The sequence below is a fragment of the Demequina maris genome, assembly GCF_000971155.1.
In the GTDB taxonomy this organism is placed as follows: Bacteria; Actinomycetota; Actinomycetes; order Actinomycetales; family Demequinaceae; genus Demequina; species Demequina maris.
Map to the genome: position 1 here is coordinate 1 of NZ_BBLX01000010.1, position 56,896 is coordinate 56,896.

Sequence of the window (56,896 nt, forward strand, 5' to 3'; positions counted from 1 at the left end):
AGCTACGTCATCTGACGCACGCTCGGGATTGGCCTAGCAGCCTTCGCTAGCGGTCCGCTCGACTCGCGCGACACCGGGCTCCAAAGCGCCCGGTGTTTGTACGTACAGCGGCGGCAGCACACCGCTCTCGGTTGCCGTGATCTCGTAGCCCAGCGTGGCAGTCTCGCCCGGCTTCAACTCGATGCGGGCGGTGGCCATCGAGCGTCCAGATTCGTTTTCAGGCCGCACCTTGGTCTTCTTCCCGTCGAGAGTGACCTTCGCAACCCCAGTGCCCCGGGCGGGATAGAAAACCACGTTCGCGTGGAACTCGCCTTCGGGGACGTAGACGCCGCCGATGATCGCCTCGGGTAGCTCGCGGAGGGGCCGGTCTAGCGTGTGCGTGAATGCCACCTCGACCTCCTGGCCCGCGATCGAGCCGTCCGGGCACATGAGGTCGGTGATCGTCGCCTCACTGTCGACGTAGTAGCCGATCTTGTCGCCCGAGCCGTCGTTGACGAATACACCGACCGCGTTCTCGCGTTCGAGGAAGCCACCCGAGATTTGCGTCGTCACCAGCATCGCCTGCTCGGACTCGTCCGCGGACCACACCATGAAGCGATGCGCGTCGATGGCGCGCTCGACGCCGTCGAGCACCGCTGCCTCGCCTGAAACGATGGAGCCGAAGAGCACCGTGGCGGCGCGAGCGAAGTAGGCGTCCTGAGCGTCGCCCTCGGGGAACTCGATGTAGGTCTCGTTGAGCATGACCTGCGCGAGGTTGTCGCCGCTGATCTCGAAGGGGCCTACCTGCACCGGGTCGGCGCCCTCGAGCATCCAGCCCAGCGCGACCGGGTCGACGGAGACCACGCCATCAACATCATCGCCGCCACCCGCGGCCCAAAACCGCGTCATGAGCTCCGCCGAGCGCGGGAACTCGGGCGTGAAGTTCACGTCCTGAGGGAAGATCTCCATCTGGTCGCCGAAGATGCGCTCCTCGTCCGCGGTCAACCCGCCAATACCATTCGGCGCTTTCAGGTCCTTGGCTGTGCGGTACTCGCCCATCTCGATGCGGCCGCTGTCTACCGTGAGCTCGATGATCGCGCTCGGAATACCACCCGTGGCGCGGGGCTCCGCGTTGTTCTGCACCATCACCAGGTAGGTGCGCTCACCCTCGCCGCCGAGCATCGTGGGCAGCAGCTCCGCCGCCACGTGCGCCGCGCCCACGAGGCCCGCGAGCTCGTCCAGTTGCGACTGGAGGTCCAGGAACGGCTTCGCGACCTGATCGAGCGTGTTCGCGAGGCTCACGTCCGCGAGCGCCGACGCCTGAGTCTCAAGAACCGACGAAGCCTGCGCGAGCGGCGCGCGGTAGGGCTCGAGCACGTACGGGTCGATCCGGCCATCCTCGAAGCCGGGCACCGCGAGGGCGTCGAGGCTGTCCATCGACGCGAGCGGGGCGAGCGCCTCGGACGCCATCGCGTCCACGGCCCCGCCAGCGGCCATGAGCGGCCGCGCCTGGTCGGCTACCCAGGGCGTGTGCGCCGCGAGCTGCCAGTGCCACCCCGAGGTCGCGTCCGCGAACTCCCGTGCGGACGCCTCGAGCCCGTCGACCTCGGCCGCAAGCGCCGGGGCGTCGCGGTCCGCGACGGCGTCCTTGGCGGCCTTCGCGTGGCTGGTGAGCGCATCGGCCGACCGCAGCATCGTGGAGGCGTCCTTGGCGAAGAGGAAGCCGACGACACCCACCGCCACGATTACCACGCCCACCCCGCCAACGACCCACGGCCAGACGCGGCGTCGCGGGCGCGCTCCGTGGCGCGCGCGACCGCCTTCGAGAGGCGCGGGGGTGGTCTCGCTCATGGATGTCCTTGCTTCGAGGGTGCGGCGCTCAGGTTACCCGCCTGCGGGTACGGCAACGGCCCCGAGGTTCCGCCTCGCGGCGGTTCCCCGGGGCCGTCCGAAGAGTCTTACGCGTTCTGCGCGGCGCGGCGGCGCGCGCCGATGAACACGCCCGCGGCGCCCGCGACGAGCAGCACGGCGGAGCCGGCGGCGAGGCCGGCGTTCTCGAAGCCGGTGCCCGAGAGCTCGGAGTCCGTGCCGGCGCCGGCGACGCTGGACGCGACCACCTGGACGGTAGCGGTGTCGACGGCCTCGCCGTCGACGATCGCCGTGAGCCCGATAGTGCCTGCGGTGCCGGGCGCAGTGACGGAGTAGTCCGTGACGCTGTCCGTGATGGTCTTCGTGGCGGAGGTCACGGTGCCCGCGATCGCCGCATCCTCACCCGACGTGGTCGCCTGCAGCGCGGCGTCCGAGCCGTCGGGGCCCTCGATAGTGCACTCGAAGGTCTCGTTGACCTCGACGGTGGTGGCGTCACACGTGAGCGTGCTCTCGTCCGAGGTGTAGTCGGTGGCGAAGGCCGCGGACGGGGCGAGAACCGCGGCGCCTGCCAGCGCGGTCACGGCAAGGGTACGTACGAACATGGTGGAGCCTCCCAGCACACGACGCCCTCAGCAGCGCCGTCAAATCAACCCATGCATCATAACAACTGTTGAGCAGGTGTTTCGGGTTCGGATGTGAACTCCGCGTTAAATCACGCGTGACTCTGGTCACACCGGTAACGCGATGCTCAGCATCCCTCGGCGGTGAGGAGCTCCAGCTGAGGCTGGTTCGGCCGCGGCCCGGGGGTCATGATCAGGCCCGGGATCCCCAGCCCGTCCTCGGTCGCCTTGAGCTCGTAGACCAGGTTCACCTGCTCCCCCGGCTTGAGCTCCACGCGCTTCTGCGACATCGCCCGGCCGTCGTGGACGTCCTGCACCACCTCGGTGTCCTCGCCGTCGCGCGTGGCGCCCACCAGCTGCATCCCGGCGGGCGGGTAGACCACCACGTTGACGTGGAACTCGCCGCGCGGCACGTACTGCGGGATGCCCGTGAGGTAGCGCGGCAGCTGCTTCACGTCGCCGTCGAAGCCGTGCCGCAGCTCCACCTCGACGGTCGCGGAGGCGATGTTCCCGTCCTCGCACATGTAGTCCGTCACGAACACGTCGGACCCGATGTAGTAGCCGATCTTGGAGCCCGATGCGTCGTTGAGGAACACGCCCAGCCGGTTGGTGTCCTCGAGGAACGCCCCGCCCACACCGGTGGATGCGAGCAGCGCCTCCTCGTCCTCGTCGTCGGACCAGATGAGGAACCGATGCGCGTCGATCGCCCGCTCGAGCCCCGACAGCGTCGCCGCCTGCCCCGAGACGATGTTGCCGAACAGCTGCTTCGCGGTCCGCGCGAAGAACTCGTCCTGCTGGTACGGGTCGTCGTAGAGGAAGTACGCCTGGTTGAGCATGACCTCGGCGAGGTCCTCTCCCGTGATCTCGAGCCCGTCCGCCATGAGCGCCGGCGAGCCCTCGAGCATCCATCCGAGCGCCACCGGGTCGATCGACAGGATCCCCTCGGGCCGCTCCCCGTACTTCAGCTCCCAGAAGTCCGCGACGATCTCCGCGGTGCGCGGGAACTCCGGCGTGAGGTTCGCGTCCTGCGGGTACGTGCTCATCACGTCCCCGAAGATGCGCTCCTCGTCCTCGGTGATCACGGCGCGCCCCGCATCGTCCACCAGGTCGCGCGCGGCGGCGAAGCGTCCGAGCTCCATGCGGCCGTCGTCGACGGTGAGCTCGAAGAACGCGCCCGGCAGCCCGCCGGTGGCGCGCGGCTCCGCGTTGTTCTGCACCATCACGAGGTAGTGGCGCTCGCCCTCGCCGCCGAGCATCGTCGGCAGCAGCTCCGCTGTCGCGTGCGCGCCGTCGACGAGCCCGCCGAGCGTGCGCAGCTGGCTTTCCAGCCCGGAGACCAGGTCCGCGATGGGCGCCCAGCTCTCCGAGGTGTCGACGCCGGCGAGCGTGTCCGCCTCGCCGTGCAGCGTCTCCGAGGCGGTCGCGAGCGGTTCGCGGTACTCCTCGAGCACGTAGGGATCCACGCGGCCTCCCTCGAAGCTGGGGACCTCGAACGCGGCCAGGTCGTCCTGACCTGCCAGCGGCGCCAGCGCATCGTCCGCCACCGCGCCCACCGCCTCCCCGGCGGTCACGAGCGGGATGGCCTGGTTCTTGAGCCACGGCAGGTGGGAGGCGATCCACCAGTGCGGGCCGCTCGTCGCCGCGGTGAAGGTGCGCGCCGCGTCCTCGACCTCGGCGACCTCGGTTCGCAGCGCCTCCGGGTCCGCGTCCTCGAGCGCCTGCTGCGCCGCCTCGGCGTGCTGGTCGACGGCGGTCGCCGCGGTCGCCAGCCGGTAGGCGTCCCACGTGAGGAACGCGAGGAAGGCGCCGGCGAGCATCATCAGGACGCCGAGCGTGATCCACGGCCACCGGCGCCGCCGTCGCGGCGGCGTGGGCGCGTCCTCGTCCCCCATGCGTGCTCACCCCCAGCAGCGCCGGCCGGGCATCCCGGCCGAGATCTACGCGATCACGGACATTCTAGGCACGGCGGACGATGCGCGTCACTGGTGGGTTTGGCACCGTCCCCGCGGCCTACCTGCAGGGATGCCCCGTGACCGGCGCGGCTTCCGCGGGTAGGCTCGGCTTGCGTCCGGTGAGCGTCCGGGCGACGCAGCGCGCCATGCGGAAGCTGCGGATCACCACGAGCGGGGGCGTCGGTGAAACGTCAGTTCGTCACCCTTCTGGGCGCACGCGGCGCCGCCGGCATCGCGCAGGCCGCGGTGCTCGTGCTGGTCGCCCGGTGGATGCAGGTTGCCGACTACGGCGCGCTCATGGCCTGGGCCGGCATCCTGCTGGTCGCGTGCGCGATCGCGGACGTGGGCATCGGCAACTACGTGCTCGTCGAGCAGCCCAAGGGACACGACACGCACGTGCGGCGCGCGCTGAAGGTCAACACGGCCACCTCGGTCGGCGGCGGCGTCCTCATGGCCGCCGTGGGGTGGTTCGTGGCACCCACGGGGCTCGAGGCGGCCTTCGCGGTGCTCGCGATCGCGGCGTTCCTCGAGAAGAACACCGACACGCTCACCTACCTGGCCATCGCGAACAAGAACCAGGTGGTGCCCGCCGCGTCGATCCTCATCCGCCGGCTGGGCAACCTCGCGGTGACCCCCCTGCTGTACTTCCTCGGCGTCGACGCGGCGCTCGCCTACGCCACCGGCTACGCGCTCACGTGCGCGATCGCGCAGGTCCACGTGCGGCTCACGGTGGCGCGCCCGTACCCGCCGGGCGAGGTCGAGGCGCCGTGGACGGTGCTGCGCTCGAGCCTGCGCTTCATGGTCGAGCTCGCGTCGGGCCAGGCGCGCATGCTCGACACGTTCATCGTCGCGACCGTCGCCGGACCGGCGGCGGCCGGTGCGTACGCGGCCGGCGTGCGCCTCGCGAACCCGTTCGCGCTCATCGCGGGCACGCTCGCGAACGTGCTGACACCGCACGTGTCGAGCGCGGACCACGAGACGTCACGGCGCCTCGCTCGTCGCCTCGCCGTGGGAACCGCGGGGCTCGCGGTCGCGTCGGTGCCGGCGGCGCTGATCATCGCGCCGCTGGTGGCGAAGGTGCTGGGCGAGGGCTACGAGGCCTCTGAGGGCGTGTTCGCGTGGGCGCTGCCGGCCATCGTCTTCGTGGGCATGGCGACGGCCTTCGCGGGCTTCCTGCAGGCACGTGGCCACGCGACCTTCGTCGCGATCGCCGCCGCCACCAACGCGGTCGTGCTGCTGTCGCTTGTCGCCGTGGGCGCGGCGCTCGTGGGGGCCGCGGGAGCGGCCGCGGGCCTGTGCACCGCGGCGTTCCTCTACTGCTCGGTGCTGGCGGTGCGCGCACTGCGCGTGTAGCCCGCCCCGGTCAGGACTGGCGTGCGGGCTCGGCGTCAGGGTCGAGCGCATCCTCGTCGGAGAGCTTCTCGTCCTCGGGGATGTCCTCGTCGGTGACGTGCACCTCGTCGTCGGGCTCGAGGTCCGGGACGGGCTCGTCGCCGATCTCGTCCTCGAGGACCGCGTCCGCGCGCGCGTCGAGGTCGAAGGAGCCCTGCTCCTCGGCCTCGGCGTCCACCTCGACATCCGTCTCGCCCTCGGCAGGCTCCTCGTCCTCCTCATCGGCGAGGTGCGGGATGTCCTCGTCCTCGAGGTCCTCGTCCTCGAGCTCGGCCACGGCGTCCTCGAAGTCCGCCGCGTCGCGCTCGACCGGCTCGTCGTCCTCGGCGCCGTCCTCGTCCTGGAGGTGCGGGATGTCGACGTCGGCCATCCCGGAGACCTCGGCCGCGTGCTGCTCGCCGGTCGTCTCGTGCGCCTCCGGCTCGTCCTCGGGCTCCTCGTGCTCCTCAGTCTTCGCGGTCTTCGCCGCGGACTTGGCGCGCGAGCGCGGCGCCGCCTTGGGCTTCGCGGGCTCGGGCTCCTCGACCTCGGCGGCCGGGGTCTCGTCGACCTCCGGGGCCTCGACCGCCTCGGCCTCCGGCTCGTCCTCGGCGGCCGCATCGTCCGCGACCGCATCGTCCGCGGGCACGGCAGGGCCGTCGACCTTCTCCTCGACCGCGTCCCCGTGGTCGTCCTCGTCCGAGGCGGCGTCCTCGTGCTTCTTGTGCTTGGCCGGCGCCGCGTACTCGCCGTACGAGTACGCGTAGCGGCTGCGGTACGCGCCCCGGCGCGGCACCGCGTCGAGGATCACGCCGATCGCGTGGCCGTTGACCTTCTCGAGGTCCTCGACGGCCTTGGCGAGCTCGTCGACGGTGGTGCGGCCCGCGCGCGCCACGACCAGCGCGCCGTCGGTGCGCGCGGTGAGGATCGCGGCGTCCGTGACCGGCAGCAGCGGCGGCGAGTCGACCAGCACGATCGACTCCGGCGGGAACGAGTACAGCAGGTCGCGCATCGCGTCCGAGCCGAGCAGCTCCGAGGGGTTGGGCGGGATCGAGCCCGCCGCCAGCACCTCGAGGTGGCCGGTGGAGCCGTAGGGGTGGAGCGCGTCGGCGAGCTTCACACTGCCCACGAGCACGTCGGTGAGGCCCACCGCGTCGGGCAGGCCCAGGTTGGCCGCGATCGCGGGCCGGCGCAGGTCGGCGTCGACGACGACCACGTCGCGGCCGCTCTCCGCGATCGCCTGCGCGAGCTTCGTGACGGTGGTCGACTTGCCGTCGCCCGGCGACGCGGACGTCACGACGATCACGCGCGGCGGGTGGTCCACGTCGACGAACTGGAGGTTCGTGCGCAGCTGGCGCACCGCCTCCTTCATCGCGAAGTCGCCCTCGGCGATCGCGACGCCCGCCTTGGCGATCGCGGGGTCGAACGGCAGCGCGCCCACGACCGCGATACCGAAGATGTCCTCGACGTCAGACTGGCTGCGGATGCGGCGGTCCTGCGTCGAGCGGATGACCGCGAAGACGATGCCGGCCACCAGACCGAGCATCACGCCGAAGGCGATCGCGAGCTTCACGCGCGGCGAGCTGGGCGCCTCGGGCAGGGCGGCGGAATCCAGGGGGAGGACGCCGAAGGCCGACACCGTGGTCCCGGCAGCGGCGGCCTGGGAGTCCTCGATCTCCGCGACCAGCGCGGTGAGCTCGTTGACCCACGCGTTCGCGAGGTCGCGCGCCGCCTCGGGGGTGGGGCCCTGGGCATAGACGCGGATCACCGCGGTGTCCGAGGGGTTGGAGATGGTCACGAGGTCGAGCAGGTCCTCGGCGGTCGCGTCGATCCCTGCAGCCTCGCCGGCGCGGGCCGCGACCGTCTGCGACTTGGCGATGTCGACGTAGCTCTTGATGTTGGACTCGGCGTCGTTGCCCACGAGGGTCGACCGGTCGCCGGAGGAGCTGTCGGTGGTGATGACTGCCGACGCGTACGTCGTGTAGATGGTCTCCTGGAACGCGGTCCACCCGAGCGCGACGGCGCCGCCGAGCACGGCGAAGACCGCGATCGCCAGCCAGCGCGCCCTGAAGACGCGCATGTAGTCAGTCAGCGTCATCGTTGCCCCCGTTTCGCGACGCCCTGCCGGTCAGTGTATTCCTCGCGTTTCCACGTGCAAGAGGCACTTTCGTCTTCACGGTGAGGACGCGGCCGTCGCGCAACGTGACGCGGCGGCGGGTGCGGCCCCGCGCATCGTCCCCTCCCTCGCGGACGATCGCGGTCACGAGGATGCACGCGGCCACCATCGCGGCGAGCCTGCTCATCGACTGCAGCAGCGGCCCGCGCATGAGGATGAAGCCGTAGCCCGCCAGCAGAGGCAGCAGCAGGGCGGGAAGCGTGGTGTGCCCGAAGCCGATCGGGCCGTCAAAACGGAGCCGGTCCTCCATACGTCTCGAGCCGTATCCGAACGCGACGAAGGCCAGACCCATGCCAAGCCAGCCGAAGTCGATCCACACCTCCACCGGCAGGGGTGAGGACAGGTTGCTGATGTAGAGGTCGAAGTAGTCGCCCAGGAGCACGCCGGTGTCCTTGCCCTTGTCGGGCCACATCGATCTGGGCACCCAGAACAGCAGCGCGGAGCCCGTCTGATGCCCGAGGGCGAAGCCCTCCTTCTCGATGTAGTTGACGCCGTTGGCGGTCATCACCACCTGGTCGTAGTCCTTGGTCGCGATCTTGTCCGCCACGGACTCGACCTCGACCGCGGTGCCCTCGCCGAGCGACGAGTACCGCGTCACGTCCGTGTACGGGAAGACCACGAGCGCGCCGAGGATGCCGAAGATGATCACCCACGTGAAGCGCCGGCGTCCCATCCCGGGGAGGGCGTACGCGAGGCCCACCAGCACGGTGAGCGCCCAGTAGCGCGCGCTGATGAGCGGGTTGTTGACCACGATGTTGAGCGCGAGCACCCAGCCGAGCCATAGGAAGTCGGTGGGGCGGCGGTCCTTGCGGACGCGGATGACGATGAGCCAGCCGATCAGCGCCACGAGCGAGGGCCCGGCCGATGCGGACGACAGCAGTCCCGACAGCACCTGGGAGGACTCGCTGCGCAGGCCCGAGGACTCGTAGGCCGCGGTGAGCGCGCTGCGGCTCTGGAAGAAGACCGCGGGGCCGCCGATGCCGCGCACGTAGACGATGGTCGCGAGCGTCGCGAAGATCGACAGCCCCACCAGACGGGGCCGGGTGAGGACACGGCTGGCGCGGCGCGGGGCGTCGGCGGCGGCTTCGCTGACGCGGCCGAGGCGGTGGCCCACCTCGAACGCGATGGCGGCGACCAGGAAGATCACCTCGGCGGCGGTCATGTAGCCGTGCTCGACGAGGAAGAAGCCGAAGCTCTGCGTGTTGAGCTGCGCGAGCGGCACCACGCCCACCGCGATGTAGAGGAACATCCAGAACGTGCCGGCGACGATCTTGGGCCGGTCCTCCGCGATGAGGAACGCGAGGCGGACCGCGGACAGTGCGACCATCGTGAGCGCGAGCGGGTACAGGCCCGGCTCGATCTCCGCCTGCTCGGGGGTCACCGGCAGCAGGAGCACCGGAATGCTGATGGCGAGGATCGCGAACGCGAGCGGGATCGCGTTGAAGGCGGCCTCGCCGAGCCCACGGAGGCGGCGCAGCGCCTGACGGATCCTGGAGCTGCGGCGGGTGGCGGCGGCGTCGTGCACCGCGGGCGCGCTCATGCGCACCTCGCGTCACGACAAGCGCCAGACCCCACGGCGGCCCCCCTCCGGCATGCCAGCGGCGTCCCCGCGACGCCGCTCCGCGCCGGGAGACCCTCAACGGCCTCAGGTTAGACCCGGTACCCGCGCGCTGAACAGGGCCGTCGGTTTCGACGAGCCTCCCCGGGGAACGTCCTGGGGGACGATGCGGCGGTCCCGGTATCCTCAAGGCTCGACCCGGCATTCGAGGTGAGGAACGCGATGACCGCCATCCTGACGGTGTGCACCGGCAACATCTGCCGCTCCCCCGCGGCCGAGCTGCTGCTCGACCGCGTGCTCGGCGACGTCGCCGCGGTGTCGAGCGCGGGGACGCACGCGCTCGTGGGCCGCGGCATCCCGGAGCCGATGATCGCGGAGCTCGCGGCGGACGACATCGACGGCGCGCTGCACCGGGGCCGGCTGCTCACCGAGGGCCTCATGCGCGACACCGACCTCGTCATCACCATGACGGCCGAGCACCGCCAGCTCGCCGTCCGCACCGGGCCGTTCGCGCTCAAGCGCACGTTCACGCTCGCCGAGCTGGCCGCGGCGGCCGGCACCGGCGCGGTACTCGAGGGCTCGACGCCCGAGGAGCGGCTCGCCGACATCCCGCGCGCGATCGCCGCGCATCGTCACGTGCTCGCCGGCTACGACCTCGACGACGTTCCCGACCCCTACAAGCGCAGCCAGGCGGTCTACCACGAGTCGTACGCGCTCATCCGGGGCGCGGTGCTCGAGCTCGCCGACTGGGTGCACGGGGACTGACGCCTCCCGGCGGTCGGGAGGCGCCGTCCCCGGCCGCTAGGCCGATGCCGTGCGCGGCTCCGCGACCATCTCCTCGATCTGCTTCGCGGCGTGCTCCCACGTCCACCTCTCCCGCGCGTAGTCGCGCAGCGCCACAGCGGCCGGTTCCGCATCGTCCCCCGCTGCCGCGGTGAGAGCCTCGGCGAGGACGTCGGGGTCCTGGGGGAAGGTGCTCGCGACGCCATCGTGCTCGGCCTCGAGCATCGCGACCACCCGGTCGCTCGCGACCACCGCCATGCCGGCGGAGGCGGCCTCGGCGACGGCGATGCCGAAGCTCTCGTCGTCGCTCGCGAGGATGAACACGCGCATGCGGCGCAGCAGGTCGCGCCTCTCCCGCTCCTCGACCGCGCCGAGGAAGTCGACGTGACCCGCGATCCCGAGGCGCTCGACCATCTCGCGGGGGTCGTACGGCAGGCTCTCCTCGATGGGACCCGCGACCACGAGGTCGTGGCCCTGCTCGGCGAGGCCGGAGCGGGCGTACGCCTCGATCGCGAGGTCGACGCGCTTCTTGCGTGCCACCCGGCTGAGGAAGAGCACGCCGGTGCGGTCCTTCCACGGGGTGCCGATCGCCTGGAGCGCGGGGTCCACGCCGAGCGCCATCGACGTGACGCGCTCGAAGCCCTTCTCGCGCAGGAAGCCGGCGTCGCGCTCGGAGTCCGCGACCACCCGGTGCGCACCCTTCATCTGTGGGCGGAGCAGGAGCGTGTCCCACGCTGCGTTGAGCGCGGGGTTGTTCGGCGAGTGGTGCGGGGTCCAGACGCCGTGGGGCGCGACCAGGTACGGCACGCCGGCACGCCGCGCCTCACGCATCGCGACGATGAGGAGGAGCCCGTAGACGCCATGGATGTGCACGACGTCGGCGCGCTGGACCTCATCGCGGATGACGCGGCGCATGCCGCGTCCGTAGCCGACGCGCCCCGGCCCTACGAGCGGCACGGCGACGACGCGGGCACCCTCGACCTCACGGTCGGCGTCCGTCTCGGCGCCCAGGTCGGTGGCGACCACCGTGACGGTGTGGCCGCGCTCGCGCTGGACGGGCACGAGCCCGCGCAGCAGCGACGTGGGCCCGCCAAGCCTCCGGCTGATCCCCGGGGCGACGTGCAGGATCCTCATTCTCGAACTCCCTCAGCTCGTCGAGGACGCGGCGGAGCGGAGCCCGACCGCGTTTGCGGTGGACTAGTGCGAACGATCACCCGACGTCCGTCGGGAGGCGATGACCACGGTCGTGGCGCCCGCGATGAGGAGGAGCCCGGCGCCGCCGGCCATCAGCGCGCCGTCGAAGCCCGTGACCGAGAGCGTCTCGGTGGTGGTGCCGGTGGTCGTCTTGGCCGTGTACGTCTCGGTGAGCACGCCCGTGGTGGTCTTGGGCGTCTCGGTGGTGGTCGTCTTGTGGGTCGTCGGCGTCTTCGTGTCCGTCGGCGTGGACGTCTCGCTCGGCACGGGGCCGCCCTGCGGGCTCGGCGGGACGTACGCGAAGGCGGCGGCCGGGATCAGTGTCAATCCCCCAGCCAGGACTGCTGCTGCAACAGTGCGACGGATCATGTCGTCACGCTCCCTCATGCGGTGCAGGCCCCCTGTCTGCACGCCTTCGACACTAGCACCGGGCGCCCCTTTTGTGGCGGTATTTCCGTGTTTGCGCGCGGTCGATTCTCGCGGGCCTCTCCGGTGCGGCTCACGCCGCGGGCGAGCCGAGCGGCGGGGCGGCGAGCGGAGCGCTCTCGGCGCCGGCCGCGAGCGCGAGCACGCCCTCGAAACGGTCGACGGCGGCGTCCCGCGACAGCTGCTCGCGACGGTAGCGCTGACCGCTCGCGCCCAGGGCGTCGGCGAGGGCGGGGTCGCCCGCGAGATCCTCGATCGCGGCGAGCAGAGCCGCGCCATCGCCCGACTCGGTGACCACGCCCGCACCCGATCTGCGGACCTCGTCGGCGCTCGCGCCCGTCGCATCCACCGAGGCCACCACGGGCCGCCCCGAGGTGAAGTACGAGGTGAGCTTGCTGGGGACCGACATCTCCGCGACGCCGGGCCGCTCGTTCACAAGCAGCACGTCCGCCGCGACGAGCGCGTCGCGGAAGGCGTCGTCGTCGAGCGTGCCGATGAACTCGATCGCAGGGTTGCTGCCGGCCGCCTCCATGAGACGGTCGCGGTCGGAGCCATTGCCGACCATGACGAAGCGGACCTTCGAGCGCGTGGCCTCGGCCCTCGCCGCCGCCTCGACCACGGTGTCGAGGCCCTGCTTCACGCCCATGTTCCCGGCGTGGACGGCGATCACCGCATCGTCCTCCCAGCCCATGCGGGCGCGGGCCTCCGCCCGGTCCGGGAGCGGGGCCTCCTCGAGGTGCGTCCAGTTGCGCACGATGTCGATCTTCGCGGGGTCGATGCCGTAGTCGCGCTCGATCGCCGCGGCGAAGCGCTCGTGGATCGCGACCACGCGCGTCGCGCGGCTCAGCACCCACCTCTCGACGGCACGGACGACCTTCACCGAGGCGCCGTCGCCGCCGCCGGTCTCGGCGAGCCCGAGCCCGTAGAGGTCCTGGATCCACACGACCACGGGAGTGCGCCGGTCGAGCAGCGTCGCGCGCGCCATCACCACGGCGGTGGCGAACAGCGCGGGCGAGAGGAGGAGGCGCACCTCGGCGGGCTCCCATCGCGACAGCACGACGCGGAGGCCGAAGCTGCTCTCGGAGAGCAGGCGCATCAGCGAGGTCGGCCTGCGGGGCACGAAGTGGCGGCGGCGGGTGAGCCGCACCCCCGCATCGTCCTCCCGGGAGGTCCAGGCGCCATAGCCCTCGTAGATGCGCCAGCCCGGGTAGAACGGCTGCGGCGCGGCGACGTCGACGGAGCGTCCGCGCGCGGCGAGCGCGCGCGCGAGCGACGTCGCGTACGGCGCGTTGCCGTTCGGCTCCGGTGCGTAGTGGGCGCTGACGACCGACACGTCCACGCCCGTGGTCCCCTCGCGCATGCGCCCCCCTCAGCGGCTTCGCGGATCAGTATGCGCCGGACTTGCCCACCACAGCCCAGAACGTGCGGAGGATGATGACGACGTCGCCGCCGAGCGACCAGTTCTCCGCGTAGTACGCGTCGAGCTCCATCGAGGCCTCGGGCGACAGCGACGAGCGGCCGCTCACCTGCCACAGGCCGGTCATGCCGGGCTTGACCAGCAGGCGGCGCTGCTCGAGGTCGCCGTACTGCTCGACCTCGGCGGCGATCTGCGGGCGCGGCCCGACGAGCGACATGTCGCCCTTGACGACGTTGATGAGCTGCGGGAGCTCGTCGATCGAGTAGCGCCGCATGAAGGCGCCGAACCGCGTGACACGGGGGTCGTTCTTCGGCTTGTAGAACATGCCCACGTTGTCGCCGACGACCTCCTGGAGGCGCTTCTCCGCACCCACCTCCATCGAGCGGAACTTCAGCATCGCGAACGGCTCGCCGTCCTTGCCGATGCGCTCCTGCCGGAAGAAGACGGGGCCCTTGCTCGTGAGCTTGACCAGGGCCGCGACGATGAGCATCGGGATGGCCGCGAGCGCGAGCAGCAGCCCGGCGCCGATGCGGTCGACCGCGTCCTTGAGCGAGTAGCGCGCGCCGGTGAAGGCGGCGGAGTCGACGAAGAGGAGCGGGACGTCCTCGTGGCGCGACATGAGCACGCGCGGGCCGGCGATGTCAGCGATGCCAGGCGCGACGATGAGCGTGACGCCGGTGCCCTCGAGCGCCCAGCCGAGGCGGCGCGCCTCCGCCATGGAGACCGAGTCGTTGGCGGAGAGGATCAGGGCGCCCGCATCGTGCTGCGCGACCAGGTCGGCCGCGTCCTCGATGGCGCCGAGCACGGGCACGTCCTTGAGGTCCTCCTCGAGGCCGGCGCTGCTCGGGTCCGCCAGGCACACGCCGACCACCGAGTACGCGGACTCGTGGTTGCGCTGCAGGCGGCGGACCAGCTGCTCCGTGGTGCGGCGCGGCCCGGCGACGATCACGGCCGTGCGGCACAGGCCCGCATCGCGCTGCTTGTTGAGCCACGAGCGCCACACGCGCCGGTAGCCGAGCAGCACGAGCGTGCCGAGCGGCAGCGCGAAAAGCAGGTAGCCGCGGCTGAAGCCCCACTGGGTGAAGAAGCCGACGATCGCGACGATCGCGACCGTGCGCATGCCCGCCGAGACCACCCGCTGGTACTCCTGCGGGCCGGCGCCGAGGATGCGCGAGTCACGCGAGTGCAGCCACCCGAGCTCGAACATCCACAGCGCCGAGACGGACACTGTGATCCACCAGTAGTCGACGCCGGCCGGCCCGAAGTGAGAGGCCAGGGGCTCCCACGCGAACCTCACGCCGTGCGCAAGGATCATCGTCATCGCGATGACGAAGGCGTCGGTGACGACGAGCTTGCGCTGGAGGCTCTTGGCCCATTCCTTCGATGCGGCCGCGCGAGGCGGTGCCCCTGCGGAAGTCGATGCGTGCACTGCGAGCGCCATGGAGATCCCCCAATCGTCCTCTGCGCTGGGCCGCGTCGGCCCCGTTCACCGGAGCGTTACGAGGCGTCCTTCGACGGAGTGCGCCGCGCGGCGACCATGACCGTGGCAGCGCCGGCGATGAGCAGCGCACCGGCTCCGATCGCCATCGACGTGCCTCCGAAGCCCGTGACGGAGAGCGTCTCGGTGGTGGTCGTCGGCGTGCCGGTGGTGGTGGCCGTGTAGGTCTCCGTGTAGACGCCGGTGGTCTTGGGCGTCTCCTTCGTGGTCGTCTTCTGCGTCGTCGGAGTCTTGGTGTCCGTCGGCGTGGACGTCTCGCTCGGCACTGTGCCGCCCTGCGGGCTCGGCGCGATGTACGCGAACGCGGTGGCAGGCATGAATGCGATGCCCCCAGCAAGAACTGCAACTGCAACGGTGCGACGGATGTTCACGTCACTTCCCCCTCATGCCCCTCAAACAAGCGCGGCCCCCCGGCTGGCTCGTTCTCGACAGTAGCACCGCATGTCCGGTTTGTCCGCTGTTTTTCCGTTCGCGCCTTTTGGGGTGCAGGAATCGTGCGGATCGAGGGGTTTTTGTGGGGCTTGAGGGTGCCGGGGGCCGGGGCGCCGGGCGCTGGGCGGCGGGCGCTGGGCGGCGGGTGCTGGGAGTCAGCTGCCGAGTGCCGTCCGCGGGGAGCCACCCGCCGGGAGCCATCCGCCGGATTGATCATCCGGTGCGGATCCGCGGCCACTTTCTCGCATTGCCCGATCACGGGGAAGCGCGAGGCCGCTCGAGACGCGCCGCGATGGTGTCCGCGAGCATCCGACGGCACCACTCGGGCCTGTCACGCAGATCCTTGAAGGAGAAGCGCACCGGCAGCCATCCGATCGCGGCGAACTCGGTGTTGCGCTCGCGATCCCGCGCGACCGCCCTGGGCCCGGTGTGGTCGGCATCGCCGTCACACTCGAGGTCGACCTTGGCGGCGCGGTGGATGGCGTCGGGGATGCGGCGCCGCCCGTTGACCACCATAGGGACCTGCCATTCGAGCTCCGCGAACTCCGGTCCCGTGAACACCTCGCGACGGGCCATCACCTCGGTCGGGGAGGTGGCGCCCGTGAGGAAGTCGCCCATGATCGCGTCAAACGTGCGGCGGTCGGGCAGACGCGCGCGGCGCGACGCCGCGTTGACGAGCCGCCGCGGCCCGGCGATCTTGAGCCAGAGCGCCCGGTACAGGATGTCCTTGCGCCGGTCCGACGACGCGCATGCCCACGCGTCGAGCAGGGCGTCCTCTGCCAGCAGGCACCGCGACCCGAGCGCCGAAGAGATCGCGGACGGCCTCGGCAGCCTCGGCAGGTGGATCCAGGCGGGAGGGCGCGTGCTCCATCCGGGCGGGACCACGGCGCGGACCCGCTCCGGCGCCGGGAACGCGCGGTTGCGGAGATGAAGGGCCGACTCCCCGGCGATGAGAGCGGCCTTCTTCGACCACACCATCACCGCCTCGCACCGGACGTCGTGCGCCTCGGCCTGATCGGCCGCGACGTACACCCCCGGAAGCAGGGCGACGAGCCCGCCGCGAGCAACGGCCTCCTCCAGCCCCACGCGCCCGATCGCGCTCAGGACCGTCGCCCGCGTGAACGCGCGAGGGTAGAGGACGGGCTCGGCTTCGCGCAGCCGGTCGAGGAACGCGACGACCCTGCTCTCCACCTTCCTCGACCGCCCCATGCAGGCATGGTGACTGCGGCCCTGGTGGCGCGGGGCAGGTTTCCGGGATCTGTGGAGATCGACGGCGTGGAGGCAGGCACGCCCTCATCGGCGCTCGCGGCCGGCACCCGTCGTCCGCGCGATCATCCGGTGCGCGTTACCGGCACAAGATGCGCACCCGATGATCGCGGCGCGCCGGGCTAGGACGAGGCGCTCGGGGTGGGCGTAGTCTCCGGCGCCGGGCCCTCGAATAGCTGCGAGCACGCCCGCATGCCGGAGTCGCCGCCATCGGGCAGCGGATCCGCCTCCACGCATGCGACCGCGCCGATCGTGAACTGCGCGTCAAGGATGTTCGCCCGGTGACCCGCCGACCCCATCCAGAGCTCCACCACATCCGCCGCCGGGAGGTCCGTGCGCGAGAGGTTCTCCCCCGCCATCGCACCCTCGTGGCAGGTGGAGACCAGGGTGTCGTGCTCGAGGTCCGGATCGTCGACGAACGGCTCCGCACGCGTGGCAGCCTTCTCGGCGAGGCAGTCGCTCCACTGCACCGGGTCGAGCCCGTTCTCCACCCGCTGCTCGTTCGCGAGGTCGAACATCTCGCGCGCGAGTTCGTCCGGCGGGGGCGCCGTGGAGGAGCAGCCCGCGAGGGACCATGCGGCGAGGACGGCCGAGCCCCAGGCAAGGGCGAGGCGGCGAACCGGGCGTCCCCGCATCGTCAACACCCGTCCTCGAGCCACACCTTCACGAAGGCCGCGCTCTGATACGCGTAGTGATAGCCCCAGTACCAGGGGTCCAGGTGCTCGCCCGAGGAGACGTAGGCGATGTCGCCGTCCCAGCATCGCTCCATGATGACCCGCGTGCGCGTGAGGTGCGGCGTCGTGGTGATGACCGCGACCGACTCCCACCCGTTCTCGTCGATGAGCTCGCGCATCCAGCGGGCCTCGCCGCGGGTGGTGAAGGGGTCGGGCTGCGAGCAGTAGACCGTGAAGTCCTGGGGCTCCTCGCAGATCTGGACCGCCTCGGGGCGCTTGGCGCGCTCGCCCGCGTCGTAGGCGGCCTCGGCGAGCGAGACCACCATGGTGTCGGTGAGGCCGTCGTCGATCATCGACTCCGCGAGCTCCATACGCGGGTCCGTGGGCGGGCCGATGACGTAGACGGCGTCGACCTCGCGGGGCTCGTCGCGCGCCGGGAACACGTACAGCGGGAGGCCGACGAGCGCGACCAGCACCGCCGCCGCGCCGAGCGCCACCACCACCGCCACCAGCCGTCTCACCCGGCGAACCCTACCGGGCGTAGGTTTCGCCCCGGTGACGCTCAGCAGCCGGTCCGGAACGCCACCTTGAGGAACCCGGCCGTCTGATAGAAGGCCTGCTGGAGCATGTAGCTGGCCGGGATGTGCTCCTGCGAGTCGAGGTACCGGAGGTCGCCGTCCCAGCAGCGCTCCATGATCACGCGCGTGCGGGAGAGATGAGGAGTGAAGGTGATCACGCCGACGGACTCCCAGCCGTTCTCCGTCGCGAGGTCGCGGATCCAGGCGGCCTCGCCGGCGGTCGTGAACGGGTCGGGCTCGCCGCAGATGACGGTGTACGGCTGCGGCTCGGTGCAGACGGTGTCGGCCATGGGCGTGTACTCGCGCTCGACGTCGCCGGGGTGGATCGAGACGACCAGGGTGTCGGTGTCACCCTCCGCGATCATCTGCTGCGCGAGGGCGATGCGCCCGTCGGTCGGTGGCCCGATCACGAACACCGCGTCGACCGGCCCGGGCTCGTCATGGGCGGGGTAGACGTACAGCAGGAGGCTCGCCACCACGAACACCGTGATCGGGATCAGCATTGCGATCACGATCTTCATCCCCCGGCCCATGCGGCGACAGTAGCCCGCGGCGCGCGCGGGCGGAATGGGCGGTTCTGAAGCGCCGTACGCGGGGACGATGCGGCGGCCGGGTCGGCCGCGAGCGCTCAGCCCCAGGGCTCGTCGCCGACGACCGCGTCCTGGCCCGTCCGCGCCGAGTCGATGATCGCCAGCGACAGCGCGTGGTCCCACAGCCCCTGCGCGAGCGGGTACGGCTCCGGCCCCTCTCCGCGGGCCCACATCCCCATGTCGAGGAGGATCTGCGCGACCGCGAGGTCGTCCTCCGACATGCGGCTGTCGTGCCAGGCGTTCCGATAGACCACCTCGCCGTCGAACGACGAGTGCCATAGCGCGTTGCCCTCGAGGTTGAGGTCCAGCCCGGTGCGCCGATGCTCGATGCGGGACCCGACCGGCCCCTCGGGCGTCATGCGGAGCACCGAGTCGTCGGCGATCTCGCCGTGCGAGCCGCGGATCACGATGCGGCGGTGCAGCGTCGGGTTCCACCACTGGTTGTCGACGAAGTCGTAAAGCCCGTGGCGGCCGTCGCCGAAGTCGAGCGTCGCGATCGTGGTCGTGCGCGGCTGGGGCTCGTCGGAGCCGACCCAGCCATCGGGCGTGAGCGGATCCACCATCGGCGCGGTGAACGTCCGCCCGGTGACCCGCGCACCGGTGACGCCGGCGGGCGAGCCCGACCCGAGCATCGTCCGGATGAGCGAGACCGCGTGATAGAGGTGCGTCGACGACAGCTCGACCGCGTGCGGCGCCCCGATCACGCCGCGGCGGATCACCTCGATGCGCGCGGCGTGGCCGGGCATGCGCGTGTACTGCTCGGCGACCTGGACCAGCCCGGTGTCCCCCACGGACGCCCACAGCGACCGCAGCCCGGGCAGGTCGGGCGCGGGCGGGGTCTCCGCGAGCACCGGCACGCCGGCCTCCACGACGTCGCGGATCACGCCGGGGCTCGCGTCCCACGGCACGGCCGCGACCACGAAGTCGGGGCGCAGGCTCAGCGCCTGGTCGAGCCCGCCGACAGGCAGGTGGTCGTGCAGGCGCGCCGCGAACGGGGCGGCCGCCGCTCTTGCCTCGACCAGCGCATCGTGCGCCCGCGCGGGGGTGCGCCCGACGATCGCGACCGGCTCGAGCAGCTCGGGCGCCATCGCCGCGAGGCGCAGCATGAAGCGTGTCCGCCAGCCCGTGCCGACGATCGCGAAGCGCACCGGGGTCATGACAGGCGCTCCACGAGCAGCTGCGCGAGGTGGCGGCCCTGGACGTCGGCGAGGTCGTCGGCCTGGGTGCGGCAGCTGACGCCGTCGGCGAGGTAGACGCTCCCGGGGGGCGCGGACCGCAGCGCGGGCAGCAGCGAGTTCTCCGCGACCTTCACGGACGTCTCGTAGTGCCCCTTCTCGGTGCCCCAGTTGCCGGCGAGGCCGCAGCAGCCCGCGGTCTCGGTCACGGTGGCGCCGGCGCGCGCGAGCAGCTCGCGGTCCGCGGTGTAGCCCATCACCGAGTACTGGTGGCAGTGCGGCTGCACCACCGCGGTGACGTCGTCGAGCGACGGGACGCGCCAGCCGTCGCGCGGCTTGACGGGCGCGCGACCGGTGAGCACCTCGGCCAGCGTGTAGGTGGACGATGCGACGGCACCCGCGCGCGGGTCGTCCGGCAGGAGCTCGGTGAGGTCGCCGCGGAGGACGCCCATGCACGACGGCTCGACGCCGACGATCGGCACGCCGTTGACCGCCCACGGGCCGAGCACGGACAGCAGGTGCGACAGGTGCTTCTTGGCGCCGTCGAGCTGGCCGGTCGAGATCCACGTGACGCCGCAGCACGCGTCGCCCGCGACCACGACCACGTCGATGCCGGCGTCCTCGAGGACCTGGACGATCGCCGTGGGGATCTCGGGGTCGAGGCCGTCGGTGAACGAGTCGGCCCACAGCACCACGAGGTTGTCGAGGCGGGTCGCGCGGGTCGGGTCGGCGCGGCGCGCGCGGGCCACCTCGGACCGCCGGAACGGCACCTTGAACTCGGGCAGGCGACGCCGCTTGTCCATGCCGGCGATCGGCACGACGAGGCGCTGCACCCACGCCGGCCGCATCACGGCGGAGATCAGCCGCGGCGCGAGGCCGACGATCTTGAGCCAGCGCGGGAGCCACCCGATCGAGTAGTGCGTCATGGGCCGCACCTTGTTCTTGTAGGTGCGGTGCAGCACCTCGGACTTGTAGGCCGCCATGTCGACGCCGGACGGGCAGTCCGAGGAGCAGGCCTTGCAGGACAGGCACAGGTCGAGGCTCTCGAGCACCTCCGGCGAGGTCAGCCCGCCGATCAGCGTGCCGTTGAGGGCATCCTGCAGCACGCGGGCGCGGCCGCGGGTGACGTCCTTCTCGTCGCCGGTGGCCTGGTAGCTCGGGCACATGAAGCCCGAACCGGCGCCGATCGAGTCCGCGCGGCACTTGCCCACGCCCGTGCAGCGGTGGACGGCCTCGGCGAGGTCGCCGTGGTCGTGCTCGAGCGCGAGACCGAGGGCCGGGGTGCGCGGCGCGGCGGGGCGGCGCAGGTGGGCGTCGAGCGGGTCGGGGTCGACGATGACGCCGGGGTTGAGGAGGTTCTCGGGGTCGAAGAGGTGCTTGACGCCCTGGAACAGCGCCACGGCCTCCTCCGAGTACATGGTGGACAGCAGCTCCGAGCGGGCGCGGCCGTCGCCGTGCTCCCCGCTCAGCGAGCCGCCGTGCGACGCGACGAGGGCGGCGGCGTCCTCCATGAAGGCGCGCAGCGAGCGGCCGTCCTCCTGCATCGGGATGCCGAGCCGCACGTGGATGCAGCCGTCGCCGAAGTGGCCGAACGGCTGACCGACCACGCCGTGGCGGTCCATGAGCGCGTCGAAGTCGCGCAGGTACGCGCCCAGCCTCTCGGGCGGGACGGCGGCGTCCTCCCAACCCGGCCAGGCCTCCTGGTTGTCGGGGGTGCGGCCGGACAGGCCGGCGCCGTCCGCGCGGATGGCCCACAGCCGGGCGGCCTCCTTGGGGTCCGCGACCTCGCGCCACGCATCGGTGCCGGAGTCCGCCGCGAGCGCGGCAAGGGTGGCGCGGGCCTCCTCCTCGGTGTCGCCGCCGACCTCCACGAACAGCCAGCCCGCGCCGTGCGGCAGGTCCGGCACGGGCCCGGTGGCGCCGGCCACGCGGGCGACGAGGCGGGCGTCGAGGCCCTCCACCGCCTGGGGACGATGCGCGAGCATGGGGACCACCGCATCGGCCGCCGCGGGCATGTCGGCATAGCCGAACGCGGCGGTGAGGCGGACGGCCGGGACGTCGACGAGCCTGACGGTCGCCTCGAGGATGGTCGCGAGGGTGCCCTCGGAGCCGACGAGGAAGGTGGCGAGGTCGGCGCCGAGCTCGGGCAGCAGGTGCTCGAGCGAGTAGCCGCTGACCTGGCGCGAGAAGCGGCCGAACTCGGTGCGGATGAGAGCGAGGTTCGCCTGGACGAGCTCGTCGAGGCCGGGGATCGCGTCGAGCCCGCGCGGTCCGGCGGTGAAGCGGCGGCCGAGGCCGTCGACGGCGTCGAGCGCGATGACGTTGTCGGCGGTGCGGCCGAAGGCGACGGCGTGCGGGCCGCACGCGTTGTTGCCGATCATGCCGCCGAGCGTCGCGCGCGTGGAGGTCGAGGGGTCGGGGCCGAAGCGCAGGCGCGCGCCGGCGACGGCGGCCTGCAGGTCGCTCAGGACCACGCCGGGCTGGACGCGCGCGGTCTTGGCGTCGAGGTCGACGTCGAGGATGCGGGTCATGTGGCGGCTGGTGTCGAGCACGAGGCCCGGGCCGATCGCGTTGCCGGCGACCGAGGTGCCTCCCCCGCGCATCGTCACCGGGACGCGGGCCTCGCGCGCGACGGCGAGGGCCGCGAGCAGGTCGTCGGCGTCGCGCGGGTACGCGACCACGGCGGGCGGGATGCGGTAGTTCGAGGCGTCGGTGGAGTACTCGGCGCGGCGGCGGGCCGAGGCGTCGACCTCGCCATCGATGGCGCGCTCGAGCGCGGCCGCGAGGTCCGCGGCGTCGGCCGGGGCGGGGGTCTGGGGCGCCGTCGTCGTCACGTCGGCCATTCTTCCACCCGCGGTCCCGTCTCCTGCCAGGGACGTCGGGCCCAGCGCGGAAGGCGAGAGCACAACTCTCACGAACCGCAATTCTGTTGCATACCTGGCAAATAGGACGCACGATGGGAGCAAGCCCGAGGGAGGCCCCATGCAGCCGCTGCGCGCACTCGCCTTCGCGACCGTCCTCGCCACCGCCACCGCGGGGGGCGCGGGGGTCGCCGCCTCCGTCGTGACCACGATCGCGATCGGAGCGACGACGCCGAACGTCAACGTCAACGTGTCGTGCGGCTCGCAGATGAACCTCGACATCACCTACAACGAGGCGCCCGAGATCGTGGACGTCAACTGGGTGTTCACCGTGACGACCTCGGAGGGCGACGTCTTCGTGCTCGAGGACATGGACTCCGACCTCATGGGCTTCCACCCCGTCATCGACGCCGCCGACCTGCCGGACGTGAACTACACGTTCACCGTCGACGCGCAGTACGGCGACGAGGTGTTCCTCGGGGTGTTCTCGGGCTCGGTGATCTGCACGACGGAGACCCCCACGCCGTCGCCGTCGGAGACCGACACCACGGAGCCGACGACCGAGCCGACCTCCACGACGGAGCCCACCTCGACCACCGAGCCGACAAGCACCACGTCGCCCACCACCACGTCCGAGCCCACCGAGACGGCCACGGACGGCACGGACACCGACACGGGCGTGCTCGGCGACAGCACCGGCGCCTCGCCGGTCCCGGGCGACGCCGACTACACCGGATAACTGGGGCGTCGACCGCGCCCACGGCCACAGGCGCACGCACCGCCGCGAGTCCCACCAGCCCCATCCGTCACACCCGTATCAGCATGCCGCACCCGCCACGGCGAGAATCAGGCCCGCGCGCCGTGCCGAAACCCCGGCGAGACGATCGAAGCAGCTGGGGGTAGCGGTGCCATTGCTGAGGGCCCCCACGTCCCCCCGGCGCAGGAGGGCGTCATGCGCACCCGCACACTCCTCGCCTCGACCGGGCTGCTCGCGCTGGGCATCGTCGCCGGCGCGTCCGCCGCCATCGCGGGCGAGGACAACCCGAGGAACGACCCGCACGTGGAGACCCAGAAGGTCCTGATCTGCCACGCGACCGCGTCGGAGACGAACCCCTTCACCGTGAACGAGGTGTCGTGGAACGCCGTCGACAACGGCTACAACATCGACTTCAACGGCCACGGCGACCACGAGGGCGACATCATCCCGGCGTTCGCCGACTTCCCGGGCCTCAACTGGACCGAGCTCGGCCAGGCGATCTGGGAGAACGGCTGCGAGATCCCCACCACGGAGCCCGAGCCCCAGGAGACCACCGTCCCCGAGGAGACCGAGACCCCGGAGCCCGAGGAGACGACCACCCCGGAGCCGGAGGAGACCACGGAGACCGAGGTCGAGGTCGAGTCCGCGACCACCACGACCGAGACCCAGGAGGAGACGGCCCCCGAGGCCGAGTCCGCCACCGCGGTCCTCTCTGACGCCGGCTTCACCGGCTGATCCGCGGCTGGAGGCGGGGCCGGGTGGGCGCGATGCACGCCCGGCCCTCGCATCGTCCCCGCGTCAGGCCGGGACGACCGACGGGCCGGGCTCGAGCCCGATGCTCTCCATGAGCGCGCGCACGCGCCGGTCGATCTCGTCGCGCTGGTCCTCGGACGGACCGGGCTCGATGGCCCAGTCCTCGTAGCGCTTGCCGGGGATGTACGGGCAGGCGTCGCCGCAGCCCATGGTGACGATGACGTCGGCCTCCTGGAGCTGCAAGTCGGTCCAGTGCTTGGGGTGCTCGTGGGTGATGTCGATGCCCACGGCGGCCATCGCGGCGACCGCGCCCGAGCTGAGCGCCTCGCCCGGCTGCGAGCCGCCAGACCACGAGGTCGCGCGGTCGCCGGCGTAGTGGGCGAACAGGCCGAGGGCCATCTGGGACTTGCCCCCGTTCTTCACGCAGAGGAACAGGACGGCGGGCTTGTCGGACATGGGTTTCCTTTCAGGTGGACGATGCGAGGCTCGCCGCGAGGCGGCGGACCCGGGGTTCGAGCGCGTCGAAGGCCGCGGCGAAGGCAAGCGTGGTGCCCTCGGCGGCCGGGTCGGGGACGGACCAGTGGAGGTCGCCGCCGCAGTCCTCATACGCGAGGTCGCAGACGGCGACGACGAGGTCGCCCTCCTGCCGGACCTCGGCGAGGTCCGCGGGCGCGAGGGCGACGGGCGCGAGGCCGCGCCGGTCGAGCTCGTCGAGGGCGAGCGGGTGGATGCGCGGCGCGGGATCCGTCCCGGCCGACGCCACGGGGACGATGCGCGCCGCCGCCAGCATCGCGGCCGCCATCTGGGAGCGGGCGGAGTTGGCGGTGCACGTGAAGACCACGCGGGCGGGGCGCGGCGACCCCTGCGTGGCGAGCGCGGCCTCGACCAGCGGCGACCACGCGAGCGCGAGGTACGAGCGGCGCCCGTCGGCGTCGGAGCGGCGGCGCAGGATGACGCCCGCCTCCTCGAGCACCCGGAGGTGGTGGGCGAGCAGGCTCGAGGCCATGCCGGTGCGCACGCCGAGCTCGCCGGGGGCCAGGTCACCGTCCGCGAGCGCGTCGACGAGCGCGAGACGATGCGCGTCGGCGAGGGCCGCGAGGACGGCGAGGCGGTCGGTCACGGGATCAGAGTATCTCAACCTGCGTTGAGATATCGCCGATGCGGGCCGAAGGTCCCGAGACGGCGCATCGTCCCTGCTCACGGGGCCCGTGCGAACGGCGACACGCGGGGCTGCGGTGCGCGCGCATCGTCACGTCCGGGGCCACACTTGAGCCGATAACGGCCTCACTTCTGTCACATCCTTCACGTCCGTATATCTAAGCCCCATGGGTATATGTGGACTTCGCCACACCTTTGACGCTCCCTCACCCCCGCCGGACGATTGGGCCAACCGGGAGGACAGGGCGCTGCTGAGGGCGTCGGATCACCCTCCCGGAGCGGAGGGAAAAGATCATGCTGAGGAAGACCCTCGTGGTCGCGGCCATCGCCGCGCTCACGTTGATGACCAGCTCGCCAGCGCTGGCGACGACAGGCGACACGCAGCCCGGGAACGACGGCGTCCACAAGGTGTGGGTGTGCAAGTACTCGGGCACGCCCTACGTCGACGAGGTGCTGAAGCCGGGCAAGAACCCGATCGCGGTGGACGGCAGCGCGACCGTCGGCACGTACTTCAAGGACGGCCAGGGCCAGTCCTACGTGCTCGACGACGTGACCGACGAGAACACCGCGCAGGGCGAGTCTTACAAGGGCACGCTGACGTGCCCCGAGGGCCGCTCGTTCGACTACGACTGGGAGTACGCGGCGCCCACGTGCACCGCCCTCACCGTCGACTACCCGGCGGCGCTGCCCGCCGGCCAGGCCAACGACGTCAACGTGCGGCTCAAGAACCTCGCCACCGGCGAGGAGAAGACGCTCAACTTCCACAACGGCGGCGGCACCTGGTCCGGCACGCAGGTGTTCGACTTCACGTCGCACCACGCGTGGCCCGGCTGGGGCTACTACGCGGTGACGTGGGTCCAGGTGGCCGGCTCGAACTACCACTGGTCCGGCTCCGTGACGTGCGGTGAGCCCGAGAAGCCGGTCAAGCCCGAGACCAAGGTCGAGACCACCGAGTGGGAGGTGTCGGACTACCTGTGCGAGTCCGAGACCGTCACGCTCACGCGCAGCGTCACGACCACCACGTACTCGTGGGACGAGGGCTCGTGGAGCTGGAAGGCCTCCGCGTCCACCGAGACCGAGACCGACTCCCGCGCGATGACCGAGCAGGAGAAGGCCGCGCAGTGCGAGGAGCCGCCGGTCGACGTCTGCCTCAACATCGAGGGCGTCCAGACCGAGGTGCCCGAGGGCTACACGACCGACGGCAAGGGCAGCTGCTGCGAGTGCACTCCCCCGCCGGTGGTCGACAAGTGCCTCAACATCGACGGCGACCAGGCGACCGTGCCCGAGGGCATGACGCGTGACGGGGACGGCGACTGCTGGACCCCGAAGCCGGAGACCAAGGTGGAGTACACGGAGTGGTCGGTCTCCGACTACATGTGCACCAGCGAGAAGGTCACCGAGACCCGCACGAAGTCGACCACGACCTACACGTGGGACACCGCGACCGGCGCCTGGGTGGGCTCGACCTCCGAGACCACCGAGACCCAGAAGCGGGCGATGACCGAGGACGAGGCCGCGGAGCTGTGCCCGCCGGACGAGCCGCACAAGGTGTTCGTCTGCAAGTACGTGCAGACCCCGGACGGCTACGAGATCGCGCAGACCGGCCAGAACCCGATCTCCGTGGACACCCACGCGATTCCGGGCTGGGACGACTCGCTGCCGATCGAGGACAACCCCAAGTGGTTCGCCGACGCGCAGGGCCCGTCGATGGTGATCGCCTGGGACGAGGAGCAGGGTGACGGGCAGAACAACGAGCCCACCATCGACGACTGCCTCATGCCCCCCGTGGTCCAGGTCTCCGACTGGAGCGGCGAGCCGATGTGCGGCATGGACTCCTACACCGAGTGGGCCACCGAGACCACGACCGGCTACCTGCTGGTCAAGGACGGCGCGGGCTACTCGTGGGAGCCGTACACCACCTACAAGACCCTGTACCGGACGGTGAAGGTCGAGGAGGTCGTGCCCTGCGAGGACGCCACCGCGGAGATCACGGTGATCCCCGCATCGTGCGACGCGCCCGGCGCGGTCGACGAGGTGACCACCATGTACGCGACGCTCGAGGGCTCGCTCGACGAGACCGTGGGCGACCACCTCGCGACGTTCACGGCGGACGAGGGCCACGCCTTCGCCGGCGGTGACACCGAGCTGGTGGTGTCGTACGCGATCGCGGCTCAGCTCACCGAGGGCTGCGCGACCGACTCCCCGACCCCGCCGTCCATCGACGGGACCATCGTGGGCGAGATCTGCACCGCCGACGCGCCGTACCTCGGGTACGACATCACGCTGACGGACCCTGACGGCGTCTCCACGGACGACGGCACGGCGACGATCACCTTCGTCCACCCGACCAACGCGGCGAAGAACTGGACCACGACGGTGGAGATCGGCACCGGCAAGGTCCTCTGGCCCGGGGCGAGCGTCGACAAGAACGGCGTCGCGAACAACTGGCCCGGATACAAGTACGACGCCGCCAAGGACGAGTGGGTGTCCGTCGGCAACAAGAACTACGGCTGGACCCGCGCGGAGGACACCGAGGTCATCATCTCGGTCAACCCGAGCAAGTCCTTCGAGGTCTCCTACCCGCCGGCCACCCCGGTCTGCAACTCGGAGCCTGCCGTCGAGATCCTGAGCGTCCTCGACGCTCCGGCTGCCACCCCGGTGACGGGCGTGGCCACGTACACCGGCTGATCCCCGGTGTACGGGCCCGGCGCGGTGCGGCCTACCTCAGCGGGCCGCACGCGCCGGGCCACTCCCCTCGGGGAGTGGAACAGAGGGGGGATGCTGAGGGGGCGGGGCGCTGAGGCCCGCTCAGGGCGGGCGCTCAGACCCGCCAACCGTGGGGCCCTCTGAGGGGCGGGACCCACGACGTCGATCCCGGCGTCCGGTGAATCATCTCACCGGAGGTCGGGATCGATGCTGTTCGGGGTGGGTGGGCGTTGTGCGCGCCGCTACGCCTCGTCGATGTAGACGGGCGTCCCGAGCGGGATGCCGATCGCCTCGACCATCTCGGTGATCATGCCGTTCGGCACGCGGATGCAGCCGTGCGACACCGAGCGGCCGAACGAGTCCGGGTCGTTCGTGCCGTGCAGGCCGATCACCGCGTCGCCGCCGGCGAACTCGTCGAGCACCGGCGAGTAGCCCGACAGCCCGTACGCGTACGGCCCGTAGATCCCGTCGGGGTCCGGCGGCTGCAGCAGCTCGCGCACGTAGTAGACGCCGCCGGGCGTGGGCAGCTCGTCGGTGCCGAGCCCGATCTCCGTGGTCAGCACCGCGGTCTCGCCGTCCCACACGGTGAGCTCGTAGGCCGCCATGTCGATCTCGATGCTCATGTGCGTCGCGGCGAGCGACACGTCGTCTGCCGCCACCCAGCCGGTCGAGCCGTTCGGCCGGATCGGCAGGTACACCTCGAGCCACGAGCCCTGGATCTGCTTCACCAGGAACGTCAGCGGCGTCGCGTCCGGCACCGTGAGCACGTCGGACGCCCTGATGACGGTCTTCTCCGCACCGTCGGGCTTCTTCAGCACGGTGATCTTCGTGCCGCGCGCGGTCGCGATGTACGACAGCGTCGTGTCCTCCGACGCGGTCGCGGACGGCGACGGCGAGGCGGTCTCCGTCGGCTGCGCCGCCACCACGGCGGACGATGCGCTGGGCGAGGGCGACGGCTCGGTCGCGGGCGTGCAGGCGGCGAGCGCGAGCGCGCCCACCACGGTGAGCAGCGCGACGATGCGGCGCATCGGACCTCCCTCAGACCCCTCGGCTGCTCAACCCTACGACGCGCATCGTGCCCGCGGAAGCACCGCGTCCCCGACATGCGCCGAGGGCCGCCCCGTGGGAACGGGCCGCCCCGTGGGAACGGGACGGCCCTCGGACCTGGGCGGTTGGCGCGTCAGGCGGTGACGAGCACGGGCTCGCGCTGCTCGTCCGCGCCGCCGTCGGAGAGCTCGCCGGAGGACGCGTCGCGGTCCTTGTCGGAGCGCATGAGGAAGCTCGCGATCACCGTGACCGCGACGATCACGACGGACATCACGAGGTACGCGTTGGCGAAGCCGATGGACTCGTAGGCCTGGCCGAACGGCAGCGAGAACGCCGCGACTCCCAGCGACTTGGCCACGCCGAAGCCGAGCATGTACGCGGTCGCGGAGATCCTGACGTCGAACATCCTGGTGATGTACTTCATGACGGACACCAGCATCAGCGGCATCTCGATCGCGGCGAGCAGGCGCCACGCGATGAGCGCCTCGGTGGTGGTGACCAGCGCCGAGCCGAGCACGCGCACCACGAGGATCGCGGCGAACAGCTGCAGGCCGCGCTTCGCGCCGATCTTGTTGACGAACCAGGGCGCGACCAGCATGACCGCGGCCTCGAGGAAGATCTGGATGGTGACGACCTGCGAGAACAGGGTCACCGGGTCGCCGTGGTTGACGTGCTGCGCGAAGTAGATGGAGAACTGCTGGTCGAAGACGTCGTAGAGCGCGGCCGTGCCGAACATCAGCACGACGAAGCCGACGAAGCTGCGGTCCGTGAACAGGCGCTTGATCGTGTCCTTGCTGACCTTGGTGGTCGACGACTCGCCCGCGGCGGCGCTCTGCTTGGCCTGGTCCGGGACCTTGGCGACGAAGAGCAGCGCGCCCAGCACGATCGCGCAGAACGACGCGGCCCACCAGATGCTGTCGGGGTTGACGTTCGCCCACATCCAGCCGGCGACCAGGGTGATGGTTCCACCGGCGATCGAGCCGAAGAGGCGCGCGTGGCCGTACTCGAACTCGTTGGCGCGTGACGCGCGCTCGTTGAAGGCCTCGACCACGGACACGCCGGCGAGCAGCACGAGCGCCATGAACATGCCGCCCACGACCGCGGCGCCCACCATGCTCCACTCCATCAGCGGCGGGAACACGAAGGCGAAGAACGGGCCGACCATCGCGCCGCACAGCACCACGAAGGCGAACAGGTTCTTCTTGAGACCCAGGCGGTCCTGGAGGTAGCCGTACAGCGGCTGGAGGCACAGCGCGGTGATCGCCATCACCGTGTTGATGAGGCCGATGTTGCCCTCGCCCATGCCCTTCTCCGACAGCCACAGGCCGTGGAAGGAGAAGAAGATCTGCCAGATGGCGAAGTAGAAGAAGTACAGGCCGCCGTAGTTCCAGAAGACCCCGCGCTTGAGGGAGGCCAGGATGGACCCGCCGCCGGTGGCAGGCGTGCTTGCAGTAGGTGCGCTCATGGCACATCCCTTCGGGGAATCTCGTGGAGGTAGGCCGCCGTGGCCTGGACGGTATGCGGCGCGCGGGTGGAGGTCCACGGGCGCAGGCACGCTGTCACCGCTAACAGAAGGTCACTCTACGTCACCTGGTGTTGAAAACATCGTAATTGGTGGCAGGAGGCAACAATGGGACGTACCGCCTATGCAGGCGCTTACATGCTGGGATTTCGCTGAGACTCTCCGCCGACCGATGCGCGGGAGGCCTCTTTGCCCGGGGTTCTCAGCGCATCGTCCCGTCGGGGGGCAGGACCTCCACGCCGGTCGGGGCGGGACGGCTCAGCGGCACCGGCTTGCCCCAGACCGGGCGGCCGGCCTCGTCGAAGGGAAGGACCTGCGCGCAGGCCTGGCGGTTGGGCTCCCACAGCGGGTCGCCGACCAGCTCCGTGTAGGTGCGAGCGTGGTAGACGAGGACGGTCTCGCCCTCAGGGGACTCGGTGAACGAGTTGTGGCCCGGGCCGTAGATGCCGTTCTCGGGGGCGGAGGTGAAGACGGGGTCCGGGCCCTTGGTCCAGCTCGCGGGCGAGAGGAGGTCCGCGCCCGCGTCCGCGGTGAGCAGCCCCATCGCGTACTCGATGCCCGTGCCCGACGCCGAGTAGGTGAGGTACAGCCTGCCGTCCTTCTGCAGCACGCTCGGGCCCTCGTTGACCCAGAAGGTGACGATCTCCCAGTCGTACTCGGGCTGCGTGAGCATCACCGGCGGCGACGCGAGCGTCCAGGGGTTCTCCATGCGCGCGATGTAGAGGTTCGAGTGCCCCTTGACGTCGAAGTCCTGCTGCGCCCACACGAGGTACTGGTCGCCGTCCTGCACGAAGCTCGTGGCGTCGAGCGCGAACGTCTCCCAGCCGGTGTCGACCTGGCCCTTCTCGGTCCAGGTGCCGGTGAGCGGGTCGTCATCGGTGCACTCGAGGCAGAAGATGCGGTGGTTGAAGGTGTCGTCCGCGTGCGGGACGTCGAAGGTGACGTCGGGGTTGGGCGCGGCCGCGTAGTAGAGGTACCACGCGTCGTTCACGCGGTGGATCTCGGGCGCCCAGATGAGGTGGGACTGCGGTCCGGACTCGTGCTTGGTCCAGATGGTGACCTCGGGCGCGGCCTGCAGGTCCTCGAGGCGCTCGGCCCTGCGGAGGACGATGCGGTCGTAGAGCGGGTACGAGCCGGTGAAGTAGTACTGGCCGTCGTGACGCAGGACGCACGGGTCCGCGCGCTGGAGGACGATCGGGTTCGGGATGGTCTCGGGCACGGCCGCTCCTCGCGTGGTCAGACGTCTCCTCGCACCCTATTCGGGCAGGATGCGGGGCGCGACACGAGCCCCCCCGCCACCGCACCACCCCCCCCCCCGCCACACGCCGGGACACTCAGTACTCCATTCTTGGCCCCGCCGCGCCCCACGGGACACTGAGTACTCATCACGCCCGGCGGGGCGGGCAGATGGCATTCCTCCACCCGTGGAGCGCGACGCGCGCGAGAACGAGTACTGGGTGTCCCGCAGCGCGCGGAGCGACGCGGGAAGGAGTAGTGGGTGTCCCGGCCGGGCATGGGGTTGGAGCGGGACCTGTGTCTCACCTGGATCCCACACGACCCGGGATACGATCCGGTGCACCGGACGTCCACCAGTGCAAGGAGGCATCGATGGCCCCGGAGAGCAAGGCCGACCACGCGTACCGCGTCCTCACCGAGCGCCTCGCGGACGGCGTCTACCTGCCCGGACACCGGCTTGTGATCGACCGCCTGGTGCGCGAGCACGACATCAGCTCGATCCCGTGGCGCGAGGCGCTGCGTCGCCTCGAGGCCGAGGGCTGGGTCGACATCATCCCCAACGCCGGCGCGGTGGTGCGGTCCTTCGACACCGAGGAGCAGCTCGGCACGATGCGCATCCTGGGCCGGCTCGAGCCGCTCGCGATCGCGCTGTCGGCGCCGCGCATGACGCGGGACGAGATCGCCGCGGCGCGCGAGCTCGAGGAGCAGGCGCAGGCCGCGCTCGCCGACTTCGACGCGGCCCGCTTCGCCACGCTCGACCGCGCCTTCCACGCGCTCATGCGCGCCCACTGCCCCGACGCCCGCCTCGCCGCGATGGTCGACGCCGAGAGCCTCCGTCTCGCGATGATGGACCGCGTGCTGCCCGCGCACGCTCCGGGCCGCATCGCCGCCACGCCCGAGGAGCACGAGGGGCTGCTGCGGCTCATCGAGTCCGGCGCGGACGCGGCCGCGATCGAGGACGCCGCGCGTCTGCACCGCCTGCGCACCGTCGCCGCGATCGAGGCGGCCGCTCGCGAGGGCTGAGCCCGCGCATCGTCCCGCCGCCCCCCTCCCCCTTTCCGCAAGTCACACACCTGGCGACCGGTGGGTCCGCGTTCGTGCGGGGGCGCCCGCACACCCGGCGTCAGATGTGTGACTTGCGGTGGGGGCGTGGGCGAGCGCCGCGCGCCCAGACACGACTCCGCCCGGGCCGCATCGTCCCTGAGGACGGTCGGACCCAGGCGGTCGCGTCTCGAGGAGGGAGACTCAGGCCGGCGCCACCTGCGGCATGCCCTCGGGGGGCAGCACGTCGAGCGCCGTCGGCACGGGGCGGGTCATCGGCTGCGGGGCGCCCCACACCGGGTTGCCGTCCGCGTCGAAAGGCAGCACCTGGGCGCAGGCCTGACGGTTGGGCTCGTACAGCGGGTCGCCCTCGATCTTCGTGTAGGTGCGGGCGTGGTAGACCAGCACCGTCTCACCCTCGGGGGACTCGGTGAACGAGTTGTGGCCGGGACCGTAGATGCCGTTCTCCGGCGCCGAGGTGAAGACAGGCTCGGGGCTCTTGGTCCACGAGGCGGGGTCGAGCACGTCGGCGTCGGCGTCCGCGATCAGCACGCCCATCGCGTACTCGGGGCCCGTGCCGGACGCCGAGTAGGACAGGTAGAGCTTGCCGTTCTTCTGCAGCACCGAGGGGCCCTCGTTCACCCAGAACCGCTCGATCTCCCAGTCCAGCTCGGGCTTGGTGAGCATGACCGCGGGCGTCGCGAGCGTCCAGGGGTTCTCCATGCGCGCGATGTAGAGGTTCGAGTTGCCGCGGATCTCGTAGTCCTGCTGCGCCCACACGAGGTACTGCACGCCGTCCTTCACGAAGCTGGTGGCGTCGAGGGCGAAGGACTCCCAGCCGGTGTCGACCTGGCCGCGCTCGACCCACTCGCCCGTCATGGGGTCCTCGTCGGTGCACTCGAGCACGAAGACGCGGTGGCAGAACGTCTCGGCGGTGTCCGGCACGTCCGCGTGCGGGTGGCCGATCGCGGCCGCCGCGTAGTAGATGTACCAGGCGCCGTTCACGCGGTGGATCTCGGGGGCCCAGATGAGGTTCGACTGCGGGCCCTCGTGGTGCTTGGTCCAGATCGTCACCTCGGGGGCGGCCTGCAGGTCCTCGAGGCGCTCGGCGCGCCGCAGGACGATGCGGTCGTACAGCGGGTACGAGCCGGTGAAGTAGTACTGGCCGTCGTGACGCAGGACGCACGGGTCCGCGCGCTGGAGCACGATCGGGTTCGGGATGATGTCCGTGGGCACGGCGTGGCCTCCTCGTCGTTGAGTCATGGACTTCATGAACTGCTTTGCAACGTTGTAAAGGAGTGTACGGCACGCTGCGCCACTGTCGGGAACGCGTGGGCCCGCTCGCGGCTCAATCCGGCGCCGATGCCCCTCGCGCCCCTAGCATGAGGCCGAAAGGGGGTGCCCATGGACGGCGCGTCTCACGAGGCGATCCCGACGGTCCGCGAGCAGATCACGGACATGGTGCGGGCGATGGCGAACGCGGCCTCGCTGCGCGGCGTCGCGCTGGTGGTCGCCGGCGCCATCGTGCTCGCGCTCCCCGCCGCGACCACGTGGATCGCGCAGGTCGTCGCGATCGGCGGGCTCGGCCTCCTGGGCCTCATGGACCTCTTCTACGCGATCACGGGACGCCGCTGGATCGGACGCCGTATCAACAGGGTCGTCGCCGCGCTGCGCGGCCTCATGACCACGGCCATCGCCGCCCTCCTCGCCTGGATCGCGTACCTGGACCCGTCGGGCGGGGCGCTGAGCCTCGCGGGCGTGGTCGCCGCGGTCGGCGTCTACGTGGCGTTCCGCGGCCTCATCGGCGTGATCGACGTGCTGGTGCGTCCGAACCGCCGCGAGCGGCTCGTCAGGCTCGCCGTCTCCGGCCTCGCGCTCGCCGGCGGCATCCTCGCGGCGCAGGTGCCCGAGTCGATCTCCCGCACCGTGCTGGTGTCCTCTGCGACCGCCGCGATCATCGTCGGCTTCATCCTCATCGCGTGGGGCATCCGCCGCGCGGAGAGCGGCGTCGGCCTCGACCCGGCACACGCCTCGATCGGGCAGGTGCTGTGGGACTGGATCCGCGGCTCCGACATCGGCGACGAGGCCCGCTCCGAGCAGGTCGAGGCGCTCTACTTCGAGAACCCGGGCCGGCTCAACAAGCTCGGCACGTGGTGGGTGATGCTCGCGCTGTCCGTCGCGATCGCGACCTTCGCGGTGCTCGCGGACTCGACCGCGGTGGTCATCGGCGCGATGCTCGTCGCGCCGCTGATGACGCCGATCGTCGGCCTCGCGGGCGCGCTCGTCAACGGCTGGGCGCGGCGCGCGTTCCACTCCGCGGGGCTCGTGGGCGGCGGCGTCGCGGCCGCGATCGCGATCTCCTACGGCCTCGCGTCCTGGTCCCCGGTGGCGATCACCTTCAGCACCAACTCGCAGATCGTGTCGCGCGTCACGCCGAGCACGGTCGACATGCTCATCGCGCTGGCGGCGGGCGCCGCGGGCGCCTACGCGACCGTGAACAAGCGCGTCGCGTCCGGCATCGCGGGCGTCGCGATCGCCGTCGCGCTCGTGCCGCCGCTCGCGGTGGTGGGCGTGAGCCTCAGCGGCGAGCGGTGGGCCGATGCGGCGGGCGCGCTGCTGCTCTTCCTCACCAACTTCGTGGCGATCGTCCTCGCCGCGTGCGTGGTCTTCATCGCGACCGGCTTCGCCCAGCCGCGGGTGCTGCGGCGCAACCCGCGCCAGCTGCTGCTCACGCTCTCGCCCTTCGTCATCCTCGCGGCGATCGTGCTGCTGCCCCTCATGCTGACCGCCGAGGGCCAGCTCAACACCACCTCGCTCGACCGCGGCGCGGAGAAGGCGGTCGAGGAGTGGCTCGGCGACGACAGCGACTTCGCGATCCGCGACGTCTCCGTGTCCGGCGGGACGGTGTCGGTGACCGTCGAGGGGCCCGGTGACACGCCCGCGCCCGAGGACCTCCAGCAGAGGCTGCTCGACGCCTTCAACTCGCCCGTCGCGGTCGAGCTCGTCGTGGTGCCGGTCGAGGTGACGCGCCTGCCGACCGCGACGCCGTCGCCGTCGTTCGGGTAGTCCCCCTTCGCACCCGGCGGGCGTACCGTGAGGTGGTGAGGACGATGCGGCGGTGGCCGGCGTTGGCGGTCCTGGCGGTGGCCGTCCTCGCGGGGTGCACGGCGAGCCCCGAGCCCGAGGTGTCGCCGAGCGCGACGGCCTCCGCCAGCGCCTCTGCTTCGGCTTCGCCCGCCGCGTCCCCGGACGACTCGGCGTCGCCCTCCGCGACCGCGACCGCCGCCGACGGCTGCCCGGCCTTCGACACCACGGGCGCGAGCGCATCGTCCGACGACTGGTCCGGCGACCTCAGCGCCGACCTGTGGGGAGTGACGATGCGGGTGGGCACCCACGAGTGCTACGACCGCTGGGTGATGGAGTTCAAGGGCAAGGGCGCGATGCCCGGGTGGTCGGTCACGCCGCATGCCGCGAGCGTGTTCACGGTCGACGGCTCGGGCGACGATCTCTCCCCCGCGCTCACCGGGAACGCCTCGCTCGAGGTGAGCTTCGGCGCCTGGTACGACGGCACCGTGCTCGAGAAGGCGCCCTACGAGGGCCCCAAGACCGTCATGACCGGCGGGTTCGTCGCGATCCAGGAGGCACGGATCGTGGGCGCGTTCGAGGGCATCACCCAGGTGGGCATCGGGCTCGACTCGCTGCGGCCGTACCGGGTGATGTGGCTCGAGGGCCCGCCGCGGCTGGTGGTGGACGTCGCGAAGTAGCGGCCCCCGCGGGCGCCTCTCCACACATCGGTCGGGATGTGAACGTCCACACGTGCAACTTCGGACGCAAACCGGGAGTGGAGCGGCCCAAGTTGCAGAATCTGTGTGGAGAGGCGCCCGCGGGGCGGCGGCTCAGACCACCCGCACCTCGCCCGCCTCCAGGTTCGCCGATCCGCCGTCCCACTCGACCTCGGCCGCCGTGGCGCCGTGGTTGATGAGGAACAGCCGGTCCCCGCGGCGCACCGCCTCGAGCTCGGGCGATGCGGACCGCGCCACCGGGGTCACGCCCGAGTCCGCGAGCAGCCGCGCGACGATGGCGTCGGCGAGCTCGTCGGAAGGCTGGGTCGCGACGTACCAGGCCGCACCCGCGCCGTCGGCGCCCGCGCGGCGCGTGATGGCGGGACCGCCTGCGGCGAGCCCCTCGGTGAAGGTCGCGAGCACGTCGGCGGAATCGGCGTGGACCACCTCGGACCAGCCCTCGATGCCGCCCGCGAGCTCGCCCTCGAGGCGGGACACGGGCACGGTCGCGGGGGCGTCGAAGAACTGGTCGGGCTGCGCGTAGGGCGCGAACTCCTCGACGCGGACGCCGAGCAGCTCCTGCCAGGACCCCAGGTAGCCGCCGGGCAGCACACCCAGCCCGGGGTCGAGGATCGCGGACTGGTACGTCACCAGCACGGTCGCGCCGCGCTCCGACGCCGCCGCGACCCGCGCCTGCACCTCGGGGGTCACCACCTGCATCGTCGGGACGATGACGAGGTCGTAGCCGTCGAGCGACGAGTCCTTCGACGCGAAGTCGACGGTGACGCCCGCGCGGTAGAGCGCCCCGTGCCACGCGAGCACCGCGCGGATGTAGGACACGCGGGCGGGGGTGTCGGTCTGCTCGACCGCCCACCACGAGTCCCAGTCGAACATCACGGCCACACGGGACGGCACGCGGTCGCCGATGACGGAGGTGAGGCCCGCGAGCTCCTCGCCCAGTGCGCAGACGTCCCGGTAGATCCGGGTGTCCTCGCCGGCGTGGGGCACCATCGCGGAGTGGAACTTCTCGGAGCCCCGCACCGACTGGCGCCACTGGAACTGCATGATGCCGTCCGCGCCACGAGCGATGGACTGGAGCGACAGGCGGCGGAACATGCCCTCCGCCTTGGGCGCGTTGCGGGGACGCCAGTTCACCGCGGAGGTCGCCTGCTCCATGAGGATCCACGGCTTGCCGCCGGCGAGCGAGCGCATGAGGTCGCGCACGGCCGCGGCGAACGGGATCGCACGCGGGTCCGCGGGGTCGGGGTAGGCGTCGTCGGTGACGAAGTCGACGTGCTCGGCCCAGCGCCAGTAGTCGGCGGGCTTGAAGAAGCCCATGAAGTTGGTGGTGATGGGCTTGTCCGAGCGCGCCCGGATGATGTCGCACTCCATGCGGTGGAGCGCAAGGAGGGCGTCGGAGCTGAAGCGGTCGAAGTCGAGCTGCTGCGTCGGGTTGATCGACGCGGGCGCCGCGCGGGGCGGCATGACCTCGTCGAACGACGCGTAGTGCTGCGACCAGAAGGCGGTGCCCCACGCATCGTTCAGCGCCTCGATGTCGCCGTAGCGCTCCTCGAGCCACACGCGGAAGGCGGCCGCGGACTCGTCGGAGTAGCAGCGCGGCACGTGGCAGCCGTACTCGTTGTTGACGTGCCACGCGATGACGGCGGGGTGGTCGGCGTAGCGCTCGACGATGCGCGTCGCGAGCCGGGCGGCGTAGGTCCGGTAGGTCGCGGAGCTGGGGCTGTAGTGCTGGCGCGAGCCGACGCCGAGCACGGTGCCGTCGGCCATCACCGGGAGCATGTCGGGGTGCGCGCGCGTGAGCCACGGCGGCGGCGCCGCGGTCGCGGTCGCGAGGTCCACGGCGATGCCGCCGGCGTGAAGCCGGTCGATCACGTCGTCGAGCCAGGCGAAGTCGAACTCGCCGTCCGCGGGCTCGAGCTTGGCCCAAGAGAAGACCGCGACCGTCGCGACGGTGACGCCGGCGCGGCGCATGAGGCGCACATCGTCGTCCCACACGTCGGGGGTCCACTGCTCGGGGTTGTAGTCGCCGCCGTACCAGAGGCTGCTGAACATCGGTGGTGCTCCTTGGTCGAGTGGTGCGGTGAGAGGACCCGGCCGCCGGGGCGGGAGGCGGTGCCCCGGCGACCGGTCTCCCTCAGCCCTTGACGCTTCCGGCCGAGAGTCCACTCTGCCAGTAGCGCTGGAGGAACAGGAACGCGACGATCAGCGGGACGATGCTGATGAACGAGCCGGTGATCACGGTCGAGAACAGCACCTCGCCGCCGCCGCCGGACGTGCCCGCGGACTGCATCTGCGCAAGGCCCACCGTGAGCGGGTAGAGGTCCGAGCTGTTGAGCATGATTAGCGGCAGGAAGTAGTTGTTCCACGTCGCCACCAGCGCGAACAGCAGCACCGTGATGAAGCCGGGCACCATCAGGCGGAAGGCCACCTGGACGAAGGTCCGCAGCTCCCCCGCCCCGTCCACGCGGGCCGCCTCGAGCAGCGAGTCCGGGACCGCGTCGGCGGCGTAGACCCGCATGAGGAACACGCCGAACGGGCTCACGAGCGACGGGACGATGATCGCCCACACGGTGTTGGTGAGCCCCGCGGAGCTGAACAGCAGGTACGTGGGGAGCGCGAGCGCGGTGAGCGGGATCATGATCGCGCCGAGAACGATGCTGAACATCGCGTTCGAGCCGAAGAAGCGGTACTTCGCGAAGCCGTAGCCGGCCATGGTCGCGAGGAACGATGCGCCGACCGCGCTGACGCCCGCGTACAGGAGCGTGTTGAGCGCCCAGCGGCCGAAGATGCCGTCCTTGTAGCCGAACACGGACTGGATGTTGTCCCACAGCGCGAAGCTGTCGCCGAACCAGAACCCGAAGGTCGAGAACAGGTCGCCGGTGTTCTTGGTGCTGGCGATCGCGAGCCACACGAGCGGCAGCAGGAAGTACAGCGCGAGCGCCCACACGATGATCGACAGCGGGGTGCTGCGGTCGCGGCCGCGACGGTGGCGCGAGGGGCGGGGCTTGTGGAGGCCGGCGGCGGAGGCCGTGCCGCCGGATGACATCGTGGCGGTCATCGCCGCACCTTCCTCTCGGCGCGCTGCGAGCCGAGCTGCACCACGTACGACATCACCGCGATGACGAGGCCGAGCAGGAACGCGATGGCCGCGGCGTAGTTGACGTCCTGGTTCACGAACGCGACGTTGTAGGCGTAGAAGTTCGGCGTGAAGCCGTTGGTGATGACCACCGGCGCGATGGCGTCGAGCAGCGCCGGCTCGTTGAAGAGCTGGAACGTGCCGATCACCGAGAAGATGACGGTGAGCATGATCGCGGGCTTGATCGCCGGGATCTTGATGCTGAGCGCGATGCGGATGCGGCTGGCGCCGTCGATCGCCGCGGCCTCGTAGAGCTCGGTGGGGATCGCGCGGAGCGCGGCGTACATGATGATCATGTTGTAGCCCACGTACTCCCACGTGACGATGTTCATCATCGACCCGAGGATGCTCGACTCGCCCAGGAGGTCGGGCGGCTGCAGGCCCACCGCCTCGAAGGCCTGGGTGATGGGGCCGAAGTCGGGGCCGTAGAGGTAGCCCCACATGAGCGTCGCGACGACGCCGGGGACCGCGTACGGCATGAAGGCGAGCAGGCGCGCGCTGCGGGCGGCGCGGGTGCGGCCGCTGTCGATCGCGAGCGCGAGGAACAGCGCGACGCCCAGCATGATCGGCACCTGGATGACGAGGAAGAGCGCCATGCGCCCGACGCCGCCGAGGAAGGCCGGGTCGGTGAGCGCCTCGGCGAAGTTCTTGAGCCCCACGAATGACGTGCCGCCGATGAGCTTGCTCTCGAAGAGGCTGAGGTACGCGGCGTAGCCGAGCGGCACAAGGATCATCGCGATGAACAGCACCATGAACGGCACGACGAAGAGGAAGCCTGCGAGGGGGTGCCCGCGATGGCCGCGGCGCGCCGCGCGACCGGGCGACCTGCGCGTCGCCGGCGGATCGGCGGAGCTGACGGTGGTGACGGCCATGGGAGGCCCTCCTTCACTGCGTTGTGAGGGTGGTGGCGGGGGCGCCGATGCGCGGCGCCCCCGCCCTTGCTGCTACTCGATCGTGAAGCCCTGCTCGGTCGCGTAGTCGACGATCTCCTGCTGCCAGTCGTCGAGCGCGGCGACCGCGTCGCCCTTCTTCTCCCACGCGACGCCCACGGTCTCGTTGTACGCCGAGAGGACGAACTCGTTGAACGGGAGCCACTCGAAGGTCGGGTCGACCGTGGCGGAGATGTCCGCGAACTCGGCGTTCACCTCCTGGCCGCCGAAGAACTCGACGGGCTGGTCGGCGTACTCCGGGTCCTCGAGGAGCGACTTGAGCGCCGGGTAGAGGAACTGCTCGGTCGCGAACATCGTCGTCGGCTCGGGCTCGTGGTTGATCCAGCGCGCGAGCTCGTAGGCCGCGATCGGGTTCTCCGTCGTGGAGAGCACCGCGTTGGACGAGCCGCCCCAGTTGCCGGACACCGGGTTCGCGGCGTCCCACTGCGGCAGCGGCGCCGCGCGCCACTTGCCGGCGGTGCCCTCGGCCGTGCCCTGGAGGAAGATCGGGCCCCAGGCGGGGACGAGCCAGCCGGCGTAGTGGCCGTTGGCGATGTTCTGGAACCAGTTGTCGGTCCAGCCCGCGTCGGTGGACACGAGGTCCGCCTGGACGAGGTCCTGCCAGTACTGGACGACCTCCTTGACCTCGGGCGAGTTCACGTTGATCGACACGGTCTCCGCGCCGTCGTAGCCGAACGGGTCGAGGCCCGCCTGCCACAGCAGCGCGATCAGCTGGACGGGCTCGTTCGCCGCGAGGTTCGAGATGTACGAGCCGGTCTTCTCCTTCACCTGCTTCGCGGCCTCGGCGTACTCGTCGTACGTCTCGGGCGCGCCGTCGAGGCCGGCCTCCTGGAGGATGTCATCCCGGTAGAGGTTGCCCATGGGGCCGGTGTCCTGCGGGATCGCCCACACGCCCGCATCGTTCGCCACCTGGTTCCAGACCCAGTCGACGTAGTCGCCGCCCAGGTCGCGGGCGCCGTACTCCGACAGGTCGAGCAGCGAGCCGGTGAGGTTGAAGGTCGGGATGTACATGTACTCGATCTGGGCGACGTCGGGTGCGCCCTCGCCGGACTCGAGCGCCGAGCGCAGCTTCTGGTAGTGCTCGAGGCCCTGGCCCACGTTCTCGACGGTGACGTCGATCGCGGGGTACTCCTCCTCGAAGAGCGCGATCTCGTTCTCGATGTCGGGGACCCACGTCCAGAACGTCAGCTTGGTCGGGGTGGTCATGGCCTCGTCGAAGGCGTCCGAGGCGATGGGCTCGGCGCTCGCGCCGTCGCCGCCGCCATCGCCGTCGCCGGAGCTGCAGCCGGTGGCGATCAGGGAGAAGGCGGCGGCAGTTCCTGCCAGCGCCATTGCTGTCCTACGTGCCTTGTTCATTCCTGTTCCTTCTCTCTACTGTCCCGGGGTCGGGGACTCGGGGTGATCCGACTCGCCGACAAGGACCACCGTGGTCCACGCGGCAAGCTCGAGGCGATCGTCGGCGGCGTGCGCCGCGCCGTCGATCGGGTCCGCGACGGGCCGCTCCAGCGCGACGGTCGCGGGGGTCCAGCTCCAGTTGAAGACGAACCACACGTGGCGGCCGTCGGGCAGGGTGCCGGACGATGCGGTGACGGCCGCCGGCGGGTCGACCAGGAGGCCGTCGGCCGCGGTGCCGCGGGCGTGGGCCAGGACGGCGGCGGCCAGCTCGCGCGTGGGGACGCAGCCGACCGTGGTGACGCGGCCGTCGCCCGCCGTGGCGGTGGTGACCGCGGCGAAGTCGCGGAAGCGTGGGTGGTCGTAGGTGGCGAGCACCTCGGCGTCGTCGGGGAGGAGCCCGTCGACCCACAGCTCGGCGCCCGCGCCCTCGGGGAGCTCGAGCCCGGTCCCCACCGCGGGGACGGGCGCGTCGAGGTTCGAGAACTCCTCGTAGCGCACGCCCGCGGCGTCGACGAGCCCCGGGGGCGCGACCTGGTGGCGGGCGCGCGACTCGGTGTCGGCGTACGCCGTGCGCGGCCCGAGCAAGAGGTGGCCGCCGGCGCGGGCGTAGTCGTCGAGGAGCGCGATGTCGGCGTCGGAGGAGATGTAGAGGCCGGCGGCGACGAGCACCGAGTAGCGGCGGGCGAGCTCGGCGGCCCCGAGGTCGTGCGCCTGGGCGAGGTGGAGGATGCGGACCTGGGCGCGCGCGTCGAACGCGCCGTTGTAGAAGGCGTCGACGATGCGCTCGTAGGGATCGCCGGCGTCGCCGGCGGGCATCCGGAAGGGCGGCTGGAACTGGAGCGCGTGCTTGCTGGGGATCGACCACAGCACCGCGACGTCCGCATCGGGCTCGTAGCCGTCGAGCAGGTCGCCCAGACCCTCGAGCCGCGCGCCGATGCCCGCGATCTCGCGGTAGACGCGGCCCGGCTCGAGGCTGTGCGGCAGCACGCCGCCCCAGTAGGTCTCGGCCCCGTACGGCAGGGTGTTCCACTGCCAGTACTCGATGAGCTCCGCGCCGCGCGAGATGAGGGCGAAGGCCGCCTGGGCGAGCTGGCCCGGGTACGGGGGGTAGTTGGTCGCGGAGTCGCCGATCGCCTGCGCATTGGTCTCGGTCACCAGGTAGCGGGCCTGCTTCGACGAGAACATGCGGTCGCCCTGACGGAAGAGCGTGGGCACGCTGCTGGTGGTCCAGTAGTCGGTGGTCGGACGGCGGTCGTCGATCGCGAGGCGGTCCTGCATGCCGTAGTAGGGGTTGCCCGCCGTGACGGTGAGCGACTCTGCGGTCTTGTGGTCGTCGAGCGCGGCGCGCGGGTACTGGAAGCACGTCGTGACGAACTGGCTCGCGTCGCGGTACTCCTCGACGAGCGCGGACTGCCACGCGATGAACTCGGCGGTGAGGTCCGCCTGAAACGTGCGCCACGCGAGGTCGTACTGCGGGAACGAGTTGCCGTCCGGCCGCCACAGCTCGGACCAGTCCTGGAGCCGGTGCGACCAGTAGGTGAGGCCCCACTCGCGGTTGAGCGTCTCGACGTCGCCGTAGGTGGCGGCCAGACGGTCGACGAAGCGTGCGAACACGTGGTCGTTGTGGAAGATCTCGATGCCGGGCTCGTTGTCGACCTGGAAGCCGACCACCGCGGGGTGGCTCGCGTAGCGGTCGAGGATCGCGCGGATCAGCCGCTCGGCGCGGGTGACGAACTCGGGGTGGGTGAAGTCCATCTCCTGGCGGGCGCCCCACGGGATCGGCTCGCCCGTCGCGCGGTCCGCAGCGATCTCGGGGTGCGCCACCTGCAGCCACGGCGGCACCGCGTAGGTGGGCGTCCCGAGGATGACGCGGATGCCGCGCTCGTGCGCGGCGTCGAGGGTGGGCGCGAGCCACTCGAGGTCGTACTCGCCCTCGCGCGGCTCCCACGTCGACCAGACGGACTCCCCCACGCGGATGACGGTGATGCCGGCCTCGACCATGAGGTCCAGGTCCGTCTCGAGACGGTCGTGACGCTGGTACTCGGGGTAGTACGCGACCCCGAGGTCGATGCGCCCGGTGGCAGCGGCGGTGCTGCTGTGCTTCATAGATCCACTCCGTTGTTGATCCGACTTCGCGCCCTGTTTGCGGTTTGTTACCGGCCACATCAGCGCATGCTGGCGATGTTACCGGTAATATCTCGAAGTGCAAGCCCGAGATTCATCACGGTTTCGTGATGTTCTGGCGGTACGGTTCAGCCATACGGCGTGCGATGGAGGGTGGACGAGCATGACCGAGCAGGCCATCCCGGCGACGGAGCAGGGACGCCCCGACGCGGGGTCCGGTGCCGACCGCAAGGCGCGCCACGGCGCGGCCGCCGCGGGCAAGCCGGCCACGATCTACGACGTCGCGCACGCGGCGGGCGTGTCGCATCAGACCGTGAGCCGCTACCTCAAGGGCTTCGAGGGCATCCGACCGGAGACGCGGGCGAAGGTCGAGCGCGCGCTCGCCGAGCTCGACTACCGCCCCAACCTCACGGCCCGGTCGCTCACCACCGGACGGTCCCGGCGCATCGGCGCCCTCACGCACGACATCGACAAGTACGGACCCAGCAAGATCCTCGGCGCGGCGTCCGCGGCGGCGCGCGACGCCGGCTACGTGCTCGACGTGGTGACGCTCGACACCACCGACACCGCGTCGATCCGCGAGGCGCTGGCCATCATCGCGGAGCACGACGTCGAGGGCATCCTCGCGCTGTCGTCCACCGACGAGATGACGCACGCCTTCGAGGGCATCGACTTCCGTGTGCCCGCGCTGATCGCGGCCGAGCCCGACGAGCCCTCGCGGGTGCAGTCCCAGCTCGCGACCGTCGGCATGCCCGCGCTGGTCGCGCACCTCGCGCAGCTCGGGCACCGCCGGCTGATCTTCCTGGCCGGACCCCACCACTGGTCCGCGGCCCGCAACCGTACCCGTGCCCTGCAGGTCGCCGCGGAGACGCAGGGCCTCGAGGTCGCGGCGATCCTCGAGGGCGACTGGTCCGCGCGCTCGGGCCACGAGCTGATCCGCGACCTGCCGGAGGTCGACGCCACGGCCATCGTGTCGGCCAACGACCAGATGGCGCTCGGCGCGGTCCTCGCGCTGTCCGAGCGCGGCCTCGACGTGCCCGGCGACGTCAGCGTGACGGGGATCGACGACCTGCCCGACGCCGCGTTCTACACGCCGCCGCTCACGACACTACGGATGGACCTCTCCGGGCGCGGACGTGCGGCCTTCGCCGAGCTCCTCAGCCGGATCGACGGGTCCGAGGCGCACGAGCCCGAGCCGGTGCAGTCGGAGCTGATCGTGCGGAGCTCGACCGGCCCGGCGCCGCGCTGAGCGTCGCTGGCTTCCCCGCAGGGGTCGCAGACCTCGCAGAAGCGTCGCTGAGCTCCCCGCAGCGCGGTGGGGGTGGATGATCCCCTGGTCAGCGGGGGTTGCGGCGGCCGAAGATCACGTGGCCCAGCGGGATGATCGACCCGATCATGAGGAACCATCCCTGACCCGGGTCGTCGGCGTGCAGCCGCGCCCCGCCGACGAGCAGCGCGCAGAAGATCAGCGCGGACACCAGGCGCCGGACCGTGAGCTCGAGCTTGGAGAACGTCTCCTCGAGGCGCGGCGTGGTGACCGCGAGGTTGCCGGTCTCGACTTTGTGCAGGACCGCGTCGAGGCGCTTGGGCATGTGCCGGATCACACCGACGGCCTCGACCGCCTCGCGCCCGACCTCGCGGGCCATGCTGCTGGTCTCGTCGCGCAGCAGCCGCTGCGCGTAGGGCTCGACCGAGTCCCAGATGTTGTACGCGGGATCGAGCGAGCTGCACAGGCCCGACGTCAGCGACACGGCGCGGATGATGAGCAGGAAGTTCTCGGGCAGCTGGAACGGCAGCGTGAGCATGACGTCGGAGAACTCGAGCGCGAAGTCGCGGAACTCGCGCGGGTCCACGCGTCGCAGGTCGGCGAAGCCCATCCCGCCGAAGCGGGAGAACACCTGGGTCATCACCCGTTCGAGCTCGACAGTGTCCGCCGAGGGCAGCAGCACCCCCGCATCGTGCATCGCGCGGACCATGCCCTTGCCGTCGCGCGAGGCCGCGGCGATCACGACCGCGCGCAGCGCGTGACGCAACCGGTCGGGCACCTCGCCCATCATCCCGAAGTCGACGAACGTGAGCCTCCACTCGGGCCCCTCCTCCCCCGCGGCGCGGGGCGTGACGAAGAGGTTCCCGGGGTGCGGGTCGGCGTGGAAGAAGCTGTGGCGGAAGAGCTGGTCGAGCATGACGTCGGCGAAGACGTTCGCGACCTCGGCCGGCGAGATGCCGGCGGCGCGGATGCCCTCGACGTCGGTGATCTTGATCGCCGTGACGTCCTCGAGGGTGAGCACCCGGCGCGTGGTGCGCTCCCACACGACGGCGGGCACGCGGACGCGGTCGTCGTCGGCGAAGCTCTCCGCGAAGCGCTCGGCGTTCGCGGCCTCGTGGAGGTAATCGACCTCCTCGAGGCTGGTCTGCGCGAACTCCTCCACGAGCGCGGGCAGGTCCACGCGCTGGTGGATGATCCGGATGCGCATGAGCCACATCGCGATGCGCCGCAGCGCGGACAGGTCGACCTCGACGATGTGGCCGATCCCGGGGCGCTGGATCTTCACGACGACGTCGGTGAAGCCCACCGCGTCCTTGTCGGTGGCGGCGAGGGTGGCACGATGCGCCTGCCCGATCGATGCCGAGGCGACGGGGGTCTCGTCGAACGACGCGTAGACGTGGCGCAGCGGGACCCCGAGCTCCTCCTCCGCGAGGGCATGGATCTCATCGAAGGGAACGGCGGGGACCTCGTCCTGGAGGTCCTCGAGCTCCTTGGTGATCTCCGGCGGGAGCACGTCGAGGCGCGTCGAGAGGAACTGGCCGAGCTTGATCATCAGGCCGCCGAGGTCCACCGCGAGGACGCGGAAGCGGCGCGCGAGGCGCTGCATGCGCGCCTCGCGGGTGCGCTCGGCGATGCCGGACATGCCGAAGCGCGGGAGGAACAGCTCGTACCACCACGTGACGATGAGATGCCGCGCGGCGAAGCGCAGGATGCGGCGGTAGCGGGCGCGGCCGCGGGTGGCGTCGGGCATCGGTTCTCCTCGATCCCCGACGGCCCGACGGCGTCTCGTCAGCCCTGCGCGAGGATCGAGTAAATCCTACGTCGTGCCTCGTCCAGGACCTCGACGACCTTCTCCTGCTCCTCCTTCGTGCCGGTGCGGGCGGCCTGCGCGGCGGCCTGCGCGAGCTCGAAGCCGGACTTGGACAGCGGGCCCAGCTTGGAGCTGTCCCATAGGGGCTGCGTGTCCCACGGCGCGTCCTTCGCGGCCGCGGCGGCCTCGTCGCGGCCCGCCTCGGTGAGCGTGTAGATCTTGCGGTCCTGCTGGGTCTCGGCGGCGACCAGCCCCTCGTCCGCGAGCAGCTGCAACGTCGGGTAGACGGAGCCCGCGCTGGGCTTCCACCTGCCGCCCGTGCGCTCCTCGATCTCGCGGATGATCTGGTAGCCGTGCATGTCGCCCTCGTGGAGCAGCGCGAGGATCGCGGCGCGGACGTCGCCGCGGCCCATGCGGGTCCCCACGCGCTTGTCGAAGCTCTGCTTGATCTGGTCCATCGCGTCCCACATGGCGTCCATCGCCTCCTGGGGACGGCCGGAGCCGAAGCTCCCGCGACCGCTCGTACCGTGCGTGCCGGTCATGGTGACCTCCTTGGCGTCGTGCCCACCGAACGATAGTGAGCGATACATCGTTCAGTGTCGCTCGCGACGGGACGATGCGCAAGGGCGTTCGCAAGATCGGCGTGCCGGGCGCGCGGGCCGCGACGGACGTAACCTGGGAGATAACTGTCCTGCGCATCATGCGCCCGTCCCGTCCGGGCTCGCGCGACGGCATCCAGGCCGCCACCCCGCCCGGCGCCACGACCGGTCCCCGGCCACCCGCGCATCGTCCCCGCGTCGTCGGAGCAGTGCGCCACCCGCACCCGTCCCCACCGGGAGCATCATGGGCATCGAGCGCTCCGACGACCTCGACGTGACCCTCGAGTCGAGGTCGCTCGCGGCCTTCACGCGGGCCGTGGCGTCGGGCTGCCCGCTGGACGTGAACTCGTCGTGGCGCGACCCGGCGATCCAGGAGCGGCTGTTCCAGGACAGCTACACCTCCGACTTCGGCGCCTCGGCGCAGTTCGACCGGCGGGTCTGGAAGGGCGTGTCCTACTGGCGACGCCGTGCCAAGGCGTCGAACGGCGGGCCCACCGTGTCGGTCGCGATCCCGGGGACGTCACTGCACGAGGACGGTCTCGCGCTCGACCTGGGCGAGCGGGCCCGCACGTGGATGGCGGGCCACCCGGGCTTCGGATGGGTCAACCCGGGCTGGGCCAGGGCCGCCGCCACCCTCGAGCCGTGGCACTACGAGTACACCGCCGACATCGACGAGCACGAGGAGGACGACATGCCTCTCACCAAGGACGACATCGCGCAGCTGCGCGCCCTCATCCGCGAGGAGGTGCCGGGCGCGGTCTGGAGCACCGAGTACGAGCTCACCGACTTCGAGAAGGGCGTCCTCGACCTCGACTGGAAGACCGTCTCCGCCAGCTATCTGCAGCGCCGGGGCGGGATCGCGTCGGTGCGGGCCGCGTCGCTCGCCTTCCAGGCCAATCAGGCGGCGCAGCGCAGCGCGGCGGTGGCGAAGGCCTCGAAGGCGGTGGTCGACAAGCTCAAGGCCGACGGCGTCGACGTGGACACGTCGGCGATCGAGAAGGTGATCGCCAAGGCGCTCGACGAGATCGACGTCACCGTGAAGATCAAGTAGGCGGCCGGCGCGAAGGCCGGAGAGAGCAGAAGCGGCCCCTCCCGGAGGAGGGGCCGCTTCCGCGTGCTAGGGGCGACTGCTCGAAAGCGTCAGGCCACCTTGCACTTGAGGACGGTGTTCGTCAGCGTCGCGGTGCCCGTGTAGCGAGCGGGCTTCGCCTTGGTGGCCGTGAACGTGATGGTCTGGCCCGGCTTGACCCACACCTGCTTGTAGGGGCCGACCTTGGCGAAGGCGGCGGTCTTGTTGACGCCGTCGACGGTCCACTTGACCGAGGCCTTCTTGACGCGCTTGGTCTCGATGTCCTTGAACTTGATCGCCACGCAGCCCTTGGGCACGGTGATCGAGAAGGTCAGCGTCTTGCCGGCGCCCACGGCGCTCTTGGCGATGTGCTGCGGCTTGGGGGTGGTCGCGACGTAGGAGCGCGCGAAGTTCGACACCACGACGCCGGGGGCCTTGTCGATCCCGATGAACTTGCGGCCCTGCGCGTCGGCCGACGCGGCCGGCGAGAGCGCGACGGTCATGAGGACGGCGGCGCCCAGAGCGGCGACCTTCATACCCAGCTTGGACTTCACGGATTTCCCCCTCGAAGAAGTTCGCGCGGGCCGACGCGGCGCGCGCTGCAGGGAAAGGATGCCACGGATGGGTGGCACCGGACGACCAAATTCGTGCGATCTTGCACACATGTGCACGAGATTTAACACGCTCGCCATATTGGGGCCCGATCCCCGCCCGGATTGCGAGGTTTGATGCCGCGTGCCAGCGTCGATGCTCGGGCCGGGTCAGGGATGCACGGACGACGCGACGAGCACCGCAGTGGCGATCACGACGCCCACGAAGAGCGCCGACTCCCACCGGACGGCGGTCCGCAGATGGTGCTCGTCGGGCGCGTCGGCCTCGGGCGCATCGTCCCGCGGTTCGTCGGCGTGCGCAGCGAGCCGCGGGACGATGCGGAAGTGCGTGTAGGCGCCGAACGCCGCGACTACCGCGACCAGCCCCACCTTGATGAGCAGGACGATGCCCCACGTCGAGGTCCAGAGGTCGGACAGCTCTTCGAGGATCTCCCACGCGAGCACGACGCCCGCGATGCCGACCACCACGAACGATGCGGCGGCGACCACCCCGAAGCGCGAGGCCATCGCGCCGGCGTCGAGCGCGCGAGCCTCCCGGGCCCGGCGACGCAGGACCGCGGCGAGGGCGACGACGCAGCCGACCCACACCGCCGCGGCGACGAGGTGGGCGATGTCCGCGGTGAGCACGAGCCACCGCGGCTCGGCGGTGTTGCTGTGCCCGCCGAGCACGTGGCCGGCGCCGGCGATCAGCATGCCGGCGATCGCGAGCCACGAGCCCGCGACCGTGCGTCGCACGCCGAGCAGCATGAGCAGGCCGCCGGCCGCCTGGAGGCCGAGCACCCAGGCGAAGGTGCCGGCGACGGCGTCCTGGAGGGCGTCGGTCTGTAGCCCGTCGGCGAACGATCCGCCCGCGATAAGGGCCGAGCGCCCGACGAGCCTCAGCGCGAGCCCTCCGAGAAGCAGCGCGCCGCACCAGCGCACGCCGGCGATCAGGCGGGGGACGTCGTCCGCGTCGCGTCCGCGCATCGCGAAGCCGGCGAACGCGAGCGCGCCGCCCGCGACGAGCAGCGACCACAGCGCGATGGCCGCGCCTCCCCGGGCGACGATGCGCGCGGCCAGGTCGCTCCCGTCGCCTCCGGCCGCCTCCGGGTCCATCGCCATCGTGGCCGAGGGCGAGGGAGAGGGCGACGGCTGCGCGGTGATCGACGTCGGCTCGCTCGCCGAGGGGCTCGGGTTCGCGGACGCGGTGGCGGTCGCGGTCGCGGTCGGCTCGGGGGCGGCGCCTTCGACGTCGAAGCCGAACTCGCCGTCAAGCGGGTGCCCGTCCTCCGCCGCGACGGTCCACGCGACGGTGTAGCCGCCATCGGTGAGCGGTTCCGCCGGGGTGGCGACGATCACGATGCCGTCGTCGGCCTGCTCGACCGCCGCCTCGACCGGACCGTCGGGCCCGGTGATCTCGACGGCGTCGCCGAGGGGCGTCACGGGCAGGGTGAAGGTGAGGACGACCTCCTCGACGGCCTGCTCGACGGTGGTCCCGTCGGCGGGGTCGGAGTGGTCAAGGTCCGTGTGCGCCCACGCGGACCCGCCGTTCACCAGGGCGAATACGAGAGCGAGCGCGAGTACGAGCGCCCATCGGACGGCGAGGGCGGGCGCCATCGCGGACGATCGGCTGGGGGCGGGGACTCTCCGGCGGTCGAACATTGCCGACCACCATAGGCAGGTCTCATGCGATCGCGCGAGGGTGCCTTGCCGCGCCGCGGTGTTCACCGGGCGCGAGTCGCGCGTCGGGCATGCGCACTCGTTGATCGCCGGGGCGCATCACGGAGGTGCGGCGACACGGATCGGCACCATAGGAGCGGATGCAGCTCGAGAAGCGACACGATTCGGCACCACCGTGGGCCGGGAAGGCCGGGATGGGCAGGTGGCGCGGCGGCGCGGACGCTAGGCGGCGGCGTCGAAGGACTCGGCGTCGACCTCGGCGGACTGCGCCGGGTTGTAGCGCGAGCCCGACACGGTCGCGGTGTCGATGAGCGCGCCCGCGCGTGCGAGCAGCGCAGAGTCGACCGCGAGCGACTCCGCAGCCTGGTTCTCGCGCAGGTGGTCGAGGCTCGTGGTGCCGGGGATCGCGACCACGTGGGGGCCGCGCGAGAGCACCCACGCGAGCGCGAGCTGCGCCGGCGTGCAGCCCGCCTCGGCCGCGAGCGCGCGCCACTCCGGAAGCAGCGCGGCGTTCGCCGGCCAGTGGTCGGGCTGGAAGCGCGGCATGGCCCGGCGGATGTCCTTGGGGGCGAGAGCGTCCGGGTCGGTGACGCCGTCGGCGAGGAAGCCGCGCGCCACCGGGGAGAACGCGACGAGCGCGACGCCCGCCCCACGCGTCGCCTCGAGCATGCCGAGCTCGGGGTTGCGGCTCCACAGCGAGTACTCGTTCTGGACGGCCGCGATGGGCGCGGCCTCGAGCGCCTCGCGCAGGCGCGCGACCGACACCTCGGACAGCCCGATCGCGCCGATCTTGCCCGCCGCGACCGCCTCCGCGAGCGCGCCGACGCTCTCGGCGATCGGCACGGACTTGTCCCACCGGTGCAGGTAGTAGAGGTCGATGTGCTCGACGCCGAGCCGGGACAGCGACGCGTCGACCTGGGCGCGCAGGGTCGCGGGCCGGCCGTCGATCGTCTTGACCCCGTCGACCATCGCCATGCCGCCCTTGCTGGCGAGCACCGCATCGTCCCGCCGTCCCCTGAGGGCGCGACCGACCAGCTCCTCGTTGCGGCCGCCGCCGTAGAGCGTCGCGGTGTCCAGCAGCCGCACCCCGTCGTCGAGCGCGGCACGGAGCATCCGCTCCCCGTCCTCGGGCGACGGCGCGACGCCGTAGGCGTGGCTGAGCTCCATGCTGCCGAGGCCCATCCGGGGAAGGATCACGCGAGCTGCTCCTCCAGCTGGCCGAGCACCCGGTAGCAGTCGATCACCTGGCGCAGGGAGGAGTTGGGCTCGCGGCCCTCGCGGATCGCCGCCACGAACTCCCGGTCCTGCAGCTCGATGCCGTTCATGCTCACCGCGACCTGCGACACGTCGATGGGCTCCTCGCGGCCGTCGACCAGGTCGTCGTACCGCGCGATGTAGGTGCCGGTGGCGCCGATGTAGCGGAAGAACGTGCCGAACGGCCCGTCGTTGTTGAACGACAGCGAGAGCGTGCAGATGGCCCCGGACTCGGACTTGAGCTGGATGGACATGTCCATGGCGATGCCGAGTTCGGGGTGGATGGGCCCCTGGATCGCGTTCGCCTGCACGATGCGCCCCGCCTGGTAGGCGAACAGGTCGACGGTGTGCGCGGCGTGGTGCCACAGGAGGTGGTCGGTCCACGAGCGCGGCTCGCCCTTGGCGTTGGTGTTGGTCCGGCGGAAGAAGTACGTCTGCACGTCCATCTGCTGGATGCCGAACTCCCCCGCGGCGATCCGCTGGTGGACCCACTGGTGCGACGGGTTGAAGCGCCGCGTGTGGCCCACCATCGCGACGCGGTCGGAGGCCTCGGCCGCCGCGAGCGCGGCCTCGGCGTCGGCGAGCGAGTCGGCGAGCGGGATCTCGACCTGCACGTGCTTGCCGGCCGCGAGCGCCGCCTGCGTCTGGGCGGCGTGGAGCCCGGTCGGGGTCGCGAGGATCACCGCGTCGACGTCGTCGCGCTCGAGCACCTCCTCGTAGCTGAGGAGCGCCGTGGGCACGCCGTACTTCTCGGCCACGGCCTGCGTCGGCTCGGGCCGCGTGCCGCTGACGACGGTCACCTCGGCGTCCTCGATGTGGGCGAGGCCGTCGAGGTGCTTCATCCCGAAGGCGCCGGCGGCGCCCACCACGGCGACGCGGATCTTGTCACCGGTCATGCATGGACCTCCTGCGGCAGCGCCTCGGCGGCGGGTGCCGGCTGGGCGACGGGGTTGCTGAGCACCAGGTGGCCCACCGCGGTGTTCGAGGCGGGCACGTGGTAGAAGCGGTGGTCGACGCTGGGAGCGCCGCCCTCGAACTGATCATCCATGGCGCCGCGGGCGATGAGCCAGTCGACGAGCTCGATGCCCTCGGATCCGGCCTCGTCGACGTACTCCATGTGCGGCCACTCGGTCAGGCCGAGCGGGTCCGCGATGAGGTGGTCGAGGAAGGCGTTGTCCCACTCCTCGTTGATGAGGCCGGCGCGGGGGCCCTGCAGCTGGTGGCTCATGCCGCCGGTGCCCCAGATCTGCACGTTGAGCGGCTCGCCGTCCCACTTGTCGAGCGCGCGGCGGATCGCCTTGCCGAGCTCGTAGCAGCGGCGGCCCGAGGGCACGGGGTACTGCACCACGTTGACCGGCAGCGGGATGATCTTGCACGGCCACTCGTCGACGTCGCCGAAGACGAGCGACAGCGGCACGGTGAGGCCGTGGTCGACCACCATCTCATTGACGAGCGTGAGGTCGAAGTCGTCCTGGATCACGGACTGCGCGATGTGGGCGGCGAGCTCCGGGTGGCCGTAGACGTCCGGCACCGGGCGGGGCCCGTAGCCCTCGTCCGCGACCGGGTAGTGCGCGCCCGTGCCGAGCACGAACGTGGGGATGATGGTGGAGTCGAAGGCCGTGGCGTGGTCGTTGTAGATCAGGATGATGACGTCCGGCGTGTTCTCCTTCATCCACTTCCGGGTCCACTCGTAGCCGGCGAAGAGCTTCTTCCAGTAGGGCTCCTCGGTCTTGCCGAGGTCCATGGCCGCGCCGATCGCGGGCACGTGCGACGTGAACAGCGCCGAGGTGTATTTCGCCGGGGCGTCCTCGCGCATCGTGGTGGCCTTCTCGTTCGACGGCGGGGTCCAGCCGTCGAGGTCCTTGAGGCGCACGCCCTCGGGGCGGCGACCGCCGCCGACCATCATGTCGCGGTACGCGGCCTCGCTCATGCCGGTCATCGAGCCGGCCATCTGCTGGAAGCTGAGCCCGTGGGTCGCGCCGATCTTCGCGAGGAAGTAGATGTTGCCGCCCTCGGCCATCATCGCGTTGAGGTCCATGTCCAGGACGGCCTGGCGCTGCGCGGGGCGCAACGGCCACTCGTCGAGATAGGCCTCGCGGTCGGCGAGGTAGCGCTCGCGGTTCTCGGGCTTCATCAGCGACATCGAGAACTGGTTGAGGTGGAACCCCTTCCGCGCCTGCTCGGCGTCGAAGATGATCGTGCCGGGGATGTCCTTGTAGGGCTTGTCGAGTGACATGTCATGCTCCTTCCGGCCAGTACAGGCGCTGGGGGTTGTCGACGAGCAGCTTCCGCTGCAGCTCGGCCGTCGTGGCGATCTGCGGGATGTAGTCGACCAGCAGCCCGTCGTCGGGCATGTGGTCCTTGAGGTTGGGGTGGGGCCAGTCGGTGCCCCACAGCACGCGGTCGGGGAACTCCTCGACCACGCGTCGGGCGAACGGCACCACATCGGTGAAGGCGTGCCGCTCGCCGTCGAGCGCGCGCGGGCCGGTGACGCTGAGCCGCTCGGGGCACGACACCTTGGTCCACACATTCGGGTTCTCGCGCATGAAGCGCAGGAAGAGGGCGAACTCCGGCCCGTCGGGGTCCTTGGCGACGTCGGGGCGACCCATGTGGTCGACGACGACGTCGGTGGGGATGCCGGAGAAGAAGTCGTAGAGGTCGGGCAGGTCCTCGGCCTCGAAGTAGATGACGACATGCCAGCCGAGGGGCGCGATCTTGGCGACGATCTCGTCGAGCGAGTCGGTCGGGACGCGGTCGACGAGCCGCTTGACGAAGTTGAAGCGCACCCCGCGCACTCCGGCCTCGTGGAGCTCGGCGAGCTGCTCGTCGGTGACGTCGCGGCGGACGGTGGCGACGCCGCGGGCCCGGCCCTCGCTGCGCTGCAGCGCGTCGACGAGCGCGCGGTTGTCGGCGCCGTGGCACGTGGCCTGCACGATGACGTTGCGCTCGAAGCCCAGGTGGTCGCGCAGTGCGAACAGCTGCGCCGCGGAGGCGTCGCACGGCGTGTACTTGCGCTCGGGCGCGAAGGGGAACTGCCCGCCGGGGCCGAATACGTGGCAGTGCGCGTCGACCGCACCCTCGGGCAGGCGGAAGGCCGGCGTCGCGGGCCCGTCGTACCAGTCGAGCCAGCCGGGCGTCTTCTCGAAGCCGCCGGTCGTCTCGCCGTGCCGCGCCGGGGCGGTCGTGTCGTGGCCGGGGATGTCCTTGATCACGTGTGGCGTCCTTGTCACTCGCGGGTCTGTTTTCAGACTAGGCGCGCGCGGCACTATGGTCGAATAGATTCTGCAGCAACGCCCCATAGAGAGATTCGATGCATGACCGAGGCCGATCTCAACCAGCTCCGCACCTTCGTGGTGCTCTACGAGGCGCGCAGCCTGACCGGTGCCGCGGACCGGCTCCACGTGACGCAGCCGACGGTCAGCTACACGCTCGCGCGGCTGCGCAGGCGCTTCGGCGACGACCTGTTCCGCCGCGAGGGGCACGTGATGGTGCCCACCCCGCGCGCGACGCAGCTGTTCGGCCCGCTGCACGAGGCGCTCGCGCAGATCGACGCGACCGTGACCGACAGCGCCGTCTTCGAGCCCGAGGGCTTCGACGGCGAGCTCACCCTGGGGCTCACGTCGATCGGCGAGCAGACCTTCCTGCCGCCGATCATGGCGGCGCTGCAGCGGCACGGGGCGGCCCCGCACCTCGTGGCGAAGCGGCTCGACGCGGGCGTGGCCGAGGAGGAGCTCGTCCGCGGCGCCATCGACGTCGCACTCACCGTCTCCGTGATGGACACCGCGCGCCTGTGGCGCACGCCGGTGCGCGGCGTCGAGTACGTCGCGCTGACGTCACGGAAGCACCCGCTGCCGCCCACAGGGCCGGGGATGTTCGAGGGCCGGCGGTTCATCCGCGTGTCGACGCGCGGCGGCCACGTCTTCCCCCAGCAGGCCCTCGTCGAGCACGGCCTCGTGCCGCAGGTCGCGCTCACCGTCGAGGAGCACTCGACCGTGCCCGCGGTGCTGGTCTCCACCGACCTGGTCGCGCTCCTGCCGCGCCACGTCGCCGACGTCTTCTGCGGCTGGTTCCCGTCGCTCCAGACGGCGGACCTGCCGTGGCCGGGCACGAGCTCGCCGGTCGCGCTCTACACCCGCCGCGAGATGAACCTCTCACCGGCTCAGCGGTGGTTCCGGCGCCTCGTCCTCCACGCGGTCAGCAGCGGGGAGTTCACCGACGACGCTCAGCGCTGAGGGCGGTTCCAGCTCTTCCGCGCGGGGAACATCGGGCTGCGCACGGGGATGGTCCACGACGAGTGCGGGTGGACGGTGAGGAGCGCCCGCTCCCACCAGGCGCGCGCCTCCGCCGACAGGTGCGGCAGCACCGCGTCCTTGTCGGCATCGTCCTCCGGCCGGGGGCTGAAGCACTTCCACACCAGCTGGACCTCGGGCGCGCCGGTCGGGATGCCGTCGATATCGAGCACCGCGCGGTCCCACGGCAGCTGCAGGCGTGCGTCCCGGCGGTACACCCACACCCGCGGCGCGCCGTCCTCGACGTTCACGCGCAGCACCCAGGCCGCCGCATCGTCATCCCAGATGAGC

Annotated in this window: 47 protein-coding genes (1 of these 47 cut by a window edge); 11 read left to right on the forward strand and 36 right to left on the reverse strand. The window is 71.3% G+C overall.

Annotated features, from left to right (window positions below; genetic code table 11):
- Positions 1–33: 33 nt before the first annotated feature.
- From AOM02_RS11230 to AOM02_RS11240, 3 genes are all read right to left on the reverse strand, one after another.
- A complete protein-coding gene (locus AOM02_RS11230; protein WP_062299255.1) occupies positions 34–1,830 on the reverse strand; it encodes a DUF4012 domain-containing protein in 1,797 nt (598 codons plus the stop codon).
- Positions 1,831–1,937: 107 nt separating this feature from the next.
- On the reverse strand, positions 1,938–2,429 hold the full coding sequence (locus AOM02_RS11235; RefSeq protein ID WP_062299256.1) for a hypothetical protein: 492 nt from the start codon (positions 2,427–2,429) through the stop codon (positions 1,938–1,940).
- Between the two features lie 167 nt (positions 2,430–2,596).
- Complete coding sequence (locus AOM02_RS11240; protein ID WP_062299257.1) at positions 2,597–4,360, reverse strand: DUF4012 domain-containing protein; 1,764 nt, start codon at positions 4,358–4,360, stop codon at positions 2,597–2,599.
- Between the two features lie 243 nt (positions 4,361–4,603).
- On the opposite strand from AOM02_RS11240, the gene AOM02_RS11245 reads away from it, so the two are divergent.
- Positions 4,604–5,773, forward strand: a complete 1,170-nt coding sequence (locus tag AOM02_RS11245; RefSeq protein WP_062299258.1) for a lipopolysaccharide biosynthesis protein — start codon at positions 4,604–4,606, stop codon at positions 5,771–5,773.
- 10 nt (positions 5,774–5,783) lie between these two features.
- On the opposite strand, the gene AOM02_RS11250 is transcribed toward AOM02_RS11245, so the two are convergent.
- Positions 5,784–7,889, reverse strand: coding sequence for a polysaccharide biosynthesis tyrosine autokinase (locus tag AOM02_RS11250; RefSeq protein ID WP_082105053.1), 2,106 nt, complete (start codon positions 7,887–7,889; stop codon positions 5,784–5,786).
- On the reverse strand, positions 7,876–9,507 hold the full coding sequence (locus AOM02_RS11255; protein WP_062299260.1) for a hypothetical protein: 1,632 nt from the start codon (positions 9,505–9,507) through the stop codon (positions 7,876–7,878). Before AOM02_RS11255 ends, AOM02_RS11250 begins: the two co-directional genes overlap by 14 nt.
- A gap of 240 nt (positions 9,508–9,747) precedes the next feature.
- Between AOM02_RS11255 and AOM02_RS11260 the strand changes: the two genes are divergently transcribed.
- On the forward strand, positions 9,748–10,290 hold the full coding sequence (locus tag AOM02_RS11260; protein ID WP_062299261.1) for an arsenate reductase/protein-tyrosine-phosphatase family protein: 543 nt from the start codon (positions 9,748–9,750) through the stop codon (positions 10,288–10,290).
- 36 nt (positions 10,291–10,326) lie between these two features.
- Here the strand turns inward: AOM02_RS11260 and AOM02_RS11265 are convergent, their stop codons facing one another.
- From AOM02_RS11265 to AOM02_RS11315, 11 genes are all read right to left on the reverse strand, one after another.
- A complete protein-coding gene (locus AOM02_RS11265; RefSeq protein ID WP_062299262.1) occupies positions 10,327–11,442 on the reverse strand; it encodes a glycosyltransferase in 1,116 nt (371 codons plus the stop codon).
- Between the two features lie 63 nt (positions 11,443–11,505).
- On the reverse strand, positions 11,506–11,871 hold the full coding sequence (locus tag AOM02_RS11270; protein WP_156156198.1) for a hypothetical protein: 366 nt from the start codon (positions 11,869–11,871) through the stop codon (positions 11,506–11,508).
- Between the two features lie 130 nt (positions 11,872–12,001).
- A complete protein-coding gene (locus AOM02_RS11275; protein ID WP_082105054.1) occupies positions 12,002–13,288 on the reverse strand; it encodes a glycosyltransferase family 4 protein in 1,287 nt (428 codons plus the stop codon).
- Positions 13,289–13,313: 25 nt separating this feature from the next.
- Positions 13,314–14,786: a sugar transferase gene (locus tag AOM02_RS11280; protein ID WP_062299264.1), complete on the reverse strand. Its 1,473-nt coding sequence runs from the start codon at positions 14,784–14,786 to the stop codon at positions 13,314–13,316.
- A gap of 56 nt (positions 14,787–14,842) precedes the next feature.
- A complete protein-coding gene (locus AOM02_RS11285; RefSeq protein WP_062299265.1) occupies positions 14,843–15,160 on the reverse strand; it encodes a hypothetical protein in 318 nt (105 codons plus the stop codon).
- Between the two features lie 370 nt (positions 15,161–15,530).
- Positions 15,531–16,484: a putative endonuclease domain-containing protein gene (locus AOM02_RS11290; RefSeq protein ID WP_156156199.1), complete on the reverse strand. Its 954-nt coding sequence runs from the start codon at positions 16,482–16,484 to the stop codon at positions 15,531–15,533.
- Positions 16,485–16,663: 179 nt separating this feature from the next.
- Positions 16,664–17,176, reverse strand: a complete 513-nt coding sequence (locus AOM02_RS11295) for a CAP domain-containing protein (RefSeq protein ID WP_062299267.1) — start codon at positions 17,174–17,176, stop codon at positions 16,664–16,666.
- A 2-nt stretch (positions 17,177–17,178) separates the two neighbouring features.
- Complete coding sequence (locus AOM02_RS14530; protein WP_169746630.1) at positions 17,179–17,736, reverse strand: YdcF family protein; 558 nt, start codon at positions 17,734–17,736, stop codon at positions 17,179–17,181.
- A gap of 41 nt (positions 17,737–17,777) precedes the next feature.
- Positions 17,778–18,305, reverse strand: a complete 528-nt coding sequence (locus tag AOM02_RS11305) for an ElyC/SanA/YdcF family protein (protein WP_156156200.1) — start codon at positions 18,303–18,305, stop codon at positions 17,778–17,780.
- 116 nt (positions 18,306–18,421) lie between these two features.
- The gene (locus tag AOM02_RS11310; RefSeq protein ID WP_062299270.1) at positions 18,422–19,540 is read right to left on the reverse strand and encodes a Gfo/Idh/MocA family protein; all 1,119 of its coding nucleotides are present in this window, start codon (positions 19,538–19,540) and stop codon (positions 18,422–18,424) included.
- Positions 19,537–22,401 carry an FAD-binding and (Fe-S)-binding domain-containing protein gene (locus tag AOM02_RS11315; RefSeq protein WP_062299271.1) on the reverse strand — a complete coding sequence of 955 codons (2,865 nt, stop codon included), beginning with the start codon at positions 22,399–22,401 and terminating at the stop codon, positions 19,537–19,539. The genes AOM02_RS11310 and AOM02_RS11315 overlap by 4 nt, the downstream gene beginning before the upstream one ends.
- Before the next feature lie 139 nt (positions 22,402–22,540).
- On the opposite strand from AOM02_RS11315, the gene AOM02_RS11320 reads away from it, so the two are divergent.
- Positions 22,541–23,158: a hypothetical protein gene (locus AOM02_RS11320; RefSeq protein ID WP_062299272.1), complete on the forward strand. Its 618-nt coding sequence runs from the start codon at positions 22,541–22,543 to the stop codon at positions 23,156–23,158.
- A 213-nt stretch (positions 23,159–23,371) separates the two neighbouring features.
- Complete coding sequence (locus AOM02_RS11325) at positions 23,372–23,911, forward strand: hypothetical protein (RefSeq protein ID WP_062299273.1); 540 nt, start codon at positions 23,372–23,374, stop codon at positions 23,909–23,911.
- A gap of 63 nt (positions 23,912–23,974) precedes the next feature.
- Here the strand turns inward: AOM02_RS11325 and AOM02_RS11330 are convergent, their stop codons facing one another.
- Together AOM02_RS11330 and AOM02_RS11335 are read right to left on the reverse strand one after the other, a co-directional pair.
- Complete coding sequence (locus AOM02_RS11330; protein WP_062299274.1) at positions 23,975–24,385, reverse strand: arsenate reductase/protein-tyrosine-phosphatase family protein; 411 nt, start codon at positions 24,383–24,385, stop codon at positions 23,975–23,977.
- Between the two features lie 10 nt (positions 24,386–24,395).
- Positions 24,396–25,049, reverse strand: a complete 654-nt coding sequence (locus tag AOM02_RS11335) for an arsenate reductase/protein-tyrosine-phosphatase family protein (protein ID WP_228373830.1) — start codon at positions 25,047–25,049, stop codon at positions 24,396–24,398.
- Between the two features lie 332 nt (positions 25,050–25,381).
- Between AOM02_RS11335 and AOM02_RS11340 the strand changes: the two genes are divergently transcribed.
- Positions 25,382–27,775, forward strand: a complete 2,394-nt coding sequence (locus AOM02_RS11340) for a hypothetical protein (protein ID WP_062299276.1) — start codon at positions 25,382–25,384, stop codon at positions 27,773–27,775.
- A 260-nt stretch (positions 27,776–28,035) separates the two neighbouring features.
- Here the strand turns inward: AOM02_RS11340 and AOM02_RS11345 are convergent, their stop codons facing one another.
- From AOM02_RS11345 to AOM02_RS11355, 3 genes are all read right to left on the reverse strand, one after another.
- Complete coding sequence (locus AOM02_RS11345) at positions 28,036–28,821, reverse strand: L,D-transpeptidase (protein WP_062299277.1); 786 nt, start codon at positions 28,819–28,821, stop codon at positions 28,036–28,038.
- A 152-nt stretch (positions 28,822–28,973) separates the two neighbouring features.
- Positions 28,974–30,305, reverse strand: a complete 1,332-nt coding sequence (locus tag AOM02_RS11350; RefSeq protein ID WP_062299278.1) for an oligosaccharide MFS transporter — start codon at positions 30,303–30,305, stop codon at positions 28,974–28,976.
- A gap of 259 nt (positions 30,306–30,564) precedes the next feature.
- The gene (locus AOM02_RS11355) at positions 30,565–31,581 is read right to left on the reverse strand and encodes a glycoside hydrolase family 43 protein (RefSeq protein WP_156156201.1); all 1,017 of its coding nucleotides are present in this window, start codon (positions 31,579–31,581) and stop codon (positions 30,565–30,567) included.
- A 389-nt stretch (positions 31,582–31,970) separates the two neighbouring features.
- Here AOM02_RS11355 and AOM02_RS11360 point away from each other — a divergent pair, with 389 nt between their 5' ends.
- Entirely contained in the window at positions 31,971–32,621 is a 651-nt protein-coding gene (locus tag AOM02_RS11360) for a GntR family transcriptional regulator (RefSeq protein WP_062299279.1), read from the forward strand.
- 222 nt (positions 32,622–32,843) lie between these two features.
- Here the strand turns inward: AOM02_RS11360 and AOM02_RS11365 are convergent, their stop codons facing one another.
- Positions 32,844–33,875: a glycoside hydrolase family 43 protein gene (locus AOM02_RS11365; protein ID WP_228373832.1), complete on the reverse strand. Its 1,032-nt coding sequence runs from the start codon at positions 33,873–33,875 to the stop codon at positions 32,844–32,846.
- A 168-nt stretch (positions 33,876–34,043) separates the two neighbouring features.
- Here AOM02_RS11365 and AOM02_RS11370 point away from each other — a divergent pair, with 168 nt between their 5' ends.
- Together AOM02_RS11370 and AOM02_RS11375 are read left to right on the forward strand one after the other, a co-directional pair.
- A complete protein-coding gene (locus tag AOM02_RS11370; protein ID WP_062299280.1) occupies positions 34,044–35,705 on the forward strand; it encodes a DUF389 domain-containing protein in 1,662 nt (553 codons plus the stop codon).
- Positions 35,706–35,749: 44 nt separating this feature from the next.
- Positions 35,750–36,403, forward strand: coding sequence for an AMIN-like domain-containing (lipo)protein (locus tag AOM02_RS11375; RefSeq protein WP_439645404.1), 654 nt, complete (start codon positions 35,750–35,752; stop codon positions 36,401–36,403).
- A gap of 132 nt (positions 36,404–36,535) precedes the next feature.
- Here AOM02_RS11375 and AOM02_RS11380 read toward each other — a convergent pair whose 3' ends face one another.
- The 5 genes from AOM02_RS11380 to AOM02_RS11400 all read right to left on the reverse strand — a co-directional run bounded on the left by AOM02_RS11380 (position 36,536) and on the right by AOM02_RS11400 (position 44,029).
- Positions 36,536–38,494, reverse strand: a complete 1,959-nt coding sequence (locus tag AOM02_RS11380) for a beta-galactosidase (protein ID WP_062299282.1) — start codon at positions 38,492–38,494, stop codon at positions 36,536–36,538.
- An 82-nt stretch (positions 38,495–38,576) separates the two neighbouring features.
- Positions 38,577–39,500 (reverse strand): carbohydrate ABC transporter permease, encoded by a 924-nt coding sequence (locus AOM02_RS11385; protein ID WP_062299283.1) that lies wholly within the window; start codon positions 39,498–39,500, stop codon positions 38,577–38,579.
- Complete coding sequence (locus AOM02_RS11390) at positions 39,497–40,450, reverse strand: carbohydrate ABC transporter permease (protein ID WP_062299284.1); 954 nt, start codon at positions 40,448–40,450, stop codon at positions 39,497–39,499. The genes AOM02_RS11385 and AOM02_RS11390 overlap by 4 nt, the downstream gene beginning before the upstream one ends.
- A gap of 72 nt (positions 40,451–40,522) precedes the next feature.
- The gene (locus tag AOM02_RS11395; protein ID WP_228373833.1) at positions 40,523–41,884 is read right to left on the reverse strand and encodes an extracellular solute-binding protein; all 1,362 of its coding nucleotides are present in this window, start codon (positions 41,882–41,884) and stop codon (positions 40,523–40,525) included.
- Positions 41,885–41,899: 15 nt separating this feature from the next.
- Positions 41,900–44,029: a beta-galactosidase gene (locus AOM02_RS11400; protein WP_062299286.1), complete on the reverse strand. Its 2,130-nt coding sequence runs from the start codon at positions 44,027–44,029 to the stop codon at positions 41,900–41,902.
- A 181-nt stretch (positions 44,030–44,210) separates the two neighbouring features.
- On the opposite strand from AOM02_RS11400, the gene AOM02_RS11405 reads away from it, so the two are divergent.
- A complete protein-coding gene (locus AOM02_RS11405) occupies positions 44,211–45,296 on the forward strand; it encodes a LacI family DNA-binding transcriptional regulator (protein ID WP_062299287.1) in 1,086 nt (361 codons plus the stop codon).
- Positions 45,297–45,384: 88 nt separating this feature from the next.
- Here the strand turns inward: AOM02_RS11405 and AOM02_RS11410 are convergent, their stop codons facing one another.
- Both AOM02_RS11410 and AOM02_RS11415 read right to left on the reverse strand, forming a co-directional pair.
- On the reverse strand, positions 45,385–47,064 hold the full coding sequence (locus AOM02_RS11410) for an ABC1 kinase family protein (protein WP_062299288.1): 1,680 nt from the start codon (positions 47,062–47,064) through the stop codon (positions 45,385–45,387).
- A 38-nt stretch (positions 47,065–47,102) separates the two neighbouring features.
- Entirely contained in the window at positions 47,103–47,666 is a 564-nt protein-coding gene (locus AOM02_RS11415; RefSeq protein WP_062299289.1) for a PadR family transcriptional regulator, read from the reverse strand.
- Positions 47,667–47,967: 301 nt separating this feature from the next.
- Between AOM02_RS11415 and AOM02_RS11420 the strand changes: the two genes are divergently transcribed.
- Entirely contained in the window at positions 47,968–48,774 is an 807-nt protein-coding gene (locus tag AOM02_RS11420; protein ID WP_062299290.1) for a M15 family metallopeptidase, read from the forward strand.
- A gap of 89 nt (positions 48,775–48,863) precedes the next feature.
- Here the strand turns inward: AOM02_RS11420 and AOM02_RS11425 are convergent, their stop codons facing one another.
- From AOM02_RS11425 to AOM02_RS11450, 6 genes are all read right to left on the reverse strand, one after another.
- Positions 48,864–49,346: a hypothetical protein gene (locus AOM02_RS11425; RefSeq protein ID WP_156156204.1), complete on the reverse strand. Its 483-nt coding sequence runs from the start codon at positions 49,344–49,346 to the stop codon at positions 48,864–48,866.
- Positions 49,347–49,553: 207 nt separating this feature from the next.
- Positions 49,554–50,999, reverse strand: coding sequence for a copper resistance CopC/CopD family protein (locus tag AOM02_RS11430; RefSeq protein ID WP_062299292.1), 1,446 nt, complete (start codon positions 50,997–50,999; stop codon positions 49,554–49,556).
- Positions 51,000–51,284: 285 nt separating this feature from the next.
- Positions 51,285–52,259 (reverse strand): aldo/keto reductase, encoded by a 975-nt coding sequence (locus AOM02_RS11435; protein ID WP_228373835.1) that lies wholly within the window; start codon positions 52,257–52,259, stop codon positions 51,285–51,287.
- Entirely contained in the window at positions 52,256–53,212 is a 957-nt protein-coding gene (locus tag AOM02_RS11440) for a Gfo/Idh/MocA family oxidoreductase (protein ID WP_228373837.1), read from the reverse strand. The genes AOM02_RS11435 and AOM02_RS11440 overlap by 4 nt, the downstream gene beginning before the upstream one ends.
- Entirely contained in the window at positions 53,209–54,552 is a 1,344-nt protein-coding gene (locus AOM02_RS11445) for a protocatechuate 4,5-dioxygenase subunit alpha/beta (RefSeq protein ID WP_082105061.1), read from the reverse strand. The genes AOM02_RS11440 and AOM02_RS11445 overlap by 4 nt, the downstream gene beginning before the upstream one ends.
- 1 nt (position 54,553) lies before the next feature.
- Positions 54,554–55,528, reverse strand: coding sequence for an amidohydrolase family protein (locus tag AOM02_RS11450; RefSeq protein ID WP_304524067.1), 975 nt, complete (start codon positions 55,526–55,528; stop codon positions 54,554–54,556).
- A 102-nt stretch (positions 55,529–55,630) separates the two neighbouring features.
- Between AOM02_RS11450 and AOM02_RS11455 the strand changes: the two genes are divergently transcribed.
- Positions 55,631–56,548 carry a LysR family transcriptional regulator gene (locus AOM02_RS11455; protein ID WP_062299293.1) on the forward strand — a complete coding sequence of 306 codons (918 nt, stop codon included), beginning with the start codon at positions 55,631–55,633 and terminating at the stop codon, positions 56,546–56,548.
- Here the strand turns inward: AOM02_RS11455 and AOM02_RS11460 are convergent.
- Positions 56,539–56,896 carry the 3' portion of a nucleotidyltransferase domain-containing protein gene (locus AOM02_RS11460; protein ID WP_062299294.1) on the reverse strand. It continues 293 nt past the right edge of the window, so only the last 358 of its 651 coding nucleotides appear in the window; its start codon lies beyond the right edge, outside the window — the gene reads right to left on this strand; the stop codon is at positions 56,539–56,541. The two genes, AOM02_RS11455 and AOM02_RS11460, sit on opposite strands and share 10 nt — an antisense overlap.

What these genes read in the sequence shown, in the direction of transcription:
- AOM02_RS11265 (WP_062299262.1), bottom strand. Translation starts at nt 11,442, where the DNA reads ATGAGGATCCTGCACGTCGCCCCGGGGATCAGCCGGAGGCTTGGCGGG.
- AOM02_RS11395 (WP_228373833.1), bottom strand. Translation starts at nt 41,884, where the DNA reads ATGAACAAGGCACGTAGGACAGCAATGGCGCTGGCAGGAACTGCCGCC.
- AOM02_RS11410 (WP_062299288.1), bottom strand. Translation starts at nt 47,064, where the DNA reads ATGCCCGACGCCACCCGCGGCCGCGCCCGCTACCGCCGCATCCTGCGC.
- AOM02_RS11340 (WP_062299276.1), top strand. Translation starts at nt 25,382, where the DNA reads ATGCTGAGGAAGACCCTCGTGGTCGCGGCCATCGCCGCGCTCACGTTG.
- AOM02_RS11415 (WP_062299289.1), bottom strand. Translation starts at nt 47,666, where the DNA reads ATGACCGGCACGCACGGTACGAGCGGTCGCGGGAGCTTCGGCTCCGGC.
- AOM02_RS11315 (WP_062299271.1), bottom strand. Translation starts at nt 22,401, where the DNA reads ATGGCCGACGTGACGACGACGGCGCCCCAGACCCCCGCCCCGGCCGAC.
- AOM02_RS11295 (WP_062299267.1), bottom strand. Translation starts at nt 17,176, where the DNA reads ATGCGGGGACGCCCGGTTCGCCGCCTCGCCCTTGCCTGGGGCTCGGCC.
- AOM02_RS11350 (WP_062299278.1), bottom strand. Translation starts at nt 30,305, where the DNA reads ATGAGCGCACCTACTGCAAGCACGCCTGCCACCGGCGGCGGGTCCATC.
- AOM02_RS11280 (WP_062299264.1), bottom strand. Translation starts at nt 14,786, where the DNA reads ATGGCGCTCGCAGTGCACGCATCGACTTCCGCAGGGGCACCGCCTCGC.
- AOM02_RS11320 (WP_062299272.1), top strand. Translation starts at nt 22,541, where the DNA reads ATGCAGCCGCTGCGCGCACTCGCCTTCGCGACCGTCCTCGCCACCGCC.
- AOM02_RS11325 (WP_062299273.1), top strand. Translation starts at nt 23,372, where the DNA reads ATGCGCACCCGCACACTCCTCGCCTCGACCGGGCTGCTCGCGCTGGGC.
- AOM02_RS11310 (WP_062299270.1), bottom strand. Translation starts at nt 19,540, where the DNA reads ATGACCCCGGTGCGCTTCGCGATCGTCGGCACGGGCTGGCGGACACGC.
- AOM02_RS11380 (WP_062299282.1), bottom strand. Translation starts at nt 38,494, where the DNA reads ATGTTCAGCAGCCTCTGGTACGGCGGCGACTACAACCCCGAGCAGTGG.
- AOM02_RS11230 (WP_062299255.1), bottom strand. Translation starts at nt 1,830, where the DNA reads ATGAGCGAGACCACCCCCGCGCCTCTCGAAGGCGGTCGCGCGCGCCAC.
- AOM02_RS11275 (WP_082105054.1), bottom strand. Translation starts at nt 13,288, where the DNA reads ATGCGCGAGGGGACCACGGGCGTGGACGTGTCGGTCGTCAGCGCCCAC.
- AOM02_RS11420 (WP_062299290.1), top strand. Translation starts at nt 47,968, where the DNA reads ATGGGCATCGAGCGCTCCGACGACCTCGACGTGACCCTCGAGTCGAGG.
- AOM02_RS11370 (WP_062299280.1), top strand. Translation starts at nt 34,044, where the DNA reads ATGGACGGCGCGTCTCACGAGGCGATCCCGACGGTCCGCGAGCAGATC.
- AOM02_RS11260 (WP_062299261.1), top strand. Translation starts at nt 9,748, where the DNA reads ATGACCGCCATCCTGACGGTGTGCACCGGCAACATCTGCCGCTCCCCC.
- AOM02_RS11445 (WP_082105061.1), bottom strand. Translation starts at nt 54,552, where the DNA reads ATGTCACTCGACAAGCCCTACAAGGACATCCCCGGCACGATCATCTTC.
- AOM02_RS11255 (WP_062299260.1), bottom strand. Translation starts at nt 9,507, where the DNA reads ATGAGCGCGCCCGCGGTGCACGACGCCGCCGCCACCCGCCGCAGCTCC.
- AOM02_RS11405 (WP_062299287.1), top strand. Translation starts at nt 44,211, where the DNA reads ATGACCGAGCAGGCCATCCCGGCGACGGAGCAGGGACGCCCCGACGCG.
- AOM02_RS11270 (WP_156156198.1), bottom strand. Translation starts at nt 11,871, where the DNA reads ATGATCCGTCGCACTGTTGCAGCAGCAGTCCTGGCTGGGGGATTGACA.
- AOM02_RS11440 (WP_228373837.1), bottom strand. Translation starts at nt 53,212, where the DNA reads ATGACCGGTGACAAGATCCGCGTCGCCGTGGTGGGCGCCGCCGGCGCC.
- AOM02_RS11290 (WP_156156199.1), bottom strand. Translation starts at nt 16,484, where the DNA reads ATGGGGCGGTCGAGGAAGGTGGAGAGCAGGGTCGTCGCGTTCCTCGAC.
- AOM02_RS11285 (WP_062299265.1), bottom strand. Translation starts at nt 15,160, where the DNA reads ATGCCTGCCACCGCGTTCGCGTACATCGCGCCGAGCCCGCAGGGCGGC.
- AOM02_RS11400 (WP_062299286.1), bottom strand. Translation starts at nt 44,029, where the DNA reads ATGAAGCACAGCAGCACCGCCGCTGCCACCGGGCGCATCGACCTCGGG.
- AOM02_RS11430 (WP_062299292.1), bottom strand. Translation starts at nt 50,999, where the DNA reads ATGGCGCCCGCCCTCGCCGTCCGATGGGCGCTCGTACTCGCGCTCGCT.
- AOM02_RS11240 (WP_062299257.1), bottom strand. Translation starts at nt 4,360, where the DNA reads ATGGGGGACGAGGACGCGCCCACGCCGCCGCGACGGCGGCGCCGGTGG.
- AOM02_RS11360 (WP_062299279.1), top strand. Translation starts at nt 31,971, where the DNA reads ATGGCCCCGGAGAGCAAGGCCGACCACGCGTACCGCGTCCTCACCGAG.
- AOM02_RS11455 (WP_062299293.1), top strand. Translation starts at nt 55,631, where the DNA reads ATGACCGAGGCCGATCTCAACCAGCTCCGCACCTTCGTGGTGCTCTAC.
- AOM02_RS11390 (WP_062299284.1), bottom strand. Translation starts at nt 40,450, where the DNA reads ATGGCCGTCACCACCGTCAGCTCCGCCGATCCGCCGGCGACGCGCAGG.
- AOM02_RS11250 (WP_082105053.1), bottom strand. Translation starts at nt 7,889, where the DNA reads ATGACGCTGACTGACTACATGCGCGTCTTCAGGGCGCGCTGGCTGGCG.
- AOM02_RS11375 (WP_439645404.1), top strand. Translation starts at nt 35,750, where the DNA reads ATGCGGCGGTGGCCGGCGTTGGCGGTCCTGGCGGTGGCCGTCCTCGCG.
- AOM02_RS11385 (WP_062299283.1), bottom strand. Translation starts at nt 39,500, where the DNA reads ATGACCGCCACGATGTCATCCGGCGGCACGGCCTCCGCCGCCGGCCTC.
- AOM02_RS11330 (WP_062299274.1), bottom strand. Translation starts at nt 24,385, where the DNA reads ATGTCCGACAAGCCCGCCGTCCTGTTCCTCTGCGTGAAGAACGGGGGC.
- AOM02_RS11345 (WP_062299277.1), bottom strand. Translation starts at nt 28,821, where the DNA reads ATGCGCCGCATCGTCGCGCTGCTCACCGTGGTGGGCGCGCTCGCGCTC.